At 73.9% G+C, this 44,164-nt stretch carries 34 protein-coding genes and 1 tRNA gene; 17 read left to right on the top strand and 18 right to left on the bottom strand.

The window, feature by feature from the left end; translation table 11 throughout:
• The 5 genes from OP86_RS24370 to OP86_RS24350 form a co-directional block, all read right to left on the bottom strand.
• On the bottom strand, positions 1 to 652 hold a 652-nt coding region (locus OP86_RS24370; protein WP_209440364.1), incomplete at its 3' end, for an RNA polymerase subunit sigma-70.
• Between the two features lie 87 nt (positions 653 to 739).
• On the bottom strand, positions 740 to 1,975 hold the full coding sequence (locus OP86_RS24365) for a serine hydrolase domain-containing protein (RefSeq protein WP_030062111.1): 1,236 nt from the start codon (positions 1,973 to 1,975) through the stop codon (positions 740 to 742).
• A 190-nt stretch (positions 1,976 to 2,165) separates the two neighbouring features.
• A complete protein-coding gene (locus tag OP86_RS24360) occupies positions 2,166 to 2,438 on the bottom strand; it encodes a hypothetical protein (protein ID WP_030062110.1) in 273 nt (90 codons plus the stop codon).
• Positions 2,439 to 2,617: 179 nt separating this feature from the next.
• Entirely contained in the window at positions 2,618 to 2,884 is a 267-nt protein-coding gene (locus tag OP86_RS24355; RefSeq protein WP_030259338.1) for a UBP-type zinc finger domain-containing protein, read from the bottom strand.
• Between the two features lie 57 nt (positions 2,885 to 2,941).
• On the bottom strand, positions 2,942 to 3,838 hold the full coding sequence (locus OP86_RS24350) for a helix-turn-helix transcriptional regulator (protein ID WP_030062109.1): 897 nt from the start codon (positions 3,836 to 3,838) through the stop codon (positions 2,942 to 2,944).
• A 156-nt stretch (positions 3,839 to 3,994) separates the two neighbouring features.
• On the opposite strand from OP86_RS24350, the gene OP86_RS24345 reads away from it, so the two are divergent.
• Both OP86_RS24345 and OP86_RS33045 read left to right on the top strand, forming a co-directional pair.
• Positions 3,995 to 4,756, top strand: a complete 762-nt coding sequence (locus OP86_RS24345) for an SDR family oxidoreductase (RefSeq protein WP_030259335.1) — start codon at positions 3,995 to 3,997, stop codon at positions 4,754 to 4,756.
• A gap of 51 nt (positions 4,757 to 4,807) precedes the next feature.
• The gene (locus tag OP86_RS33045; protein WP_051830505.1) at positions 4,808 to 7,477 is read left to right on the top strand and encodes a lysylphosphatidylglycerol synthase transmembrane domain-containing protein; all 2,670 of its coding nucleotides are present in this window, start codon (positions 4,808 to 4,810) and stop codon (positions 7,475 to 7,477) included.
• Between the two features lie 154 nt (positions 7,478 to 7,631).
• On the opposite strand, the gene OP86_RS24335 is transcribed toward OP86_RS33045, so the two are convergent.
• Positions 7,632 to 7,829: a hypothetical protein gene (locus OP86_RS24335; RefSeq protein ID WP_030062106.1), complete on the bottom strand. Its 198-nt coding sequence runs from the start codon at positions 7,827 to 7,829 to the stop codon at positions 7,632 to 7,634.
• A 200-nt stretch (positions 7,830 to 8,029) separates the two neighbouring features.
• Here OP86_RS24335 and OP86_RS24330 point away from each other — a divergent pair, with 200 nt between their 5' ends.
• The 7 genes from OP86_RS24330 (at position 8,030) to OP86_RS24300 (ending at position 14,672) form a co-directional block, all read left to right on the top strand.
• On the top strand, positions 8,030 to 8,497 hold the full coding sequence (locus OP86_RS24330; protein WP_030062105.1) for a carboxymuconolactone decarboxylase family protein: 468 nt from the start codon (positions 8,030 to 8,032) through the stop codon (positions 8,495 to 8,497).
• A 103-nt stretch (positions 8,498 to 8,600) separates the two neighbouring features.
• Complete coding sequence (locus OP86_RS24325; protein WP_033333181.1) at positions 8,601 to 9,245, top strand: class I SAM-dependent methyltransferase; 645 nt, start codon at positions 8,601 to 8,603, stop codon at positions 9,243 to 9,245.
• Positions 9,242 to 9,820, top strand: a complete 579-nt coding sequence (locus OP86_RS24320; protein ID WP_030062103.1) for a TrmH family RNA methyltransferase — start codon at positions 9,242 to 9,244, stop codon at positions 9,818 to 9,820. The genes OP86_RS24325 and OP86_RS24320 overlap by 4 nt, the downstream gene beginning before the upstream one ends.
• Positions 9,821 to 9,930: 110 nt before the next feature.
• Positions 9,931 to 10,824, top strand: a complete 894-nt coding sequence (locus OP86_RS24315) for an ABC transporter ATP-binding protein (RefSeq protein WP_030062102.1) — start codon at positions 9,931 to 9,933, stop codon at positions 10,822 to 10,824.
• Positions 10,825 to 10,832: 8 nt separating this feature from the next.
• On the top strand, positions 10,833 to 11,924 hold the full coding sequence (locus tag OP86_RS36865) for an ABC transporter permease (protein ID WP_157849826.1): 1,092 nt from the start codon (positions 10,833 to 10,835) through the stop codon (positions 11,922 to 11,924).
• A gap of 13 nt (positions 11,925 to 11,937) precedes the next feature.
• On the top strand, positions 11,938 to 12,693 hold the full coding sequence (locus tag OP86_RS24305; RefSeq protein WP_030062099.1) for an ABC transporter ATP-binding protein: 756 nt from the start codon (positions 11,938 to 11,940) through the stop codon (positions 12,691 to 12,693).
• Positions 12,690 to 14,672: an FtsX-like permease family protein gene (locus OP86_RS24300; protein ID WP_030259323.1), complete on the top strand. Its 1,983-nt coding sequence runs from the start codon at positions 12,690 to 12,692 to the stop codon at positions 14,670 to 14,672. The genes OP86_RS24305 and OP86_RS24300 overlap by 4 nt, the downstream gene beginning before the upstream one ends.
• 41 nt (positions 14,673 to 14,713) lie before the next feature.
• Here OP86_RS24300 and OP86_RS24295 read toward each other — a convergent pair whose 3' ends face one another.
• Positions 14,714 to 15,754, bottom strand: coding sequence for a LuxR C-terminal-related transcriptional regulator (locus OP86_RS24295; RefSeq protein WP_030062095.1), 1,041 nt, complete (start codon positions 15,752 to 15,754; stop codon positions 14,714 to 14,716).
• A gap of 491 nt (positions 15,755 to 16,245) precedes the next feature.
• Here OP86_RS24295 and OP86_RS24290 point away from each other — a divergent pair, with 491 nt between their 5' ends.
• Positions 16,246 to 17,355 (top strand): ferredoxin--NADP reductase, encoded by a 1,110-nt coding sequence (locus OP86_RS24290; protein ID WP_030259320.1) that lies wholly within the window; start codon positions 16,246 to 16,248, stop codon positions 17,353 to 17,355.
• Positions 17,356 to 17,530: 175 nt separating this feature from the next.
• Here OP86_RS24290 and OP86_RS24285 read toward each other — a convergent pair whose 3' ends face one another.
• A complete protein-coding gene (locus tag OP86_RS24285) occupies positions 17,531 to 18,805 on the bottom strand; it encodes an MFS transporter (RefSeq protein WP_033333178.1) in 1,275 nt (424 codons plus the stop codon).
• Positions 18,806 to 19,277: 472 nt separating this feature from the next.
• On the opposite strand from OP86_RS24285, the gene OP86_RS24280 reads away from it, so the two are divergent.
• The 6 genes from OP86_RS24280 to OP86_RS24255 all read left to right on the top strand — a co-directional run bounded on the left by OP86_RS24280 (position 19,278) and on the right by OP86_RS24255 (position 26,826).
• Positions 19,278 to 19,979 (top strand): iron-containing redox enzyme family protein, encoded by a 702-nt coding sequence (locus tag OP86_RS24280; protein ID WP_199815219.1) that lies wholly within the window; start codon positions 19,278 to 19,280, stop codon positions 19,977 to 19,979.
• An 86-nt stretch (positions 19,980 to 20,065) separates the two neighbouring features.
• Complete coding sequence (locus tag OP86_RS33865) at positions 20,066 to 21,322, top strand: ATP-grasp domain-containing protein (protein ID WP_051830499.1); 1,257 nt, start codon at positions 20,066 to 20,068, stop codon at positions 21,320 to 21,322.
• Positions 21,315 to 22,553 (top strand): ATP-grasp domain-containing protein, encoded by a 1,239-nt coding sequence (locus tag OP86_RS24270; protein ID WP_051830497.1) that lies wholly within the window; start codon positions 21,315 to 21,317, stop codon positions 22,551 to 22,553. Before OP86_RS33865 ends, OP86_RS24270 begins: the two co-directional genes overlap by 8 nt.
• Positions 22,554 to 22,579: 26 nt before the next feature.
• Entirely contained in the window at positions 22,580 to 23,917 is a 1,338-nt protein-coding gene (locus OP86_RS24265) for a hypothetical protein (RefSeq protein ID WP_063832449.1), read from the top strand.
• 152 nt (positions 23,918 to 24,069) lie between these two features.
• Positions 24,070 to 25,314: an ATP-grasp domain-containing protein gene (locus tag OP86_RS24260; protein ID WP_030259312.1), complete on the top strand. Its 1,245-nt coding sequence runs from the start codon at positions 24,070 to 24,072 to the stop codon at positions 25,312 to 25,314.
• Between the two features lie 3 nt (positions 25,315 to 25,317).
• Positions 25,318 to 26,826 carry an ABC transporter substrate-binding protein gene (locus OP86_RS24255; RefSeq protein WP_051830495.1) on the top strand — a complete coding sequence of 503 codons (1,509 nt, stop codon included), beginning with the start codon at positions 25,318 to 25,320 and terminating at the stop codon, positions 26,824 to 26,826.
• Positions 26,827 to 26,851: 25 nt separating this feature from the next.
• On the opposite strand, the gene OP86_RS24250 is transcribed toward OP86_RS24255, so the two are convergent.
• Positions 26,852 to 27,829, bottom strand: a complete 978-nt coding sequence (locus OP86_RS24250) for an ArsR/SmtB family transcription factor (RefSeq protein ID WP_030259307.1) — start codon at positions 27,827 to 27,829, stop codon at positions 26,852 to 26,854.
• A gap of 81 nt (positions 27,830 to 27,910) precedes the next feature.
• On the opposite strand from OP86_RS24250, the gene OP86_RS24245 reads away from it, so the two are divergent.
• Positions 27,911 to 29,197 (top strand): MFS transporter, encoded by a 1,287-nt coding sequence (locus tag OP86_RS24245; RefSeq protein ID WP_063832448.1) that lies wholly within the window; start codon positions 27,911 to 27,913, stop codon positions 29,195 to 29,197.
• 63 nt (positions 29,198 to 29,260) lie between these two features.
• Here OP86_RS24245 and OP86_RS24240 read toward each other — a convergent pair.
• The 9 genes from OP86_RS24240 to OP86_RS24195 all read right to left on the bottom strand — a co-directional run bounded on the left by OP86_RS24240 (position 29,261) and on the right by OP86_RS24195 (position 44,131).
• Positions 29,261 to 29,334: transfer RNA gene (locus OP86_RS24240), tRNA-Thr, on the bottom strand.
• An 81-nt stretch (positions 29,335 to 29,415) separates the two neighbouring features.
• The gene (gene leuE, locus OP86_RS24235) at positions 29,416 to 30,066 is read right to left on the bottom strand and encodes a leucine efflux protein LeuE (RefSeq protein ID WP_030062080.1); all 651 of its coding nucleotides are present in this window, start codon (positions 30,064 to 30,066) and stop codon (positions 29,416 to 29,418) included.
• Between the two features lie 106 nt (positions 30,067 to 30,172).
• Complete coding sequence (locus OP86_RS24230) at positions 30,173 to 31,858, bottom strand: alpha/beta hydrolase (protein WP_030062079.1); 1,686 nt, start codon at positions 31,856 to 31,858, stop codon at positions 30,173 to 30,175.
• A 148-nt stretch (positions 31,859 to 32,006) separates the two neighbouring features.
• Positions 32,007 to 33,161: a hypothetical protein gene (locus OP86_RS33860; RefSeq protein WP_030259300.1), complete on the bottom strand. Its 1,155-nt coding sequence runs from the start codon at positions 33,159 to 33,161 to the stop codon at positions 32,007 to 32,009.
• Between the two features lie 336 nt (positions 33,162 to 33,497).
• Positions 33,498 to 34,709 carry a DNA polymerase III subunit delta' gene (locus OP86_RS24215; protein WP_030259299.1) on the bottom strand — a complete coding sequence of 404 codons (1,212 nt, stop codon included), beginning with the start codon at positions 34,707 to 34,709 and terminating at the stop codon, positions 33,498 to 33,500.
• Positions 34,710 to 34,958: 249 nt separating this feature from the next.
• Positions 34,959 to 38,489: a dTMP kinase gene (tmk, locus tag OP86_RS24210; RefSeq protein WP_063832447.1), complete on the bottom strand. Its 3,531-nt coding sequence runs from the start codon at positions 38,487 to 38,489 to the stop codon at positions 34,959 to 34,961.
• Between the two features lie 248 nt (positions 38,490 to 38,737).
• Positions 38,738 to 41,608: a type I DNA topoisomerase gene (gene topA / locus OP86_RS24205; protein ID WP_030259285.1), complete on the bottom strand. Its 2,871-nt coding sequence runs from the start codon at positions 41,606 to 41,608 to the stop codon at positions 38,738 to 38,740.
• A gap of 313 nt (positions 41,609 to 41,921) precedes the next feature.
• Positions 41,922 to 42,380, bottom strand: coding sequence for a DUF3592 domain-containing protein (locus tag OP86_RS24200; RefSeq protein ID WP_030062069.1), 459 nt, complete (start codon positions 42,378 to 42,380; stop codon positions 41,922 to 41,924).
• Between the two features lie 218 nt (positions 42,381 to 42,598).
• Positions 42,599 to 44,131 (bottom strand): DUF7059 domain-containing protein, encoded by a 1,533-nt coding sequence (locus tag OP86_RS24195; RefSeq protein ID WP_030062068.1) that lies wholly within the window; start codon positions 44,129 to 44,131, stop codon positions 42,599 to 42,601.
• Positions 44,132 to 44,164: the final 33 nt, after the last annotated feature.

Raw genomic sequence — 44,164 nt, 5'->3', positions numbered from 1 at the left:
GTCTCGTGGGCTCGGAGATGTGTATAAGAGACAGGGCTGGGGCTGGGGCTGGGGCGACGTCCGCGGTAGCCGTGGCAGCCGTGGCCCCGGCGGCGAGCACCGCGCGGGCGCGCTGCAGCGCGCTGTTGACCGAGGCCACCGTGGCGCCGAGCAGTTCGGCCACCTCGGCGGCCGTCCAGCCGAGCACCTCGCGCAGGATCAGCACCGCCCGCTGCCGCGGCGCGAGCCGCTGCAGCACGGCCACGAAGGCCAGCTTCACCGACTCGCGCTGGGCGGCCACCTCGGCCGGATCCCCTGTCTCGGGCAGCACCCGGCCGTCCGGGGCGGGGCCGATCCAGGTCACCTCGGACAGTTGGGTGTCGTGCGCCGTGGCCACCGTGACCGGGCCGGCCAGGTCCATCGGACGGGCCCGGGCCTTGCGGCCGTTCAGCGCGTCCAGGCAGACGTTGGTGGCGATGCGGTACAGCCAGGAGCGCAGCGCGGACCGGCCCTCGAAGCCCCGGTGCCCGCGCCAGGCCCGGACCATGGTCTCCTGCACCGCGTCCTCGGCCTCGAAGACCGAGCCGAGCATCCGGTAGCAGTAGCCGGTGAGTTCGGTGCGGTAGCGGTCCAGCTGGAGCTCGACCGGCTCCTCCGTGATCACATCGGCCATCGTGGCGCCCCCGTTGCCCTGCCGTGCCTTGCCCTGGTGTCTCTTGGTGAACGGGACGAACCTAGCGCAGGGCACCGACAGTGGGGCTCACCGCTTCCCGTACACCTGCCCGGAGCCGAAGCCGGTGGTCACCGCCTTCCACAGGGTGGGGAACTCCTCGCCGGAGATGCCGGTCGGGTTGAGCCCGACGACCACGGTGCGGGACAGGTCGCGGGTGGCGAAGACGGCGCTGCTGTAGCCCGGCCGGGCGCCGGTCTTGCCCCAGACCTCGGTGCCGTTCGGCAGCACGGAACGCAGCAGGCCGCCGGCGCTGAAGCAGGCGTGGCCGGTGGTCGGGCCGATGTCGCAGCTCTTGTTGTGGTTGTTGGGCAGGTCCGGGACGGCGAACACCTCGGCCTGCTGGGCGGGCGGCAGCAGTCGGCCGCGGAACAGCGCGTCGAAGAAGCGCTCCAGGTCGGCGGCGGAGGAGATCATGCCGCCCTCGGCCCACGGGTACGGGCTCTGCTCGGTGACGTCCACCCGGCCGGTGCTGCCGTCGGCGGCGCGGACGTCCACGTAGCCGTGGGCGTGCGGGCCGCGGACGGCCAGGTCGTCGGCGGCCGGGACGTACGTGGCGTGCAGGCCGAGCGGGCCGGTGATGCGCTCGCGCACCTGGTCGGCGAAGGTGTCGCCGGTGACCTTCTCGATCACCATGGCGGCGACGAAGTAGTTGTTGCCGTTGTACTGCTGCGCGGTGCCGGGCGCGAAGCCCATCGGCTGGGTGAGCATGTCGGCGACGACCTGCTCGGGGCTGAAGTAGTCCGCCTTGTGCGCGGCGAACCACGCGGTGCTGCCGTCCCCCGAGGTCATCCCGCCACCGCCGGGCAGGCCGCTGGTGTGGTCGAGCAACTCCCGTACGGTGACCGGCGGGTAGCCGGCCGGCAGCAGCCCGGGCAGGTACTGCTGGACGGTGCCGTCCAGCTCGACCCTGCCCTCGGCGACGAGCTGGAGCATCACGGTCGCGGTGAACACCTTCGAGATGCTGCCGATCCGGAACCGGGCGTTCGCCGGGACGTCCTCGCCGGAGGTGCCGCGCCACCGCGCGCCCGGGCCGTCGACCCGGACCAGCGCGCCGGTGATGTCGGCGGGCAGGGTGTCGAGGGTCTTCGCCAGCGCCTCCCGGTCCAGCGGGCCCGGTCGGGTCGTTGCGGAGACGGCGGCGGTGCCGGTCGGCGGCGCGTCGGCGGCGAGGGCCGGGGCCGCGGCGCCGACCGTGACGGCCGCGAGCAGCGCGCCGGCTGCGGCCAGGGTGGACCAACGGGCAGTACGGGTACGGGTGTTCATCCGGCTTCTCTCCAACGAGGGCCCGCCCGGTCGGCGGTGGCTCTGACGGGAAGAGTCTTCGGGACGGCGCCCGGCCGCGACATCCGGGCGCACCCCCGAGCCGCCCCGGAGAACACCCCTGATCACGCGTCAGGGGCGGGCATCCGCGGCGCGGTGCCCGCCCCCGATGCCGGGTGCGGAGGGAGGAGCCTCAGTGGGCGGAGTGCTTCTCCGCGCCACGGTGCCGGTGCCCCTTGAGCTCGGCGTGCTGGGACGGGGCGGCGTGCATCGACGTGGTCGGCGCGTCGCGGCCGCCGTGCCGGAACGTCTCGCCCGCGCCGTACCCGGCCGCGGCGGAGGACGTCGTTCCGAAGCGCAGCTTCGGCCCGATCCGGGTCGGCGGGTTCGCCATGCCCCGGCGTTCCAGCAGTTCCTGGGTGCCCTGGCGGAGCTGGGCGGTGCTGCCCGGTGTTCGCTTGGTCATCGTCGGCCTCCCTTCGGCGGCCGTCGGCCGACGGATGTCGGCCGGAGGGGCCGCACGGGCTTTATGTCCGGATTTTACCGGGGTTGCACGCCTGTGCCACCGGGCGTCCTGATGCCTGGCTCAGCCGTTCCCGCTCAGCCCGCTCCCGCTCCCCCGTTCCCGCCTCAGCCCGTTCCCGCTCAGCCCATGACCTCGTGGACGAAGCACCAGCGCCAGTCCTCCCCCGGCTCGTACGAGCGGATCACCGGGTGGGAGGTGTTGTGGAAGTGCGCGGTGGCGTGCCGCTGCGGCGAGAAGTCGCAGCAGCCGATGTGGCCGCAGTCCAGGCAGATCCGCAGGTGCACCCAGTCCCGGCGGCCCTGCGCCAGGCACTCGGCGCAGCCGTCGGGAGGCGGAAGGGGCTCGATGTCCTGAGGGGCCAGAGCGAGGTCTTCGCAGGCACTCATGTCTGAAAGGCTAATTCGCCCCGGCCCGGCCCGCCCGCCAGGACCCGGCCCCGATCCTCACGACACGTCCGAGGCCTCGGAGGCCTCGGAGGCCGCCCCCGGGGCCGTCCAACTCCCCAACAGCGCCAGCTTCTGGGCGGCGGGCGAGCCCGCCGGGGCGGTGTAGACGACCAGCAGCTGGTCCGGCGATCCGTTGACGGCCAGGGTCTCGTAGCCGAGGTCGAGGTCGCCGACCAGCGGATGCCGGACCTGCTTGACCCCGTGGGTCTTCTCCCGCACCAGGTGGTCCGCCCAGAGCCGGCCGAAGTCCTCGCTCCGCAGCGAGAGTTCGCCCACCAGGGCGCCCAGCTCCGGGTCCTCCGGGTGCAGTCCGGCGTCCCGGCGCAGATAGGAGACGGTCTCCGCGGCGACCGCGTCCCACTGCCGGTAGAACTCCCGGGCCGCCGGGTCGAGGAAGGCGTGCCGGGCCTGGTTGGGCGGGCCGTCCGAGCTGGCAGCGCGGCGCGCGGAGAAACCGTTCACCGCGTCGCCCAGCGCGTTCCAGGCCAGGACGTCCATCCGGCGGCCCAGCACGAAGGCCGGCACCCCGGTCATCAGGTCCAGCAGCAGCCTCGTCCCCGGGCGGACCGACTGCCCGGCCCGGCGCGCGGCCCCACGGGACCGGACGGCCGCGGCAGGCTCCTTCGGCGGACGGACGAGCGAGCGCAGGTGCGCCGCCTCCACCTCGTCCAGCCGCAGCACCCGGGCCACCGCGTCCAGCACCGCGTCCGAGGCACTGCCGCCCCGGCCCTGCTCCAGCCGGACGTAGTAGTCCACGCTGACGCCAGCGAGCTGCGCCACCTCCTCCCGGCGCAGGCCCTGCACCCGGCGGCGCCCGTGCGAGGGCAGGCCCACCTCCTCCGGCAGGATCCGGGCCCGGCGCGAACGGAGGAAGTCCCCCAGGGTGTTCTCCATGCCCGGCAGGTTAGCTCCGCCCCGGCCGGCTCAGGGTGGTACTGCCGTTCCCAGGACAGCTGTTCCCGGGAAGGACACAGCCCTGGGTCGGCGGTCGCGGCCCGCGCAGAGTGGTCGACGTCAGCCCGACCCGTCCCGGAGCCCCTGGAGCCCCCGATGAGCTACTCCGACCTCGCCACCCGCACCGCCGTCGTCACCGGAGCCGCCAGCGGCATGGGCGCCGCCACCGCCCGGACCCTCGCCGCCCACGGCGCCCGGGTCGCCCTGCTCGCCCGCCGCACCGACCGGCTGGACGCCCTCGCCGCCGAGATCGCCGCCGCGGGCGGGCGGGCGCTGCCCGTCACCGCCGACATCACCGACCAGGCCTCCGTGGACGCCGCCGCGAAGGCCGTCCACGACGCCTACGGCCCGGTCGACCTGGTGGTCAACAACGCCGGGGTGATGCTGCCCAACCCGCTCGCCGACGGCCGGATCGACGAGTGGACCCGCATGGTCGACACCAACCTCACCGGCGCACTGCGGATCGTGCGCGCCTTCACCGCCGACCTCACCTCGGCCGCCGCCGACGGCCGCACCGCCGACCTGGTCAACGTCTCCTCCATCGCCTCGCACGTGGTCTTCCCCGACTACGCCGTGTACGGCGCCACCAAGGCCGCGCTCACCCAGCTGTCCGCCGCCCTGCGCAGCGAGCTGGGCCCGCGCGACGTCCGGGTCAGCGCGATCGAGCCCGGCCTGACCGACACCGAACTCGGCGGGCACATCGACAACCCGGTGCTGCGCGAGCAGCTCGGCGGCATGTTCGCCGCCATCCCGGCACTCGGCGCCGAGGACATCGCCGACCTGGTCGCGTACACCGTCAGCCGCCCCCGGCACGTCAACCTGCGCCACCTGGTCATCCTGCCGACCCGGCAGGCGTAGGGCCCGGCATCCCGGCTCCCGGCCTGCGGGCGGCATGGGAGCATGCCACTCGTGGCGATCGTGACGGGGAGAACGAGCGGCGACACCGACGGTGGCGACACCGGCGGTGTGCCCGCACAGCGGGCGGGCGACGCAGGCGACGCGATCGACGCGGTCGACGCGGGGGTGCCGGACGACGCGGGAGTGCCGGACGGCGGTGCGGCGGGCCGTGACATGCCGGGCGACGCAGCGTGGATACCGGCCCAGGCCGCGCCCGGCCGGTTCCGGGCGCGCCCGCTGCCCGCCACCGGGCGGATCCGGCAGCCCGTCGCCCTGATCCGGCTGCTCGGCGGCCTGTTCGCGATCGCCCTCACCCTGCTGCTCGCCGACTACGCCCGGGCCACCATCGGAGGCATCGCCGCCGACGTCGCCGAGGCCACCGCACTGGTGCCGCGGCCGCTCGCGAGCCTGGCCGGAGGCCTCACCACGGCTACCGTCCTGCTGCTGCCGGTCGGCCTCGCGGTCCGGCGCCTGCTCGGCCCCGACCGGCGCCGTGCCCTCCAGCAGGTCTCCGACGGGCTGCTCGCCGCCGTCCTCGCGTACGGCGCCACCCTCGGCCTGGACCTGTGGGCCGACGACCTCGCCCCCGGCTCGCTGCTCACCGCACTCACCCAGCCCCTACCGGGCACCGTCCTCGGGCACACCGAGCCCGTCTACGGCTACCTCGCCCCCGTCCTCGCCTTCATGACCGCCTCCGGCAGCCGCGAACGCCGCCTGCCCTGGAGCGTCCTCGCCCTCTACGGCCTCGCCGGACTCGCCGGCGGCTTCGCCACCCCCACCGCGCTGCTGCTCGGCCTGCTGCTCGGCTGGACCGGCGCCCACGGCACCCTGTACGCGGTCGGCACCCCCGACCCCTGCCCCCGGGTCGGCGAGATCCTGCGCGCCCTGCGCGACAGCGGCCTGCGCCCCGTCGAGGCCCACCCGGCCGGGCCCGACCGCTACCGGATCCGGCAGACCGACGACCACCCCGACCTGGACGTCCAGCTGCTCGACCGGCAGGCCGTCACCGCCGCCGCCGTCCAACGCGCCTGGCGCCGGCTGCGCCTGCGCACCGCCCCCGACCCGCGCGTCCTGCGCTCCCCGCGCACCGGGCTGGAGCACGAGGCCCTGGTCACGTACGCGGCCCTGGCCGCCGGCGTCCGCACCCGCCGGATCGCCGCCACCGCCGGCCTCGGCCACGACACCGCCCTCATCGCGTACGAGCGGCTGGCCGGCCGCACCCTGGACCAGCTCGCCGACGAGGAGATCACCGACCAGCTGCTCGCCGACGCCTGGCGCCAGCTCGCCCTCCTCCAGCGCCGCGAGATCGCCCACCGCGCCCTCGTCCCCTCCTCCCTGCTGGTCGACGACTCGGGCGCGGTGCACCTCGTCGACTTCGCCGACGGCGACATCGCCGCCACCGAACTCGTCCTGCGCTGCGACATCGCCCAACTCCTCACCACCCTCGCCCTGCGCACCGGCGCCGCCCGCTCCGTCCGCACCGCCACCGGCGTCCTCGGCCCCGACCCCGTCGGCGCCGCCCTCCCCCTCCTCCAACCCATCGCCCTCACCCACACCACCCGCCGCGCCCTCAAGCGCCACGCCAAACCCGCGCGCGCGGGGGCGGGCCCGGACGTGGACGTCGCCGCGCACTCGCAGCCGTCCCCCGACGCCGCCGACGCCTCCTCCGCCGGCGGGCTGCTGGAGGAGATCCGGGCCGAGGTGCTGCGGGCGCGGCCGCAGGTGGTGGGGCGGCCGGTGCGGCTGGAACGGCTGCGGCCGCGGACCCTGCTGGCCGTCGTGGGCGGGGTGGTGGCCGGGTGGCTGCTGATCCCGCAGTTGTTCGCGGCGGAGGACAATCCGATCTCGGCCCTGGCGGACGCCGATCCGTGGTGGCTGCTGCTGGCGCTGGCCACGGCGGCAGCGAGCCACGTCGTGGCGGCGATGGGGTTCGTCGGTTTCGTGCCGGAGCGGCTGGACTTCCGCAACGCGGTGCTGGCGCAGGTGGCCGGATCGTTCGTGAAGCTGGTGTCGCCGGGCGGGGTCGGCGGGGTCGCGCTGAACACCCGCCTGTTGCAGCGGGCCGGGATCCCGACGGCGCAGGCGCTGTCCAGCGTCGGTGTGGGGACGATGATCGGGCTGGTGCTGCACCTGCTGCAGCTGGGGGCCTTCGTCTACCTGCTGGACATGCAGCCGGGCGGTTCCGAGCTGGACGCGCTGCCCGCGGTGGTGGGCGGGCTGGCAGGGGCGGCGGCGCTGCTGGCGGTGGTGTGGGCGGTCCCGGTGGCCCGGCGGTGGCTGGCGGCGCGGCTGCGGCCGTTGACGACGGAGGTGCTGCCGCGGCTGCTGGACCTGTTGCGCAGTCCGACCCGGCTGGCGGTGGGGGTGACCGGTCAGCTGCTGGTATCGCTCTGCCTGATCGCCTGTCTGTACTGCTGTGCCCGGGCGATCGGCCGGGAGCCGTCCTTCGCCTCGGTCGCGGTGGTGTTCCTGGTGGGCAACGCGGCGGGCAGTGCGGCGCCGACCCCGGGCGGGGCGGGCGCGGTGGACGGAGCGCTGATCACGCTGCTGCAGCAGACCGCGTCGATGGAGAAGGGCGGTGCGCTGGCGGCGGTGGCGCTGTTCCGCCTGCTGACGCTGATCCTGCCGGTGCTGCCGGGCTGGGCGGCGCTGACCTGGCTGCAGCGCCGCCGGGCGCTGTAGCCCGGCCCCTCGTACCCCGGCCCCTCGCACACCGGCCCATCCCGCCCCGGCCCGTCGTACCCGGCCCCTCGCACGCCGGCCCCTCGCACGCCGGCTTGTCCCACCCCGGCCCGTCGCGCCCGCACCGGCCCGTCCCGCGTCACGGCGGGCCGGGCTACTCCCGGTACTCGTCCTCGTCCAGCTGGACCACGCGGGTCTGCTCGGCGACGTCGGCGACGTCGGTGGCCGGGTCGGCGCCGAGGGCGCGGCGCTCGGCGACCTCGTCGTACTCGTCGTCCTGGGGCGCTTCCTCGTCGGGCTCGACGGTCTCGACGGTCTCGTCGATCAGGTAGTCCTCGTGATTCTGCGGCATGGCATCCGTCCTCACTGTTCGGAGGCTCCCACGGGCCCGGGTGGCGGTACTGGCAGTATCCGCCGCCCGGCGTCCGGGCGCGACGTGCCGAGGCCGCCCCGGCGTGTTGTCCGGCACCCCGCCCGGGTTCGGATTGACCCACGAGACAGCCCTCCGAATGACCCATGAGCCCGGTGCATTTCGCCCCTAGGGTCGTAGCCATGACGACGAACGAGACCACCGAAGCCCCCGCCCGCCTCGACTACGCCCGGACCGTCCCGAAGGTGTTCCGCGCGATGATCGCCCTGGACGCCGCGGCCCGCGAGGGCCTGGACCCGGCGCTGGTCGAGCTCGTCCAGATGCGTACCTCGCAGCTGAACGGCTGCGCGTACTGCCTGGACATGCACGCCAAGGACGCCCGCAAGGCCGGGGAGAGCGACGAGCGGATCTACCTGCTGCCGGTCTGGCCGGAGGCCCCGGCCGGGGTGTACAGCGAGCGGGAGCGGGCCGCGCTGGCGCTCGCGGAGGAGATCGCGCGGATCGGCGGCGGGGTCTCGGACGCGGTGTACGCCCGGGCCGCCGCGCAGTTCGGGGAGTCCGAGCTGGCGCAGCTGATCTCGGTCTGCTTCACCATCAACGCCTGGAACCGCATCAACGTGGCCACCCGCAAGACCCCGGGCACCTCCTGACCGGAACGCCGCGCAGGCCACCGGGGGTACGATCGGTGCCGTACAAAGGGCTTACCCACACCCACCCGGTGGCCCCGAGGCCCTTACGAACGACGGGGAAATCATGTCCGGCTCGCACTACTTCAGCGGTGCACCCGAGGTCGCCAGCGAGCGTCGGCCGATCACGGTCTCCCTGCCGGACGTCACCCTGGAACTCACCACCGACACCGGGGTGTTCTCCCGCGGCCGGCTCGACCCGGGCACCCGGATCCTGCTGGAGCACGCCCCGCAGCCGCGGGTGCGCGGCCCGATCCTGGACGTCGGCTGCGGCTACGGCCCGATCGCGCTCACCTGGGCGACCCGGCGCAGGCGCCTGCCGGTCTGGGCGGTGGACGTCAACGAGCGCGCCCTGGAGCTGGTGCGGCTGAACGCCGAGGCGCTGCGGCTGGGCAACGTCCAGGCGGCGCTGCCCGAGGACGTGCCGGAGGACGTCCGGTTCGCGACGATCTACTCCAACCCGCCGATCCGGATCGGCAAGGCGGCGCTGCGCCGGCTGCTGACGCACTGGCTCGGCCGGCTGACCCCGGACGGCTCGGCGTTCCTGGTGGTGCAGAAGCACCTGGGCTCGGACTCGCTGCAGAAGTGGCTGAACGACCAGGGCTACCCGACGACCCGGGTCACCTCGGTCAACGGATTCCGGATTCTGGAAGCACGGCCCCGCCCCGAGGCGGGCGAGGGCTCGGAGAATGGACGAGGTACGACGTCGTGAAGCAGCTGCGCGGGACCGAACTGAAGCGTCTGCACCGCTCGTGGCGGCGCAGCAACGAGTTCCGGCTCGCGATGATCCTGGAGAACCTGCAGTCGCCGTTCAACGTCGGCTCGGTGGTCCGGACCGGTGCGGCGATGGGCGCCGAGAAGCTGTACCTGATCGGGGACACCCCGTCGGTGCGCTCCTCCGGCGCACAGAAGGCCGCGATGGGCACCGACAAGTACCTGAAGGTGGAGCACTTCCCGACCGTCGCCGAGGCGGTCGCGGCGGCCAAGGCGGACGGCTTCAAGGTGGTCGGCCTGGAGCTGGCCGACGAGGCGGTGCCGATGTTCGCCGCCGAACTGACCCCGGCGGTGGCCTTCGTGCTCGGCCACGAGGACCGCGGGATCACGCCCGAGGCGCTGGCGCTCTGCGACCAGGTGGTGTTCGTACCGCAGTTGGGCCGGGTCGGCTCGCTGAACGTGTCGGCGGCCGCGACGGTGGCCTGCTACGAGGCGCGCCGCCAGGGGTACGCGATCAGCGGCACCCCGGACGGCGACCTCGCCGACGGCGACTTCGGGGCCGACGAGGACTGAACCGCGCGTGCCGAAAGGCCTACCCCGCCCGCCGTTTCCGTCCGGAAACGGCGCGCATATCTGCCGAACGGCAGATGTGGGAGCGGCTCCCACCCGGAAGCATTCCGTGCGTGACCGAACTCCGGATCCTCGACCTGACCAAGGAGTACCGCGGCGGCAGGCGCGCGGTGGACTCCTTCTCGCTGACGCTGCGGCCCGGCGTGCTCGGCCTGCTCGGTGCCAACGGCGCCGGCAAGTCGAGCCTGATGCGCATCCTGGCCACGGTCACCCGGCCCACCTCGGGGCAGGTGCTGTGGGAGGGCGTGGACATTGCCCGCCGCCCCGGGCCGCTGCGCCGCGCGGTCGGGTACCTGCCACAGGACTTCGGCGTCTACCCGCAGCTCACGGCCCGTGAGTTCCTCGCCTACCTGGCCGCCGCCAAGGGGTTGCGGCGGCGTGCCGCGAAGGCCCGGATCGAGGAACTGCTCGCCCTGGTCAACCTGTCGGGGGCGGGCGGGCAGCGGCTCGGCGCGATGTCCGGCGGGATGCGCCAACGGGTCGGCATCGCCCAGGCACTGCTCAACGACCCGGCGCTGCTGATCGTGGACGAGCCGACGGTCGGGCTGGATCCGGAGGAGCGGCTGCGCTTCGGCAGCCTGCTGAGCGGGCTCGGCGCGGACCGGATCGTCGTCCTGTCCACGCACATCGTCCCGGACGTCGCGGCCACCGCCGACCGGATCGCCGTCATGGGCGGCGGGCGGCTGCTGCACCACGGCACCCCCGAGGAGTTGCTGCGCACGGCCGAGGGCGCGGTCTGGGAGCTGACCGTCGAGGCCGGGCAACTCGCCTCCCTGCGTTCGAGGTTCCTGCTCGGCGGCACCACCCGCACGCCGCGGGGCGTCCGGGTGCGGGTGCTGTCCGGGCAGCGGCCCGCACCGGAGGCCCAGCCCGTCACACCCCGGTTGGACGACGCGTACCTGCTGCTCACCGCGCCCGCCACGGCCGAGCGGGTGGCGGCATGGTGACGCGCATCATGGTGACGCGCATCGGGGCGCTCGCCCTGGCCGACTTCCGGGAGCGCCGGCGGCGGCCCGGCTACCTGGTCGTGCTGCTGGGCACGCTCGCCCTCGGGCTGCTGGCCGCACCGGTCGGCGACTCCCGCTGGGAGGTGTTCCAGGTGACCGACCTGCACGGCCGCTACACCAGCGGGTACGTGGGGACGGTGACGGCGCTCGGCGGCGCGGTCTGGCTCTCGCTGGCGGGCTTCGGCATCGCGCGCGGGGCGGTCCCCCGGGACGAGCAGAGCGGCGTCGGGCAGCTGCTCGCCGCCACCCCGCTCGGCCGGATCGCCTATCTGGCGGGCAAGTTCGGCAGCAACCTGCTGCTGTTCGGCTCGATGCTGCTCGCCCTGGCCGGGACGGCGCTCGGGGTGCAGCTGGTCAAGGGCGACTCGGGCCGGGTGGACGTGGTGCGGCTGCTGCTGCCGTACGTCCTGATCACGCTGCCGCTGCTGGCGGTGGTGGCCGCCTGCGCGGTGCTCTTCGACACCCTGCCGGGGCTGCGCGGCGGGGTGGGGGCGATGGTCTGGTTCGTGGTCTGGCTGGTCCTGGTGCTGGGCGCGCAGACGAGCGGCGGGCTGGACCTGCTGGGCATGCGGCGGATCACCGCGTCGATCCGGGAGGTGCTCGCGGCGGGCGGACGCCCGGTGGACGGCGTGGAGTTCGGGGCTGGCGGTGGTGGCCGGGTCGGTGGTCCGGCTGCTCGGTGCCGGGGAGCCCCGGGCGGCGGCGGGCGCCCTGGCCGGGGCGCCGCTGATCCCCACCCTGGCCATGCTCTGCGGCACCGTCACGCGCGGCCCCCGGCTGTTCCAGACCGTCTACCCGCTGCTCTGGTACGGGATGATCAACCACGTCGCCGGGCTGGACTTCCTCGGTGTCACCGGTGGCCGCGCCCCGGCCCCGGCGGCGGTCGCCGGCCTCGCCGCCGCCCTGGCGCTGGGCGCGCTCACCGTGGACGCGATACGCCACGCCACCCGCTGAGCCGCCGGGCCGGTAAGAACCCCGCGCTCGCCAGTGGCGCCAATCCGCCACTCTCCGCCGACCTGGCAGGGCCGCTGACCTGGTAGGAAGTTGATCATCATGAATGACAACGATGTAGTGCGCCTGGAACAGGTCACCCGCTCCTACGGAGCCGGCCCGAACACCGTCACCGCCCTGGACGCGGTCACCATCGGGTTCGCCCGCGGCAGCTTCACCGCCGTGATGGGCCCCTCCGGCTCCGGCAAGAGCACCCTGCTCCAGTGCGCCGCCGGGCTCGACCTCCCCGACTCCGGCACCGTCGTCGTCGACGGCGTCGACCTCGGCGGCCTCGACGAGACCGCCCTGACCAAACTGCGTCGCGAGCGCCTGGGCTTCGTCTTCCAGGCCTTCAACCTGCTGGGTGCCCTGACCGCCGAGCAGAACGTCGGCCTGCCACTGCGGCTGGCCGGCCGTAGACCCGACCCGGCCCGGGTCCGGGCCGCGCTGGCCCAGGTGGGCCTGGGTGAGCGGACCGGCCACCTGCCCTCGCAGATGTCCGGCGGCCAGCAGCAGCGGGTGGCGATCGCCCGCGCGCTGATCTCCGCCCCCCAGGTGCTCTTCGCGGACGAGCCCACCGGCGCCCTGGACAGCTCCAGCAGCCGCGAGGTGCTCACCCTGCTCCGCTCCCTGGTCGACGAGCAGGGCCAGAGCACCATCATGGTCACCCACGACCCGGTGGCCGCCTCCTACGCCGACACCGTGCTCTTCCTCGCCGACGGCCGGGTCGTCGACCGGCTGGCCGACCCCGACCCGCAGACCGTCGCCGGGCGGATGGCCGCGCTGGAAGACGTCCGTACAGGCGGTGGCCCCCGATGAACGGCTTCCGGTTGCTGCTCCCGGTCGCCGCCGTCTCGATGCGGCGGCGGTGGCCGGCCTTCGTCGGCTCCTTCGTCGCGCTCGCCCTCGGCGTCGCGGTGATGTCCGCCGCCGGCGTGCTGCTCAACACCACGATGGGCGAGGACTCGCTGCCCGGCGCGCCCTCGCTGCACAAGCTGGTGGGCTTCATGGCCGCGATGGCCGGCTTCGTCTCGGTGTTCGTGGTCTCCTCGACCTTCGCCTTCGCCGTCGCCCAGCGCCGCCAGGAGACGGCGATGCTGCGTGCCGTCGGCGCGACCCCGCGCCAGGTGCGCGCCCTGGTCCTCGGCGAGGCCCTGGTGGTGGCGCTGGCCGCCGCGGTCTCGGGCTGCGCGATGGGCCTGCTCGTCGCCCCGGCGATCGCGGCCTGGCTGGTCGACCGGGGTGCGGCGCCGAGCGGCTTCCGCGCCGAGCCCGCCCCGCTGCCGCTGCTGCTCGCCGCCTCGGGCGGCCTGGTGGTCGCCCTGGTCGGCGCCTACGCGGCGTCCCGCCGGGCCGGCCGGGTGCGGCCGGTGGAGGCGCTCAACGAGGTCGCCGTCGACAAGAAGGTGATGCCGGTCGCCCGCTGGGTGGCCGCGGTCCTCTTCCTCGGCGTCTTCGGCTACACCCTGTGGACCTTCATCTCGATGCCCGCGTCGATGCTGGCCGACCCGCAGTCCCGCGACCCGGAGACCACCCCGCAGTGGGCCCTGCTCTTCGACGTGATGGCGGTGCTCGCCGTCGTGCTGATCGCCCCGGTGCTGGTGCCTCCGCTGGTGCGGCTGTTCACCGTGCTCGTCCCGCTGCTGCCCGGCGCCGCCGGGCTGATCGCCCGGCAGAACGCCCTCGCCGCGATCCGCCGCACCGTCTCCACGGCCACACCGGTCTTCCTGGTGATCGGCCTGGCCGGCTCGGTGGTCGGCGGCACGGTGGCCTTCGCCGACGCGATGGCCGCCCAGGGCCGCGCCGCCCTCAAGGCCGGGTACGTGATCGAGCCCTCCGACGGCCGGGCCGTGCCCGCCGACGCCCTGCGCGGCCTGGCCGCCCTGCCGGACGCCCGGCTGACCACCGCGGCGACCGTACGGTTCGACGGCCTGGCCACCCCGGACCAGCAGCCCGCCCCCGGTCGCCCGACCGACCTGCCGATCCCGGAGGACGGTCTGGCCGTCGACGGCGACCTGCGGACGGCCTGGAACCTCACCGCCGAGGCCGGCTCCCTGGAGGACCTGCACGGCAGGACGGTCGCGGTCTCCGGCGACATGGCGCGGGTCTTCGGCTGGCACGTCGGCGACACCCTGAACGCCCGGTTCGCGGACGGCACCCAGGTGCAGCTGCGGCTGGTCGCCCAGGTCCGCCACCTGCTGCCGCACCTGCCGGAGATCGTCGTCCCGCGCGAGGCCGTCCCCGGCCCAAGCGCCGTCTCGGTCGCCTACCTGGGCACCGGGGCGAGCCCCGAGCAGGTCACGGCCGCGCTGGGCGGCAGCGCGGCCCGGGCCACCGCGGGCGCGGAGTGGATCGGGGCGCACAACGACCGGACCACGAGGAACGGCTGGATCGCGATGCTCGCGATCCTCGGCCCGGCACTGCTGTACGCGCTGATCGCGATCGTCAACACGATGATGATGTCCACCGGGGACCGGCTGCGGGACTTCGCCACCCTGCGGCTGACCGGCGGCACCCGCCGCCAGGTGCTGCGGGTGGTCGCGGTCGAGACGCTGCTGGTGGTCGCCACCGCGGCGGCCCTCGGACTGGTCGTCACCCTGGTGACCCAGTACGCGACGGTCCTGCTGATCGAGAACCGCATCCTCGACACCGCCCGGTCCACCGCCTTCGACCTGCCCTGGGGGGCCCTGGCCGGAGCCACCGCGGTCTGCCTGGTCCTCGCCATGGTCGCGAGCCTCGTCCCGGCCCGGCTGGCGCTGCGGATCCGCCCGCTCGACCTCGCGAGCGGCCGGCAGTAGCCGCGGACGGGCGCCCCCACCGGGAGGGCGCCCGGCAGGCCCTACCGGGCCGGCACTTCCTGGGCGAGCGTCGGGCCGAGTGCCGGGCCGAGTGCCGGGCCGGCCAGGTCGGACGGCCCGAGCAGGTCCAGCTGGGCGGCCCGCACACCCGCGGCGAAGCGGGTGTCCGCCCGCAGTTGCAGCATCAGGTCGGCGACCTTCCGGCTCATCGTGCGCTGCGAGACGCCGAGCGCCCGGGCGATCCTCTTGTCGTTGTCGCCGGCCGCCAGCATCCGCGCGATGGCGAGCTGTTCGTCCGTCAACTGCAGCCGGGAGGCGTCCGGTTTGACCGCGTCGTAGCGCCGCGAGTCGCGCCAGACCTGGTCGAAGAGGGCTGCGGCGGAGTGCACCAGCGGCGCACCGCGCAGCACCACCATGCCCTGCTCGGGGTCGTCCGGGTCGAGCGGCATCACGGCCATGTCGCGGTCGGCGATCACCATGTGCATCGGTACGACCGGGGTGAGCCGCAGTTCGACACCGATGTCCGCGAGCTGGTCGCACCCGGCGGAGGACTCGGTCGAGGAGCCCAGCCGCAGCTGGTTCAGCCGACGCACGCGGATGCCGCGCTCGATCAGCTTCCGGTCCGCGTTGAGCGTGTGCCGCAGGTCCAGCGGTGTCGGGACCGGCCCCGGATGCATCGCCGACACCGTCTCCCGTGCGGTGCCGGCCAGTTCGCTCATCGCCGCGGCCATCTCGCTGTGCCGCGTGACGACGCCGACGTGGATGTCGGGCTGGACCACCGCGGGCCTGGGGCCGTAGGCGTCGATCAGCGACTGGACGGCCTCCCGCAGCCGCTGGGTCTCCTCACCCCGGTCGACGTCGAACTCCTGACGGACGCCACGCTCCTGACCGGCACCGGACTCCTGACGCACATCGGACTCCCGGTACGCGCCGGACTCCCGGTACCCGTCGGACTCCCGCCGGGCAGCGGGAATCCGGTACCCGCCGGGCGCGCCGACCAGCGCGGCCTCCGACGCCAGCCGACAGCCGGAATCCCGTAGGAATACGTCGGTTTCGGATTCCCGGCGGATCAGTGGGTCCATCGGCACGATCTTTCTGCTCCCCCCGATGATCCAGTCCAGATCGCCATGCTGATGTTCCATCTGCAAACCCCTGTCAGGCGGGATTCCCCGTATTGCCCCGGCCAGGCGCGATGATGGCATGAACCGGCCACGGCCGCCACGCCCGAAGCATTGTCGACGCGCGGAGAGCCGCTCGAATCACACCCGTTCGCGCTCCTTCCTCGCAGCTCAGCGGGCGAAAACGGGCACAAAGCGGATGAACCGCAGGCGTGGCGTGGTTACGCCACTGTCCTATTCGGGCCGATTTCCGGCTCGCTATGCTGCGACGGTGCTGCCTAAGCTGACGAGGGCCCATGCACTGCGGACCTCGCCGGTCCGCTGATCGGGCTTGGTCAGGGGGGGTCGTCGCGATGGATTCGGCTTGATCGCGCTTTGGCGGATCCGTGACGCCCGGACCGGTGATTCGTCGTGCGCTGTTTTTCAAATGACGGGGAAAGAGGTGGCAAACCGTCATGACGGTGGGCGTGACGACGGACGGCGCGACGCCGTCCACCGGCCGGCGGACCGGCCGGCACTGGCTGCGGGTGCGCTCGGCGCAGCGGCTGACCGAGGACGCGGTGGCGATCGTGCTGGACGTGCCGCCGCCGCTGGCGGGGCACTTCGCCCACCGACCGGGCCAGCATGTGACCGTCCGCCACCGGATCGGCGGCGTCGAGCTGCGCCGCAGCTACTCGGTCTGCCCGCCGCCGGACGATGCCACCGCGCTGCGCCTGGTGGTCAAGCGGCTGGGGCCCGGCGGCTTCGGTGAGTACGCCACCACCGCGCTCGCCGCCGGCGACCTGCTGGAGGTCTCGCCGCCGGCCGGCGACTTCCGCCTGGCCGAGGAGCCCGGCGCCCACCACGTGCTGGTCGCGGGCGGCAGCGGGATCACCCCGCTGCTCGCCATGGCGGCCGCCGCGCTGCGCTCCGACCCGGCCTGCCGGGTCTCACTGGTCTACGCCAACCGCAGCGCCGCTTCGGTGCTGCTGGCCGAGGAGCTGGCCGGGCTCGCGCAGGCCCATCCCGACCGGTTCCGCGTGCTGCACGTCCTCTCCCGGGAGAGCGGCCCGGCGGCGCCGCCGCTCTCCGGGCGGATCGACGCGGCGCGGGTGCCCGTCCTGCTTCGGCTGCTCGGTGTCGAGCCCGAGCAGCGCCCGTGCTTCTACCTCTGCGGCCCGCTCGGGCTGGTGGAGTCGGTGGGCCGGGGCCTCGCCGACTGGGGGGCCGCCGAGGAGCAGGTGCGCTTCGAACTCTTCGCCGCCGCGCCCGCGGCCGATCCGAACGCCCGGCCCGCGGCTCCGGCGGGGGCGCGGATCAGTGTGCGGCTCTACGGCCGGACCACCGAGCTCACCATGGAGCCCGAGGACGAGACGGTGCTGGACACCCTGTTGCGGGCCCTGCCGGAGACGCCCTACTCCTGCCGCGAGGGGCTGTGCGGGGTCTGCCGGACCAAGGTGGTGGCCGGCTCGGTCCGCCTGCGGCGCCAGTACGCGCTCTCCGAGAAGGCCCTGGCGGCCGGCTACACCCTGCCCTGCAGCGCGGTACCCGAGTCGGCCGAGGTCGGGCTCGACTTCGACGCCTGACCGGCCTGCGCCCGCCCAGCTGACCGCCCACCCGCCCCGCCACAACGCCTGACCGGCCTGCGACGACGACTGACCGCCCACCCCGCCACGACGCCTGACCGGCCGGCGCACGACGGCGGCCGGCCGGTCAGCTGGGCGGACGAGCGGGCGAGCAGGCGGGCGGGTGCCCCGGAGGTCAGACGGAGACGGCGGCCGCCTCGGCCTCCGGCTCCTCCTCCGGGCGGGTGGGCAGCTCCCGCATGGTCCGGATCGGGGAGAGCAGGACCGGCAGGACGGCGAGCAGTTCGCCGGTCACACCGACCCACATGGCGGGCCGGACGCCGATGGTCTGTCCGAGCACACCGCCGAGCATGGCGCCGATCGGCATCGAGCCCCAGACCATGAAGCGGATGGTCGCGTTCATCCGGCCCAGCAGGTGCTTGGGCGTGGCCAGCTGACGGAAGCTGACCTGGGTGATGTTGAAGATGATCAGCGTGATCCAGCCCAGCCCGTGCAGCACCAGGGCCAGGCCCAGCCGCCAGTCGGCCTGGTAGAGCGGCAGCGCGAGGAACCAGCAGACGCTGCTGGCGATCATGCACATCCACACCGAGCGCCCCTGGCCGAGGCGGGCGACGACCCGCTCGGTGAGCATCGCGCCGGCGATGCCACCCAGCGCGGCGGCGCTGAAGACGAGGCTGACCCAGAACGCCGCCAGGTGCAGCTGGTCGACCAGCAGCACGGTCAGCATGGCGATCCCGACGGTGCCGAACAGGTTGGAGATCGCCGCCGTCATCGCGATCGGCCGCAGGATCCGGTGGCCGAAGACGAAGCGCAGGCCCTCGGCGATCTCGCTGCGCAGCCGGCTGTCCGGGCGGGGCTCGGGCTTGGTGTCGGGGGTGCGGATCCGGCCGAGGTAGAACGCCGAGCCCAGGAAGCTGAGGGCGTCCAGGCCGATCGCGGCCGGGCCGCTGATCAGCTGGATCAAGGCGCCGCCCAGGCCGGGCCCGCCCACCTGGGCGACGTTGCGCGTGGTCTCCAGCTTGGCGTTGCCCTCGATCAGCTGCTCGTCGTCGACCAGGCCGGGCAGCAGGCTCTGGTAGGACACGTCGAAGAACAGGGTCAGCACCGAGGTGCCGAAGGTGACGACGTAGAGCTGGGCCAGGGTCAGGCAGTCGAACCAGGCGGCCACCGGGACGGAGCCGAGGAGCACGGCCCGGCCGACGTCGCCCACGATCATCACCCGGCGCAGCCGCATCCGGTCGACCCAGGCCCCGGCCGGCAGGCCGAACAGCAGGAAGGCCAGGTACTGGAACATGACCAGCAGGCCGACCTGGAAGGGATTCGCGTGCACGACGCGGAGGGCGACGTAGGGCAGGGCCAGGAGAGTTATCGACGATCCGAACTGGCTGATCGAATCGCCGATCCAGAGTCGTCGGAAGTCGGCATGATGGAAAAGGCTGGTCTTAGGCATTCGGGGATGGTCCGTGATTTCCGCCGGAAATGTCAACGGCGCCGTTTTTCCGGCCGCCCGGCGCAACGTTGAGTAGTGGCCGGGTGACCGGGTGGTGGACTGGCCGGGGCTGGCATCGATTCGCCAGCTGGCGCATTTACGCCAGGCCCGCCGGAGACAACACGCCATTGCGTAGTCGAGCTGCGGAAATGAGTGCATAGCCATGTCAGAGGTGACATGAACCGGCTCTCGACTTGGGATGGTTTCGGCCACCCTAGCCGGATCTGGGTGCTCGGCGAGCGTCACCCGACCTGCTCACTCAGCGTGGCGAGTATTGCGGGAGTGTTTCGTTGACAGGCTCCCGGAGGTGGCGCAGGATCGGTTTTCGGCTCACGGGGGGCCTGCCGTTTGAATTGTTCGGATCCTGCTGTCCCGGGCATCGGCCCGGCGTTTCTCCCGAGAGCATTCCAAGGGTCAGTAAATGGGAGAAAACGTGGCAGTGGAAAAGCTGGATCGTGACCGCCTCGAAGCCCTGGCTGCCGAGCAGATGGAGAAGCAGTTCCAGCGCGTGCCGAAGATGCGCGAGCTGCACGCCGGCGAGTGGACCGACCGTGACTTCTACGTCCGGCACATCACCGAGACCGTGCTGCGCATCCGCCTGAACAACGAGGTCGACACGTACGCCCTGTTCAAGGTCGGCTCCAAGAACGACGCGCTGGCCGCCAAGCTCGCGCAGTACCTGGCCGAGGAGTTCGGCCACGAGGGCATGTTCACCCGCGACCTGGTCCGCTTCGGCCTGACCAGCGAGCAGCTGGAGGCCACCGACGTCTTCCCGGCGACCAAGAAGCTGATGGGCTACCTGCGCCTGGAGGCCGACACCCGCGGGCCGGCGCCGACCACCGTCTGGGACTGGCTGGTCGAGTGGTACTCGGACCGCTACAACCCGATCATCACGGCCAAGGCGACCGAGGAGTTCGGCACCGAGTTCACCCAGGGCACCCGCACCCACATCGAGTTCGACGACTCGCACGACCACGACGAGCTGATGTTCCGCACGGTGGCCCAGGCCGTCGAGTCGTTCGGCACCCCCGAGGCCGCCTACAACGACCTGGCGACCTTCGTCGAGCTGATCGGCGACTACTTCGCCGAGCTGTACGAGGCGACCGTCGGCAGCAAGCAGCCGGTCGGCGCCTGACGACCCGCCGCCGGGGCGCGGCACGACCGTGCCGCGCCCCGGCACCGGTTCCCACCAGTACTACCACCAACGGGGGTTGACCCGGCATGTCCCACACTCCGCGCCTGCCACGCGGGCGGGTCCTGATCGTCGAGCCGTGCTCCTCGGGCCTGCTCCTGCTCGGTGAGGCCCACCGTCTCGGCTTCGAGGTCGTGGTGGCCACCGCCGACCGCGACGACCGGTACGTGCCGGACGACCACCGGGAGTTCGTCCACGAGCTGCTCGTGGTGGACACCAACGACGAGGTCGCGCTGACCCAGGCCGTCACCGAACTGCACCGGCAGCGGCCGCTGGTGGGCATCGTGCCCGGTTTCGAGTTCTACGTGGACGTGGTCGCCCGGATCGCGCACTGGCTGGACCTGCCCGGCCTGCCGGCGCGCTCCGCCACCTCGCTGCGCAACAAGCGGCTGATGCGCGACGACGCCGGTGCCGCGGGCCTGCGGGTGCCGCGGTACGCCGAACTGCCCGACGAGGCGGCCGTCCCCGCCGTCGCCGCGCACGTCGGCTTCCCCGCCGTGGTCAAGCCGGTCGACGCCGCCGGCAGCAGCAACGTCAGCCGCGTCGACACGTCCGAGGAACTGCTGGCGGCCTACCGCCGGATCCGTGAGGACGCCCGGACCGACCTCGGCCGGGCCTCCGGTGCGGTGCTGGTCGAGGAGTACCTCGACGGCCCCGAGGTGAGCGTGGAGGGCTACGTCCTCGACGGCGAGCCGGTGTTCCTCGCGGTGACCACCAAGATGCTCGGTGCGGAGCCGTACTTCGTGGAGCTCGGCCAGGTCATGCCGAGCGACCTCGACGACAGCGCCCGGATCGCCGTGGAGACGTACGTCGCCGGGGTCTGTGCGGCGCTCGGCCTGACCATGGGCCCCTTCCATTGCGAGCTGCGGCTGCCGGCGGGCGAGCCGGTCCTGATCGAGGTCGCCGCCCGGCTGGCCGGTCACCGTATCCCGCACCTGCTGCAGCTGGTCACCGGCACCTCGCTGGTCCGGGTCATGCTGGCCGCCTACACCGGTCTGTGCCCCGAGGAGCTGGAGGCCTTCGGTGCCCCCGCCGCGAAGTACGTGGGGATCGCCTGCCTCACCGCGCCCGGGTCGATGACCTCCTACCGCGAGGCCCGGGGCGTGGCGGAACTGCGCGCCCGGGAGGACGTGCTGGAGCTGGACATCGCCATCCCGGCCGGCGAGGAGATCCCCCCGGCCGAGGACTTCCGCTGCTTCGTCGGCCACGTGGTCTACCAGGCCGATTCGTACGAGCAAGCCCTGAACCGCTGGCACGGGTACCGCGACGAGGTGTGTTTTGTCTGACCGATCGATCCCCCAGTACCTGGTCGTCAACCGCTTCGACGACGAGTTCGGCGAGTACCACCGGTTCGTGGAGCCGGGCAGCTGCCGCCTCGCCTACCTGACGCTGCCCTGCGGGCTGCCGGTGCTGGACGGGGAGAGCGCGCTGGAGATCGTCGTGGTCGACGACCTCGGCCTGGACACCCTGCTGCCGCACGCCCGCCGGCTCGCCGAGCAGTACGGCGGCTTCGACGCGGTCGTGGGCCCGTCCGAGTACGACGTGCAGGTCACCGCCGAACTGCGGGTGGCCCTGGGAGTCCCGGGCTGGACGCCGGAGTTCGTGACGGCGTTCCGCGACAAGCTGCCGATGAAGCGGCGCCTGGCCGACGCCGGCCTGCGGGTGCCGAGGTTCGCCCAGCTGACCGAGGAGAGCAGCGCCGAGCAGCTGGCGGCCGAGATCGGCCTCCCGGTGATCCTCAAGCCGCGCTCCGGCTGGTCGGCGCGCGGGGTGCGGAAGATCGCCGACACCGCGGAGCTCGCCCTGGCACTGGCCGAGGTGGACCCGGCCGAGTTCGAGTGCGAGGAGTACGTCGAGGGCCGGATCCTGCACGTGGACGGCATCCGCCGGGACGGCAGGTTCGGCTTCGTCAGCGCCTCGGCCTACCTCAACACCTGCCTGGACTTCACCGTCGGCGAGCCGCTGGGATCGGTCCTGCTGACCCCGGGCGAGCACCTGGAGCGGGTGACCGGCTTCGCCGCCGACTGCCTCGACGCGCTCGGCCTGGACAACGGCCCCTTCCACCTGGAGCTCTTCGACACCCCGCAGGGCGAACTGGTCTTCCTGGAGGTCGGCCTGCGCCCGGGCGGCGCCGAGGTGCCGTTCGTGCACCGCGACCTGTTCGGCATCGACCTCTACCGCGAAGCCTTCCGGGTCACCGTGGGCCTGCCGTCCGCGCCGGAGGACCGCCCGCTGGAGCCGTACACCGGCAGCGGCGGCTGGGTGAGCGTGCCCGAGCCGCGCCCGCTGCCCTGCCGGGTCGCCGCCACCACCTCGATGCTCGCCGCGGTGCCCGAGGTGTACGCCGAGGTCCTGCCGCCCGTCGGCACGGTCTTCGACGGCAACGGCGGATACGAGCACATCGGTGGCCGCTTCCGGCTGCGCGGCACCGACCACGAGAGCGTGCGCCTGGCCGCGCTGCGGGTCATGGACGAGTACCGGGTCGTCGTGACCGCGGACTCCGAACAGAACGGCTGAGCACGATGGACAACGGAGTCGAGACCATGACCGACCAGGTCACCAGCGCCTACAACGCGGCCGCCGGGGCACCGGGCAGCGACCTGCGCCACGTCATGGACGCGGTCCGGGCCAACCCCGGGATCCCGACCTGGAAGCGCCCCTACCCGCCGCGCCCGATCTTCGTCGAGGAGCGCCGGGTCCGGGCCTTCGCGGACGACCTGATGCGGATGCTCGACCTGCTCACCTCGCTGCCCGAGCGGCTCTTCGACGGCGACCTCGACCGGTTCTGCGACGCGATCGGCGTGCACGGCGACCGCCGCCGGCTGATGCAGCGCCACGCCGCCGACCGTCCGGTGCACTTCGGGCGCGCCGACGTCTACGACGACGGCGCCGCCTTCAAGCTGCTGGAGTTCGGCATCGGCAGCGACCTCGGCGGCTGGTGCTGGGCGGGCGAGGTGCCGCGCGCACTGCTGGAGGTCGAGCCGTTCGCCGCCTTCGCACAGGAGCACGGCCTGGGCTACGTGCACACCGGCCACGAGACGGTGCGCACCATCAGGGAGTTCGCCGCGGAGTTCACCGGCGGCCGCGAGCCGATGGTGGCGCTGATCGAGGCCCCCGGCGGCCTGGGCGACTTCGGCGGCATCTGGCACAACTTCCACCGGGTGATGCGCAGCCTCGGCCTCGACTTCCACCTCGGCGAGCTCACCGACATCGAGGAGCGGGACGGCGCGCTCCACCTCGACGGCCGCCGGATCGACGTCGTGTGGCGCGCCTTCGACACCGACCAGCTGCTGGAGAGCCCCGAGCACCAGGCGCTCGCCGAGCCGGTCTTCCGCGCCTACGAGCAGGGCCAGGTGCTGCTGTGGACGACCCTGCAGACCAACCTGTTCGGTGAGAAGGCCTGCATGGCCCTGCTCTCCGACCCGCGCTGGAGCGGGAAGTTCAGCGCGCAGGAGCGCGAGCTCATCGACCGGGTACTGCCCTGGACCCGCTCGCTGCAGGGCGGCGAGGCGCTCGACGACACCGAACTCGCCGACCGCATCCGCACCCGCCGCGCGAGCCTGGTACTCAAGCCGAACAACCTGTACGGCGGGCACGGTGTGGTCGCCGGCTGGGAGGTCGACGACGAGCAGTGGTGGCAGGCGGTGACCGAGGGCGCCGCGGGCGGCTGCGTGGTGCAGGAGCGGGTGGTGCCCAAGACCGAGCTGATGGTCGACCCGGCGGACGGCGCCCTGCGCCCCTGGCAGACCCTCTGGGGCGTCTTCTACCAGCCCGACGGGTACGCCGGGGCGCACGCGCGGATGATCCCCGCCGAGTCCAGCGCCATCATCGGCTTCCGCTGCATGGACCGGATCCACACCGGCAGCGTCTTCCACTTCTAGGCCCGCCCGGGCCGCGGGGCCGTCCGGGGGTGCACGACGCCCGGACTGTCCGGGCCGCGGGGCCGTCCCGGTGCACGACGCCCGGACGGCCCCGCGGCCGAACACACCGCACGACACCGCACGACACCGCGACTCTCGAAGGGAACGAGCAGATGAGTCGGCCGGGGGACCACGGCTACCGCCACGTGATCATCATGAACCGCTGGAAGGACTGCTACGCGGACTACGCGAGCTACCTCGACCACGAGCGGGTGAAGGTCACCTACATCACCAGCCGGGCCGGCCTCGGCTCGGTGCCGGCCGCCGCCACCGAGACCGTCACGCTGGCGGACATCGAGGACCTCGACGCGCTGCGCGCCGCGGTGGCCGGACTGGCCGAGCGCCACGGCCGGCCCGATCTGCTGATCACGCTCAAGGAGGAGGACCTCGCCAACGCCGCGGTCATCCGCGCCGAGTGGGGCCTGCCCGGGCAGACCACCGAGGAGGTGCGGACCTTCCGCGACAAGGCGGTCATGGTCGGCCGCATCCAGGCCGCGGGCCTGCCCGCCCCCGCCTTCCGCACGGTCGCCGACGCCGCCGAGGTGGTCGAGTTCGCCGCCGAACACGGCTGGGAGCTCATCGTCAAGCCGCGCTCGGGCAGCGCCAGCGTCGGCGTGGTCAGGGTCGACGCGCCGCAGGACCTGGCGGCGATCGACTTCACCCGCGGCAACCTGATGGTGCAGGTGCGCAACCCGCACCCGGTGCACCACATCGACGGCGTCTTCGACGGCGAGAAGCTGGCCGTCTGGCGCGGCTCGCGCTACCTCAACACCTGCTTCGACTTCAACCAGGGCACCTTCCTCGGCTCGGTCGAGCGCGACGACCCGCTGCTGCACCAGGTCATCGGCGACTGCACCGAGCAGTTCATGCGGGCGCTGACCGACAAGCCGATCCCCTTCCACCTGGAGCTGTTCCTGGAGGAGGGGCCGAACGGGCCGACCTGCAGCTTCCTGGAGGTCGGCGGCCGGGTCGGCGGCTCGGAGACGCCGTTCCTCTGGCGCGAGGTCCACGGGTACGACCTCATGGAGGCCGCCTTCCGCATCCAGCTGGGGCTGCCGCTGCCGGAGCCGGTGGACTGGAGCCACGAGGACTGCGCGGGCTGGCTGTTGCTGCCGGCGCCCTCCGGCCGGGTCACCGACGTGGTGTCGATGACCGGTCGCACGCCCGGCCCGTACACCGAGCGGCTGCTCGCGGTCGGCGACGTGCTCCCGGCCACGGCCGGCTACGAGCACGTGGGCGCCAGGTTCCGCTTCCGGGCCGGGACCTCCGCCGAGGTCCACGAGGCGATCATGGCGACCTACCGGGACTTCCGGATCACCGCCGAGCCGGTGGAGACCTGCGAGCCGGTGGAGAACTGACCCGTGTTCGAAGCCGAGATCCGGCTCTACAACTACGACCAGGCCCCCGCCGCCCCGCTCTTCCCGGGGGACCCGGGCGAGCACTGCGGTGCGAGGATCGTCCAGCTGCTGGGCGAGGGCCTGGTCGGCTACGACCCGCAGAGCGGCGCCCCCCACCTGGAGGCGGCCGAGTCGGTCACCACGGCCGACTCCCGCTCCTTCACCGTCACGCTCAAGCCCGGCCGGACCTTCCACGACGGGACACCGGTGCTGGCCAGGCACTACGTCGACGCCTGGAACCACACGGCGTACGGGCCCAACGGACTCCCGGGCGCCGTCTGGTTCGAGAAGGTGCTCGGCTACCCCGAGGTGCACCCGGCGCAGGGCCGGCCGAGCGCCGAACGGCTGGCCGGGCTGCGGATCCTGGACGAGCTGCGGTTCGAGGTGGAGCTCGCCGAGCCCTTCGCGACCTTCCCGCTCGCCCTGGGCCTGGTGGCCTACTTCCCGCTCCCGGACGCCTACTTCGCCGACCCGGAGGGCTTCCGGCGGCAGCCGGTCGGCAACGGCCCGTACCGCTTCGCCGGTGCGGAGTCCGGAACCGACTACCGGCTGACCGCCTGGCCGGAGCACCGCGGTACCCACCCGCCGCGCATCCGGGGCCTGCGGCTCACCGCGTACCCCACCCGCGAGCAGGCCTACCAGGCCCTGCTCAACGGCGAGTTGGACTACCTGGACGCGCTGCCGCACGCACTGCTGGCCGACGGCCGGTGCGAACGGGAGCTGGCCGGGCGCCTGGTCGGCCGGGACGGCCTGATGCTCCAGTCCCTCGCCTTCCCCGGCCACCTGCCCGGCTACGGCCACCCGGACCTGCGCCGGGCCGTCTCCCTGGCGATCGACCGGCCCCGCGTGATCGGGGCGGCCCTGGCCGGCCGCCAGCGGCCGGCCGACGGCTGGGCCGTCCCGCAGGTGTCCGGCTACCTGCCGGACCAGGCCGGCGGCTGGTGCACCTTCGACCCGGAGCGGGCCCGCACGCACCTCGCCCGCTCGGGCTTCACCGGGCCGCTGGAGATCCACTCTCCGGTCAGTGCCCGCGACTGGCTCCGCGAGCTCGCCGACTGCGTCACGGAGGTCCTCGGCATCGAGTGCACCCTACGGCTGTACGACCGGACCGGCGACTACTACGACGCGGTCGGAGGCCGCACCGTGACCGGCGCCTTCCGGGCCGACTGGGGCGCCGACTACCCGGCGCTGGAGAACTTCCTGCGGCCGCAGTTCCACTCCACCGGCGCCTTCAACGACACCGGGTACGCCCGCCCGGAGTTCGACGCACTACTGGACGCGGCCGACACCGCCCCGAGCCAGGCCGAGGCGGCCACGCTCTACCAGCGGGCCGAACGGCTGCTGGCCGAGGACCTGCCGCACGTCCCGCTCTGGCAGGAGTGGGCCTGCGCCGGCTACTCGGCCCGGCTGACGGACGTCCGGATGACCACCCACGGCTACCTGGACCTCACCTCGGTCGGCGTCCTCGGCTGACCCGCCACCCCCTGCTGGTGTGTCCTCACGGGCGATCCATCAGGGCGACCCCGAGATCACTGACGGTGTAGTTCACCTCGTGCCGGTAGCGGTGGCTGGTCACCAGGCCCGCCGACCGGAGCACCGTCAGGTGCTGGGAGACCGCGCCCAGGCTCAGTCCGGTGCGGGCCGCCAGCTGGGTGGTGGTGCTGGGCGAGCTGGTGTAGGCGAGGATGGCGGCCCGGCTGCGCCCCAGCAGCTTGTCCAGTTCCCTGGTGCTGCCCGCCCGCCGCTCCCACAGGGTGCCGACCGCACGGGCGGGATAGATGGCGACGGGCGGCGCGGCCGGGCTGTTGGTCAACAGGACACAGCGGTCGGCGAAGACGCTGGGCACCATCGGCAGCCCGCGGCCGGCCAGGTCGATCACCGTGTCCAGGCCGTCGTCCGAGACCAGCCGGTCGCCCGACCAGCGCACCGTCGGGTGCAGCCGGTCGACCAGCAACTGCACCCCGCCGCTGGAGAACTGGCGGGTCCGGTAGGCGATGTCCGCCTCCAGGACGGCCCGCATCCGCGGCCAGTGCGGCCGGATCGCCGCGTGCCACCAGGCCCGTACGGCGTCCGCCAGCATCGGCAGCGAACGCTCCGGGTCGGCGGCCAGCAGGCGTCCGAACGAGGCGGGCGCGCACCGGTCGGCGGGCGGCGTGAGCTCGGCCAGCACCCGCTCGGCGGGGGTGGCGAGCACCACGGCCAGCTCCTCCTCGATCTCGCCGAGGGAGCACCCGGGAGGGGGCGTCAGGAAGTCCGGCAGGCAGCTGCCCGCTCCGATCAGCGAGCGCAGCGGGGCCGTCCGGCCGGCCAGCTCCGGCTCCAGGGAGAGCGGCCGGACCTCCCGCAGCCAGGGCAGGTGCACCAGGTGCCGGCCCGGGTCGGCCAGCGCCCACAGGCTCGCGATGGTCTCCCAGAGCGGCGAGACGGCGAACCTGATCCGCGCCACGTCGCTGACGTCGAACCGGACCTCACTCATCGGGCTCCCCCTGGGCCTCGGAGTTTTCGCCCACGCTAAAACACTCGTCGGTGCGATCGCCAGCTGCTGGAGTGGAGCACCATGACAGCAGCCCGCTCAAGCGCCCGCTCAAGCCTGTTCCGGCACAGGGACTTCCGCCGCCTCTGGGCCGGTGACACGGTCAGCCAGATCGGCGCGGGCGTGACCCTGGTCGCGCTGCCGCTGGTGGCGATCAAGACCCTGCACGCTTCGCCGTTCCAGGCGAGCCTGCTGGTCGTCTTCGAATACCTCGCCGCACTGCTGATCGGCCTGCCAGTCGGCGCATGGGTGGACCGGATGCGCCAGCGGCGGGTGATGCTGGTCGGCGACGCCTGCCGCGCCCTGCTGCTCGCCTCGATCCCCCTGGCGGCCTGGCTGGACGTGCTGACACTGGGCCAGCTGTACGTGGTGGCGTTCGGCATGTCGGTGGGCACCGCCTTCTTCGACACGGCCTTCCAGAGCTACCTGCCGCACCTGGTCGACGACGAGCAACTGGTCGAGGGCAACGTCAAGTTGGAGACCACCCGGAACGTCGTCCAGGTGGGCGGCCCCGGCGTCGGCGGCGCGATCGTGGCAGCCGTCACCGCACCGATGGCACTCGTCGTCAACGCGGCCACCTTCGTCCTCTCCTTCCTCTCCCTCGCCCGGATCCGCCGCCCCGACGTACGGCCGCAGACCGGCGAGGACGCCAACCTGCGGGCGGAGATCGCCGAGGGCCTGCGCTTCGTCTTCGGCCACCGCCTGCTGCGCGCCATCACCATCAGCTCCGCACTCTCCAACATGTGCGGCACGATCGGCGCCTCGATGCTGCTCGTCCTGCTGGCCGACCGGCTCCACCTCTCCTCCCTCCTCTGCGGCCTGGTCTTCAGCATCGAAGCAATCGGCGGCCTGCTCGGAGCGCTCTGCGTCGAACGGATCACCGCCAAGCTGGGCCAGGGCCGGGCGATGTGGCTCTCGATGACCGTGAGCAGCGTCCTGTGGCTGCTGGCCCTGCCGATGTACCAGGCCGACGGCCGCTTCGCGGTGGCCCTGCTGCTCAACGGCCTGGGCTGGGTCAGCTTCATGACCTACAAGATCACCGGGGTCGCCTTCCGCCAGCGGATCTGCCCCAAGCCCCTGCTCGGCCGGATGACCGCCACCTTCAGGTTCGTCGTCTGGGGCCTCATGCCCGTCGGCGCCCTCATCGGCGGCCTCCTCGGCCAGGCCCTCGGCCCCCGCCAGGCCATGTGGGTCGGCGTCCTCGGCGAACTCCTCGCCGTCCTCCCCGTCCTCCTCTCCCCCCTCCGCACCATGCGCGACCTCCCCACCACCCCGACCCTCACCACCCCCACCCCCGTCCCGACCCCCTGACCCACCCCCGCCCGAAAACGCCAAAGGCCCAGGTCATCAACCGAATGACCTGGGCCTTTACTGAGCCGCCTGCGGGATTCGAACCCGCGACCTACGCATTACGAGTGCGTTGCTCTGGCCAACTGAGCTAAGGCGGCACCGTTGCCGTCTGTGGCGGCAACGCGGGCCAGTCTACACAGGTTCGCGGGTGATCCGTACCCGGATACCCGGGGGGCGGGTCAGGCGGAGGAGACGGCGAGTTTGGCCGCGAAGCCGGCGAAGAGGACGGCGACGCCGCTGGTGAGGGTGGCGGAGAGGCGCTTGCGGCGGCGGAAGGCGGTGGCGAGGGTGGTGCCCGCGAAGATCAGCAGGGAGAGGTAGAGCAGGCTGAAGGTCTGCAGGATGCCGCCGAGGAGGGCGAAGGAGAGGACGGGCTGCCCGTAGGAGGGGTCGACGAACTGGGTGAAGAAGGAGAGCAGGAAGAGGATGGCCTTCGGGTTGAGGAGGCTGACGACCAGGGCGCGGCGGAAGGGGTTCTCGGCGGTCTCGGGGGCCGGTTCGGCGGTGGGGTCGGCCTCGGCCCGGCGTTCGAGCCAGAGCTGTCGGGCGGCGCGGAGCATGCCGTAGCCGATCCAGAGCAGGTAGGCGGCGCCGCCGAACTTGACCACCGCGAAGACGGCCGGGTTGGCCTTCAGCAGGGAGGCCGCGCCCAGCGAGGTGAGGCTGATCAGGGTGAGGTCGCCGACGAAGACGCCGGCCGCGGCCCGGTAGCCGGTCCGGATGCCCTTGCGGGCTGCGACGGACAGCACGTACAGGGAGTTGGGGCCGGGCAGCAGGATGATGACGAGGGCGCCGAGGACGTAGGTCGCCAGGTCGTTGACTCCGAGCACGATGCGCTCCGGTGCAGGGAAGGGTGGCAGGGGGCGCTCATCGTAACGTCGTACTGGTTATCGATTGAAGCCGCAACCACCTACCGGCCGCCCGGAACGCTCCTCCCTACCGGTCGCAGCGCTTGCCCTGCTCAGGGGCCTCCCCGGTCAGCAGGAAGCGGTTCACCGCCCCGTCCACGCAAGCACTGTGCCGCCCGTATGCGGTGTGACCGTCCCCGTCGAAGGTGAGCAGCCGGCCGGACTCCAGCTGCCCGGCCAGGGACTGCGCCCAGGCGTACGGGGTGGCCGGGTCGCGGGTGGTGCCGACGACGACGATCGGGGCGGCTCCGGCGGCCCGGACGGTGTGCGCCAGGCCGGTGGCCCGGACCGGCCAGTAGGTGCAGGTCAGCGCCATCCAGGCCATGTCCCGCCCGAAGTGCGGGGAGATCCGCTCGAAGTCCGGCACCGCCCGCTGGACGTCCTCCGGCCCACTGAACGGGGCGGGCAGGTCGAGGCAGTTCACCGCGGTGTTGGCGAACATCAGGTTGGGGTACGAGCCGTCCGTCTCGCGCCCGTAGTACGAGTCGGAGAGCTTCAGCAGGCCGGTGCCGTCGCCGGCCCTGGCGTCGGCGAGGGCGGTGCGCAGCTTGGGCCAGAGGAAGTCGGCGTACATGGCCTGGATGACGCCGGTGGTCGCCTGGGACTCGGTGAGCCGGCGGCCGCCGTCGGTGGTGCGCAGCGCCTCGGCGTGGACCGTCGCGAACAGGGCGGTGAGCTGCTCGCCGACCTGCTGCTCGGTGCGGCCGAGCGGGCAGTCCTCGTGCTTGGCGCAGTCCTTGGCGAAGGCCGCCCAGGCGGTCTCGAAGCCGCCGGCCTGGGTGCGGTTGCCGGTGACCGAGTCGAGCGCCGGGTCCATCGCGCCGTCCAGCACCAGCCGGCCCACCCGGCTCGGGAAGAGCCCGGCGTAGGTGGCGCCGAGGAAGGTGCCGTAGGACTTGCCGACGAGGTTCAGCTTCTCGTCGCCGAGCAGGGCGCGCAGCACGTCCATGTCGCGGGCGGCCTCGACAGTGCTGAGGTGGCCGAGCGCCGCCCCGGCCTGCTTCCGGCAGCCCTCGGCGAACTCCTTGTCGGCGGCGACCAGCGCGTCGATCCCGCGCTGGTCGCCGGGGGTCAGGTCGACGGCGGTGAAGGCGTCCATCCGGTCGCCGCTCAGGCAGGTGACGGGGCTGCTGCGGCCCACCCCGCGCGGATCGAGGCCGACCAGGTCGTACCGGGCGCGCACCCCGCGGTCGTACGTCCGGGCGGCGGCCTCCAGGTACTCGACCGCCGAGCCGCCGGGCCCGCCCGGGTTCAGCAGCAGCGAGCCGAGCCGCGGACCCGAGGACCCGGCGCCGGCCCCCGACGGCACAGCGCCCGACGGCACGGCCCCCGACGGCACAGCGCCCCCCGACACGGCCCCCGACGGCTCGGCCGCCGCGCGGGCGGCCGCTAGGGTGAGGTCGCCGTCCCCGGGGTGGTCGTAGTCCATCGGCACCCGGAACATCGTGCACTCGTACCCGCCCTCGCACGGCTGCCAGGCCAGGCGCTGCCCGTAGTACGGCGCGAGCGCGGCCGGGACGGCGGCGGGCAGCGGTTCCAGCGGGGTGGCCGCAGCAGCCGCCGGCGCCGAGGCGGCGTCCGAGCCGACCGAGGCGGAGGAGGCCGACCCCGGCTCCCCGGCCGGACCCGCGCTGCACCCGCCCGCCAGCAGCCCGACGGCGAGCGCCGCGGCCACCGTCCGTGCCCGTGCCCGTACCCGGCCGATGGCCCTCATCCGGTTCCTTCCCAGCCTTGGTGTGCAGTCGGAAAATGCGGCTGCCCGGTACCCGCTCCGGGTACCGGGCAGCGTAGTGCCCGCTCGGACGCACTCAGGACGACTCGGCCGCTCAGGACCAGGACGCCTCGGCCGGCGCCTCGGCCGCTCAGGACGCCTTGGCCAGCGCCTCGGCCAGGAACTGCGCCGCCTGCCGGACCAGCCGCAGCCGCTCCCGGTCGGGGGTGAAGTCCTGCACGTTGTCCGAGATCCGCACGTCGGCCTTGGCCGCCGGGCCCGGTCCGGCCTTGAGCGAAGCCTGGAGCTTGCGGGCCGCGTCCAGCCCGGCGGCGTCGGCCTTGGCGGCGGCCAGCAGCAGCTTGGCCGCGCTGCCGGCCGGGGCCTCGGCGCCGGTCTGGGTGAGCGCGGCGGCGTCGTACCGGCCGGAGACCGCCGCGGCCGCGCCGTAGAGGTCGGGGCGGGCCAGCCCGGCGGCGGCCGCGCACGGCGCGCCGCCCTCGACTCCGAGGGTGCCCCAGGAGGCCGGGCCGGGCGGCAGGGTGCGGAAGGAGGCCGCGACGGTGGTGCGCAGGGCCGCGTCGTCGGCGACGGCGGCCGGGGCGGCGGCGACCAGCTCGCAGGGGTGCGCGGTGCCGTTCGGGGCCTCGGGGGCGACCAGGATGAACGGCCGGGCCTTGCCGGGCTGCAGGGCCGAGCCGATGCCCTCGAAGACGTCCGGGACCTCGGCGTCGGCGGTCTTGCGCGGCGCGGCCGCGTGCATCACGACGACCGGGAAGCGCGCGTTCGGCTCCTTGGCGTACTGCGGCGGCAGCCAGACCCGGACGTTGCGCGGCCGGCCGTCGGGGCCGAGGACGGCGGACTGGAGCAGCTCGCCGCCGCCCGGGTGGCCGACGCTGTCGAAGCGGCTGACCACGGCGGGCGCCGTGGTGGCGGCAGCAGCAGCGGGCTCGGCGGCCACCGGCGGCGCGGCCTGCTGCCGGACCGCGGACCCGGCCCCCGCGCCATCGCCCGCACCCGTGCCCGCACCCGCCGCGTCCACGATGGGCTCCGCCCGGTCCGGCTCCTGGTGGCCGCGGCCGAGCCCGCCGAAGGCGCCGAGCGCGGTGAGCAGCGTCAACGCGCTGACGCACACCCCGCAGACCATCGCCCCGGCCGCCCGCACGAGCATCGGCCAGCGGTCCCCGGCGAGCTCGTAGGTCTCGGCGGCGCGCAGGTCGCGCCAGCGCTGGAGGGCACCGCGGGCCAGCCAGATCCCGCCGAGTGCGGCGGCCAGCAAGGGGATGACGAGCAGCGAACGGACCATGCGACGCACCACCACGGACGGAGGGCCGGCGCCGGACCGGACCCGGCGCGTACGGGAGACGACCGGCCCGGCACCGGGCGCAGTCGGCCCCCAGCGTGCACAACGGGCGGACGGTCACACGCAGGTGTGCCCGGCGCGTATCGCCCGTTCACTCGAAGGTGGGACAGCGCACCGGCTCCGGGAGGCGTACGGCCGTCAGCCGGTGGAGCGGCCCGGGCCCCGGCCCTGCAAAGCCCGCCCCGCAAAGCCCGCCCCGCAAAGCCCGCCCCGAGAAGCGCACCCGGCAAAGCGCACCCCGAGAAGCGCACCCGAAGAGCCGGCCCGGCCGGGCGCCGCTCAGCCCGCGCGCAGCGCCACCGTCATCGCCTCGACCGCGAGCAGCGGGTCCACGTTTCGGTCCAGCGCCACGCGGCAGGCCAGCACCGCCTCGATCCGGCGCAGCGTGCCCTCCGCCGGGCCGGCCTGGGCGACCCGGTTCAGCGCCTGCCGCTGGTCCTCGTTGGCGAGCGAGCCGGTGGAGCCGAGCTGGATCGCGAGTACGTCCCGGTAGAAGCCCAGCAGGTCGAGCAGGGCGACGCCGAGGGTCTCCCGGCGGGTGCGGGTGGCCCGGCTCTTCTGCCGCTTCTCCAGCTCCTTGACCGCGCCGGCCATGCCGCGCGGCGCCTTGCTGCCCTCGAAGGCGCCGTAGGCGGCCTTGAGGTCGTCGGTCTCCTTGGCGTCCTGGGTCTCGGCGAGCGCCTCGGCATCGGCCTTGGCCGTGTCGACCAGGCGCTGGGCCGCGGTCAGGCAGCCGCCGATGTCGCCGACCTCCAGCGGGATCCGCAGCACCTCCGCCCGGCGGGTGCGGGCCTGCTCGTCGACGGCGAGGCGGCGCGAGCGCTCGATGTCGCCCTGCCCGGCGAGTGCCGCGAGCCGGGCGGTCTCCGGGTCGACGCCGTCCCGGCGGACCAGTGTGTCGGCGACGGCCTCGGCGGCGGGGGTGCGCAGCACCAGCAGACGGCAGCGCGAGCGGATGGTCGGCAGCACGTCCTGGACGGAGGGGGCGCAGAGCAGCCAGACGGTGCGCGGGGAGGGCTCTTCCACGCCCTTGAGCAGGGCGTTCGCGGCGGCCTCGGTGAGCCGGTGAGCGGCGTCGACCAGGATCACCGACCAGCGGCCGCCGGTCGGGTAGCTGGAGGCGCGCAGCACCAGGTCACGCATGTCGCCGACCCCGATGGACAGGCCGTCCGTCCGGACGTACTTCACATCGGCGTGACTGCCGGCCAGCACGGTGTGGCAGCCGTCGCAGAAGCCGCAACCGGGCGTGCCGCCGAGCGCGAGGTCGGGGCTGGTGCACTGGAGAGCGGCCGCGAAGGCACGCGCCGCGGTGACCTGACCGGCACCGGGCGGGCCGGTGAACAGCCAGGCGTGCGTCATCAGGGAGGCGTTCACGCCCTCGTCCGGGACGGCCCCGCGGCCGACCTCGACCGTCGCCCCGGCCGCCCGGGCGGCGGCGGTCAGCTGCTCGACCACCCGCTCCTGGCCCACCAGGTCGTCCCAGACGGCCAACTGCTGCTCCCAAGCTCCGTACGGCAGCGCCAGCGGCGCCTCTTCCCCGCCGTCGAGCATACGTCTCCGCTCCGACAGCCATTGCGCCGTCCGGGTCACGCCGGCCAGGGCACGCCAGCCGGGACGGCGGCAGCGCCGCGGCCGAGACCGCGGCCACGACCACGACCACGACCACGACCACGACCACGAGCCGAAACGCGGCGGCGCCGCCGGGGGCCTGCCCCGACGGCGCCGTGCACACGTGTCCGGTCAGCCCCGGCGGCCCCAGCGGCGGCCCTTGCCCTTGCCGTCGCCGTCGCCCTTGCCGTCGGCCTTGCCCTGGTCGTCCCCGTCGCGCCGGGCGGCCCCGCCCTGCGGGCCGCCCTGCTCCGGGCCGCCGTGCCCCCAGCGCGCCCACTCGTCGCGCGAACCGAGCAGGGTGTCGGTGAGGCTCGGCAGGTCGTCCATCGGCGTCTCCTCGGCCCACTCCGGCCGCGTCCGCTCGGCGGCCGGCTCCTCCTGAGCCTGCGGCTGCTGCGGCTGCGGCTGCGGCTGCGGCCGAACGTAAGGCTGTGCCTGCGGCCGCGACGGCGGCTGCGGCGCCGCCGCGGGCTCACCGCCGACCACCGGCAGCTCGCGCGTGCTGTCCACCGGCTCCGCCCGCCACGGGCCCGACGGTGCCCCGCCCCCGGGGCGGCCCGGCTCGACCCGCGGCAGCACCGCGGTCCGGTCGGCCTCCGCCGGGATCTGCGGCAGCACGGCCGTCTCGTCCACCGCCGAGGCCGGCACCACCGGCAGCTTGGCGGTCGCGTCGGCCGCCCCGCTCGCAGGGGTCCGGCCCGCCGCTGCGGCCTTCGCGGCCTCCGCGGCCTCCGCCGCCCGGACGGCCGCCTGCCGATCCCGCAGCGACAGCTCGCGCGTCGCCTCGTCACCGAGTCCGTCCGCCGGGCCGGTCGGGGTCTCCCGGACCGCCCGCAGCTCCGTGGTCATGGCGTCCCCGGCCGTCACCCCGGGAGCCCCTTGACCCCCAGGAGCCCCGCCCACCCCGACGGGCCGCCCTTCCGCGAGGCCTTCCGCCAGGCCCTCCGCCCGGCCCGCCGCCGTCTCGGCCGCCGCAGCCGCGGCCGCGAGCGCGGCAGCCTGTGCCAGCCGGGCCTCCTCGGCCCGCTGCAGCGCCTCCTCCGCCCGGCGGCGCTGCTCCTCACGGGCGAGGTCCCGCTGCCGCTGCAGCTCCGCCTGGGCGGCCGCCTCGGCGGCGATCCGCTGGCGTTCGGCGGCCTCGGCGGCCAGCCGGGCCTCCTCCGCCGCCCGGCGACGGGCCTCCTCCTCGGCGCGGCGCTCGGCTTCCTCCTGCGCCCGGCGGCGCGCCTCCTCCTCGGCCTTGCGCCGGGCCTCGGCGGCGGCCCGCTCGGCCTCCTCCTTGGCCAGTCGCTCCTTCTCGGCCTGCTCGGCGCGCAGCTGCGCCAGCAGCTCCTGCCGCTTGCGCTCGGCGGCCTCCTCCTCGGCCTTCTTGCGGGCCTCCTCGGCGGCGCGGCGCTCGGCCTCCTCCTTCGCCAGCCGCTCCTGCTCGGCGCGGGCGGCCTTCTCCTGCTCGGAGAGCGGCAGCTCGCGGTCGAGCCGGTGCCGGATGGCGGTGGTGACGAAGCCGGGGGCCTGGCTGCCGTCCACGACCAGGTAGCGCGCCGGGTCGGCGGCCGCGAGGGCGAGGAAGCCGGCCCGGACCCGCTGGTGGAACTCGGTGGGCTCGGATTCCAGCCGGTCCAGCGCCTCGGTGAAGCGCTCCCTGGCCCTGGTCGGGTCGACGTCCAGGACGACCGTCAGGTCCGGCAGCAGTCCGCCGGTGGCCCAGCGGGAGATCCGGGCGACCTCGGTCGCGGCCAGGTCGCGCCCGGCGCCCTGGTAGGCGATGGACGAGTCCATGTACCGGTCGGTGATCACCACGGCGCCGCGGGCGAGGGCCGGCCGGATGACGTTCTCGACGTGCTCGGCGCGGTCGGCGGCGTAGATCAGCGCCTCGGCGCGGTGCGACAGGCCGGTGTTGCCGACGTCCAGGACGAGGCCGCGCAGCCGCTGGCCGACCGGGCTGCCGCCGGGCTCCCGGGTGAGCACGACCTCGTGGCCCTTGCCGCGGATCCACTCGGCGAGCGCCTGGGCCTGGGTGGACTTGCCGGCGCCGTCGCCGCCCTCCAGGGCGATGAAGAAACCGGTGCCCGCGCCCCGGTGCGGCACCGGTCCGGCGGCGCCGCGCACCGCGTCGACCAGGTCCCGGCCGAAGGGCACGGTGCCGCGCCGGTCGTCGGTGCGCAGCAGCACGACGGCGGCGAGGACGAGCGTGAGCAGCCCCGCGGTGGCGACGGCCAGGGCCGCGCCGCCGTGGATGAAGGTGAAGGAGCCGGGCTCGACGGTGCCGTACTCGACGTCCCCGTAGGCGGCGGCGATCAGCGGGACGACCACCAGGGCGACGGCGACCACGGCCCGCAGCACCGCGAACAGGTGCTCGGTGACCTTCGGCAGCCGGGCCTCCTCGACCTCCTGGGCGAGCAGGGTGCGACCGGCCGAGACGACGATCCCGGCGGCCAGCCCGGCCAGCACGGTGAGCAGCAGGACGAGGACGTAGTCCAGCACCAGCCCGGCCAGGATCAGCGCGACGCCCTGGGTCAGCAGCGCCAGCGCGAGCAGGCGGCGGCGGGAGAGCGAGGGCAGCGTGGCCCTGGTGAGCCGGGCGCCGAGGGCGGGCGCCGCGGTGGCGGCCAGCACCAGCAGGCCGTAGCCGATCGGGCCGGCCCGGTGCTCGGCGGCGGTGAGCAGCGCCAGCGCGGCGACGCCCGCCATGGAGGCGAAGCCGGCCGCGACGGCGAAGGTGAAGTACGGGGCGCTGCCGGTGCGGCCCTTGCTCAGCGCGGGGCCGGGGGCGGCGTCGGTCGGGGCGCGCAGGCCCTGCAGCGGGGAGAGCGGGGCGACGGCCACGGGGCCGCCGGGCAGCTGCTGGAGGTAGTCGCGGGTCGCCGAGGCGGCGAACAGCCCGGCCGCGCCGAGTGCCGCGAAGGTGAGCTGGTGGGCGCGGAGCCAGTCCGAGCCGGCCGCCGCGCCGATGTTGTTGAGCAGGGTGAAGCCGACCAGGCCGACGGCGGCCAGCGGCACGGTGACCCAGCCGGTGAAGCGGTCGACGCCCCGGACGGTGTCCAGGTTGGCGGCGGCGGGCCGCTGCTCGGCGGCCGGGGCGTACGGATCGGCCGGCGGCAGCAGGCCCGGGACGGCGGCGGCCTTGGCGATGCCCCAGACCCGCTCGGCGGCGCCGGTGACGAAGACGGTGGCGAGCAGGGCGTAGGTGGCGGCCCCGGAGGGCTTCGGGCCGGAGCCCAGCCAGACGGTCCACCAGGGCGCGAGGCCGATCAGCAGGGCGCGCAGCACGTCGACGCCGAACAGGGTCCAGCGGCGGTCGAGCTTGCCCGCGACCAGCTGGTGCACGGGGCCGAGCAGCGCCACGCCGACCAGACCGGTGGCCGCCACCCGGACGGCGAGGACCGCGGCGAGGGCGAAGGCGAGGCTGCGCGGCAGGTCGCCGAACTGGCCGCCCACGGCCGCGGCGATCACGGTGAGCGCGAGCAGCACCAGCAGGCCGAGCCGGTCGGCGGTGCCGCCGATCAGCTGGGTGGTCCACAGCCGCCGGTAGGCGCGTGTCCGCAGCAGTGCCCGGGCCCGGTCCACCGGGGTGCCGGCGGGCGCGACCTCGGGCAGCTCGGGCGTTGCGGCTCTGGCGGCCGGGGCGACGCTGGGGGTGGGCTGCTCCTCGCTCGTCATACGGTCAGCGTAGCGGTCGGGGCTTGGCCGGAATGTGGTGAACGGGCTTCCGGATCCCGCTCATCACCGGGTTGTGACGTTCCCCGCACACATCCCCGCACGGATCCCCGGCCGGATCCCCGCACACATCCCCGCCCCGCGACCGCACCGCGACCGCCCCACGACCGCACGGATGCCCACCCGCCCCCGGCAACGCGCGAGCCCGCGCCCCCGGTGGGGGGCACGGGCCCGGTGCCGCTGTCGCGAGGTCAGCCCTCGTCGGTGGCCGCGGCCTTGCTCGCCGCCGTCTTCTTGGCCACCGTCTTCTTCGCCGCCGCCGTCTTGGTGGCGGTGGTCTTCTTGGCGGCGGTCTTCTTCGCGGCCGCCGTCTTGGTGGCCGCGGTCTTGGTCGCCGTCGCCTTCTTGGCCGCCGTCTTCTTCGCCGGGGCCTTCTTCGCCGTCTTCTTCACCGGCCCGCGCGCCCGCTTCTCGGCGAGCAGCTCGTAGCCGCGCTCCGGCGTGATGGTCTCGACGTCGTCGTCCTTGCGGAGCGTGGCGTTGGTCTCGCCGTCGGTCACGTACGGGCCGAAGCGGCCGTCCTTGACCACCACCGGGCGCTCGCTGACCGGGTCGTTGCCCAGCTCCTTGAGCGGCGGGGCGGCGGCGGCCCGGCCGCGCTGCTTGGGCTGGGCGTAGATCGCCAGCGCCTCGTCGAGGGTGATCGTGAAGAGCTGGTCCTCGCTGGTGAGCGAGCGCGAGTCGGTGCCGCGCTTGAGGTACGGGCCGTAGCGGCCGTTCTGCGCGGTGATCTCCGCGCCCTCGGTGTCGGTTCCGACGACCCGCGGCAGCGAGAGCAGCCGCAGTGCGTCCTCCAGCGTGACGGTGTCCAGCGACATCGTCTTGAACAGCGAGGCGGTGCGCGGCTTGACCGCGTTCTTGCCGGTCTTGGGCGTGCCCTCGGGCAGGATCTCGGTCACGTACGGGCCGTAGCGGCCGTCCTTGGCGACGAGCATGTTGCCGCTGACCGGGTCCGGGCCGAGCTCGAAGTCGCCGCTGGGCTTGGCCAGCAGTTCCTCGGCCAGCTCGACGGTCAGCTCGTCCGGCGGCAGCTCGTCGGGGATGTCGGCGCGCTGGCCGGGCTCTCCCTCGACGGTGGAGGCGCGCTCGACGTACGGGCCGTAGCGGCCGACCCGCAGGGTGATGTCGTCGCTGATCCGGAACGAGCTGATCTCCCGGGCGTCGATCGCGCCGAGGTCGGTGACCAGTTCCTTCAGGCCGCCCAGGTGGTCGCCGTCGCCGTTCCCGGCCTCGGCGGCGCCGCCCGCGGCGTGGCCCTCGCCCTCGCCGAAGTAGAAGCGCTTCAGCCACGGCACGGACTGCGCCTCACCGGCGGCGATCCGGTCGAGGTCGTCCTCCATCTTGGCGGTGAAGTCGTAGTCGACCAGCCGGCCGAAGTGCTTCTCCAGCAGGTTGACCACGGCGAAGGAGAGGAAGGACGGGACGAGCGCCGTCCCCTTCTTGAACACGTACCGGCGCTGGATGATCGTGTCGATGATCGACGCGTAGGTGGAGGGGCGGCCGATCTCCCGGTCCTCCAGCTCCTTGACCAGCGAGGCCTCGGTGTAGCGGGCCGGCGGCTTGGTGGCGTGGCCCTCCGGGGTGATCCGCTCGGCGCCCAGCGGGTCGCCCTGGGCGACCTGCGGCAGCCGGCGCTCGCGGTCGTCGAGCTCGGCGTTCGGGTCGTCGGCGCCCTCGACGTAGGCCTTGAGGAAGCCGTGGAAGGTGATGATCTTGCCGGAGGCGGAGAACTCGACGTCCCGGCCGTCCGCGGAGGTACCGCCGACCCGGACGGTGACGGACTGGCCGACCGCGTCCTTCATCTGGGAGGCGACGGTGCGCATCCAGATCAGCTCGTACAGCTTGAAGTCGTCGCCGGTCAGGCCGGTCTCGGCGGGGGTGCGGAAGCGGTCGCCGGAGGGGCGGACGGCCTCGTGCGCCTCCTGCGCGTTCTTGACCTTGCTGGCGTAGGTGCGCGGGGCGTCCGGCAGGTAGTCGGCGCCGTACAGCTGGGTGACCTGGGCGCGGGCGGCCGCGATCGCGGTCTCCGACAGCGTGGTGGAGTCGGTGCGCATATAGGTGATGAAGCCGTTCTCGTACAGCTTCTGGGCCACCTGCATGGTCCGCTTGGCGCCGAAGCCCAGCTTGCGGCTGGCCTCCTGCTGGAGCGTGGTGGTGCGGAACGGTGCGTACGGCGAGCGGCGGTAGGGCTTGGACTCGACGCTGCGGACGCCGAACGCGGTCTGCGCGAGGGCGGCGGCCAGCTGGCGGGCGGCCTGCTCGTCCAGGTGCAGGGTGTTGGTGCTGCCGGCCTTCAGCCGACCGTCCGACCCGAAGTCCCGGCCGCTGGCGATCCGCTTGCCGTCGACCGAGGCCAGCCGGGCGCCGAAGGTCTCCGGGTTGGCGGCATCGGCGGGGGTGCGGCCGGTGCCGAAGGTGCCGACCAGGTCCCAGTACGACGCACTGCGGAAGGCCATCCGCTCGCGCTCGCGCTCGACCACCAGGCGGGTGGCGACGGACTGCACGCGGCCCGCCGACAGCTTCGGCATGACCTTCTTCCACAGCACCGGCGAGACCTCGAAGCCGTAGAGGCGGTCGAGGATGCGGCGGGTCTCCTGGGCGTCGACCAGGCGCTGGTTGAGCTCGCGCGGGTTGGCCACGGCCTCCTGGATCGCCGACTTGGTGATCTCGTGGAACACCATCCGGTGCACCGGCACCTTGGGCTTGAGCACCTGCTGCAGGTGCCACGCGATGGCCTCGCCCTCGCGGTCCTCATCGGTGGCGAGGAAGAGCTCGTCGGACTCCGCGAGCAGCGACTTCAACTTGCTGACCTGGGACTTCTTGTCCGCGTTGACCACGTAGATGGGCGCGAAGTCGTGGTCGACGTCCACCCCGAGGCGGCGCACCTCACCGGTGTACTTGTCCGGCACCTCGGCCGCGGTGCTGGGCAGGTCGCGGATGTGCCCGACGCTCGCCTCGACGATGTAGCCGGGGCCAAGGTAGCCCTTGATCGTCTTCGCCTTGGCCGGCGACTCGACAATGACGAGTCGCTGTCCGTGCGCGGTCTCGCTGCTCGGGGACACCTTCGCTCTTCTCTCCCGGTCCGTATGTGGCTGGTCGGCGCCGGCAGCACGGGCTGCGCTCCGCCCGACCCCTCCACCGTCCCGGGGCCGCCGCTGCACGACACCCCCACCAGCGGAGTGTGACCGTACCCCGGCCACCCTTGTCAAACGGACGGATCCCGCGTTTTCACGTGCCGGTCTCACCGACGCCACTCGAACGGTAACCCGATGACGGAGGTTCGCGCCCCGTGGAGGGGGGCTTCGGCAGGTTCCGGAGGATGGAATGACGGATTTCAAGATCTGTCAACGGAAAATCGACGGGCGGTCGGGGCCCTCAGCCGCCGACCGCGGCCAGCAGCCCGGCACCCGCCGCCAGACAGGCCGCCCCCAGCGTGCTCCACAGCAGATCGGTGACGGCCGCGCGGCTGACCTCCCCGGCCGCCAGCACCACCCGGCTCGGGAGCTCCGGGTCGTAGCAGATCCGCACCGAGGCACCGGGGGCGAAGCGCTCCGGACGGCGCAGCGGGGTATGCCCGCGCGGCCGCGTGAGCACGAGCCCCGCGATCCGGCACTCGCCGGAGCCGCCGACCGAGGGCGGCACCGAGAAGGAGAGCAGCGGCGCACTGTCCAGCTGGCCGTGCTCGTCGCCCTCGGAGACCACCGTGGCCACCGTCGCCACGCCCCGGCGGCGCACCCGGTGGCGAAGGCGCACTTCGGCGGCGCACCAGAGCAGCAGTACGCCACCGAAGAGGGCGAGCACCAGCCCGCCCACCGTCGCCGTCGTCGTGTCCACCCCTGGCCCCCGGCTCCCCAGCTCTGTCCACAGCCTGTGGACAGAGCCTCACAGTGGAGGGCCAACGGGGGGAAGCCGTCCGGCGGCTGCCGGACGAACCAGGGGGTACGGGAGGGTGAACCGGGCCGAGCCCGGCCCGGTTCGGCCGTTCCCCCGGCGCCCCCCGGGCTCCGGGTCCGGCTCCGGGTCCGGCTCCGGGTCCGGCTCCGGGTCCCGCCTCAGCGGACCGGGTCGATGAACCCCTGCTCGGTCAGCAGCCGCAGCGACTCCGGCACCCGGTCCCGCAACACCACCCGGTCCTCGCCGAGCAGCTGCGCGATGGCGTCCACGATCTCGCCCGCCGACAGCGTCCCGTCGCAGACCCCGACGAAGCCCGCGCCCACCGTGTCCACCTTGGTGGCCCGCCGCATGCCGCGGTTGTGACGCAGGATCACGTGCTCCGGGTCCTCCGCACCCGGCGCGCCGACCTGCTCCTGGACCACCTCGTCGGCCAGCACGTAGCGGGCTGCGAGCAGGCCCGCGTCGTCGTGCGAGCGGAGGAAGTCCTGCCGGTCGAACCAGGCCTCGATGTGCGGGCCGAGCGGCTGCTCCACCGGGTGCGGCCACTCCTCGACCCGGACGGTCGGACGCTCGGCGCCGCTCGCCCGCAGGGTGATCCAGCCCATGCCGATGCCCTCGACCCGGCCCGCCTCGAAGGCGTCCAGCCACTCGCCGTAGCGGGCCTGGTAGTCGCCGCCCGGGCCGCGGTGGTCGCCGCCGTCGCGCAGCCACAACTCGGCGTACTGGGCCACGTCCTGGACCTCGCGCTGGACGACCCAGGCGTCCAGCCCGGTGCCCGCGACCCACCCGGCCAGCCGCTCGTGCCAGTCCTCGCCCTTGACGTGCTGCCAGTTGGCGAGCAGCTGGCAGTAGCCGCCGGGCTCCAGGTGGTCGGCGGCCGAGCGGACCAGGCTCCGGCACAGGTCGTCGCCGGCCATGCCGCCGTCGCGGTAGGTGAACCGGCCGCCGGGCGAGATGACGAACGGCGGGTTGGAGACGATCAGGTCGAACTTCCGCTCCCCGACCGGCTCGAAGAGGCTCCCGGCGGACACCTCGGTGTTGTCGAACCCGGACAGCGCCAGGGTCAGCTCGGTGAAGCGCAGGGCGCGCGGGTTCAGGTCGGTGGCGGTGACGGTGCCGGCGTGCCGGGCCGCGTGCAGCGCCTGCACGCCGGAGCCCGAGCCGAGGTCCAGCGCAGACCGGACGGGCCGGCGCACGGTGATGTTGGCGAGCGTGGTGGACGCGCCGCCGACTCCCAGCACCAGGTCCTTGCGAGCCACCCCGTGCGCGGTCTCGCCGGAGCCGATGCCGCCCGCGCCACCCACCGCGCAGCCCAGGTCGGAGACCACCCAGGCATCCGAACTGGGCATCCCGGCAACCTCGTTGGCGTACGGCCGGACGTCGACGGTGGCGCGCACCAGATCCCCGTCCGGGCGCAGCCAGCCGTCCGCCAGGCAGTCCTCCACCGGCAGCGCGGCGGCGGCCGCCTGGTACGGCACCGACTGCTGGAGCAGGAACAGCCGCACCAGCGTCTCCAGCGGACTGCCACCGCGCGTCGCACGCAGCGCCGGGACCGCCTCGCTGCGGGCCAAGGCCGAGTAGCCGGCGGGCCCGAGCAGGTCGAGGCACCCGTCGGCGGTGAACGAGGCGGCGAGCAGCGCCTCACGCAGTTTGGCGAGGCGGGTCGGGTCGAGAACGGGGCTACTGATCACCCCGCCATTGTCCCCCGCGACCCGCCCTCCAGC

The organism is Streptomyces novaecaesareae (assembly GCF_000716875.1).
GTDB classification, from domain to species: Bacteria; Actinomycetota; Actinomycetes; order Streptomycetales; family Streptomycetaceae; genus Kitasatospora; species Kitasatospora novaecaesareae.
This window is presented reverse-complemented; position numbering and strand designations above follow the sequence as displayed.

What these genes read in the sequence shown, in the direction of transcription:
- OP86_RS24365 (WP_030062111.1), bottom strand. Translation starts at nt 1,975, where the DNA reads ATGAACACCCGTACCCGTACTGCCCGTTGGTCCACCCTGGCCGCAGCC.
- OP86_RS24360 (WP_030062110.1), bottom strand. Translation starts at nt 2,438, where the DNA reads ATGACCAAGCGAACACCGGGCAGCACCGCCCAGCTCCGCCAGGGCACC.
- OP86_RS24355 (WP_030259338.1), bottom strand. Translation starts at nt 2,884, where the DNA reads ATGAGTGCCTGCGAAGACCTCGCTCTGGCCCCTCAGGACATCGAGCCC.
- OP86_RS24350 (WP_030062109.1), bottom strand. Translation starts at nt 3,838, where the DNA reads ATGGAGAACACCCTGGGGGACTTCCTCCGTTCGCGCCGGGCCCGGATC.
- OP86_RS24345 (WP_030259335.1), top strand. Translation starts at nt 3,995, where the DNA reads ATGAGCTACTCCGACCTCGCCACCCGCACCGCCGTCGTCACCGGAGCC.
- OP86_RS24335 (WP_030062106.1), bottom strand. Translation starts at nt 7,829, where the DNA reads ATGCCGCAGAATCACGAGGACTACCTGATCGACGAGACCGTCGAGACC.
- OP86_RS24330 (WP_030062105.1), top strand. Translation starts at nt 8,030, where the DNA reads ATGACGACGAACGAGACCACCGAAGCCCCCGCCCGCCTCGACTACGCC.
- OP86_RS24325 (WP_033333181.1), top strand. Translation starts at nt 8,601, where the DNA reads ATGTCCGGCTCGCACTACTTCAGCGGTGCACCCGAGGTCGCCAGCGAG.
- OP86_RS36865 (WP_157849826.1), top strand. Translation starts at nt 10,833, where the DNA reads ATGGTGACGCGCATCGGGGCGCTCGCCCTGGCCGACTTCCGGGAGCGC.
- OP86_RS24305 (WP_030062099.1), top strand. Translation starts at nt 11,938, where the DNA reads ATGAATGACAACGATGTAGTGCGCCTGGAACAGGTCACCCGCTCCTAC.
- OP86_RS24300 (WP_030259323.1), top strand. Translation starts at nt 12,690, where the DNA reads ATGAACGGCTTCCGGTTGCTGCTCCCGGTCGCCGCCGTCTCGATGCGG.
- OP86_RS24295 (WP_030062095.1), bottom strand. Translation starts at nt 15,754, where the DNA reads ATGGACCCACTGATCCGCCGGGAATCCGAAACCGACGTATTCCTACGG.
- OP86_RS24290 (WP_030259320.1), top strand. Translation starts at nt 16,246, where the DNA reads ATGACGGTGGGCGTGACGACGGACGGCGCGACGCCGTCCACCGGCCGG.
- OP86_RS24285 (WP_033333178.1), bottom strand. Translation starts at nt 18,805, where the DNA reads ATGCCTAAGACCAGCCTTTTCCATCATGCCGACTTCCGACGACTCTGG.
- OP86_RS33865 (WP_051830499.1), top strand. Translation starts at nt 20,066, where the DNA reads ATGTCCCACACTCCGCGCCTGCCACGCGGGCGGGTCCTGATCGTCGAG.
- OP86_RS24265 (WP_063832449.1), top strand. Translation starts at nt 22,580, where the DNA reads ATGACCGACCAGGTCACCAGCGCCTACAACGCGGCCGCCGGGGCACCG.
- OP86_RS24260 (WP_030259312.1), top strand. Translation starts at nt 24,070, where the DNA reads ATGAGTCGGCCGGGGGACCACGGCTACCGCCACGTGATCATCATGAAC.
- OP86_RS24250 (WP_030259307.1), bottom strand. Translation starts at nt 27,829, where the DNA reads ATGAGTGAGGTCCGGTTCGACGTCAGCGACGTGGCGCGGATCAGGTTC.
- OP86_RS24245 (WP_063832448.1), top strand. Translation starts at nt 27,911, where the DNA reads ATGACAGCAGCCCGCTCAAGCGCCCGCTCAAGCCTGTTCCGGCACAGG.
- OP86_RS24230 (WP_030062079.1), bottom strand. Translation starts at nt 31,858, where the DNA reads ATGAGGGCCATCGGCCGGGTACGGGCACGGGCACGGACGGTGGCCGCG.
- OP86_RS33860 (WP_030259300.1), bottom strand. Translation starts at nt 33,161, where the DNA reads ATGGTCCGTTCGCTGCTCGTCATCCCCTTGCTGGCCGCCGCACTCGGC.
- tmk (WP_063832447.1), bottom strand. Translation starts at nt 38,489, where the DNA reads ATGACGAGCGAGGAGCAGCCCACCCCCAGCGTCGCCCCGGCCGCCAGA.